The sequence below is a fragment of the Sedimentibacter hydroxybenzoicus DSM 7310 genome, assembly GCF_013403245.1.
Taxonomy (GTDB): Bacteria; Bacillota; Clostridia; order Tissierellales; family Sedimentibacteraceae; genus Sedimentibacter; species Sedimentibacter hydroxybenzoicus.
This window is the reverse complement of the sequence record NZ_JACBNQ010000003.1, coordinates 115,344-173,014: the sequence shown is the minus strand read 5'-3', so window position 1 is coordinate 173,014 and position 57,671 is coordinate 115,344. Positions and strand designations below refer to the sequence as shown.

The window sequence follows — 57,671 nt, the reverse complement described above, 5'->3', positions numbered from 1 at the left end:
AATATATTACGAGGTGTTTTATAATGAATGAAGATAGATGTAAAGAAGAGGAGAGCGTTAGAAGCTCTCAAATAACCGAACATTTTTCAATCCCCGGTGCCGGCGGTATAATTGTAAAGAGAATAGATAATACAGAGTATATCCTCCTGCAAGAAAGGTGTAAGATTGACGCACCAAACGAACATGGTCTTTTGGAAATACCGGCGGGGAAGGTGCGTGCATTCGAGTGTATTTTTGATACACTAAAAAGGGAAATAAAAGAAGAAACGGGTTTAAATGTGACACAGATACTTGGTGAGAATCTATCCAGTGTGTATGAAGGCAATTCTTACAAGGTTATTAACTTTGTTCCGTTTTCATGTTCACAAAATATAGAAGGCACATATCCCATTATTGTTTTTGTCTTTGTTTGTAATGTAGAGGGCGACTTGCTGCCTTTTTCAAACGAATCAAAAAACTATAAATGGGTTTCCGTCGAAGAAATGAAGATTTTACTGAATAAAAACCATGAATTATTTTATCCCATGCATGTAAATACATTGAAAAAATATGTTTTCGAAAGTAGAGTATAATGTACGAATATGAATGCATCTTCTGAACAATGTATGTTTCTTTGTTGAAAAAATAATGGAAGACGCCTACCTTGCCGACGCATGTGGAAGGTGTCGTGTTGCTGTCAAGAAAACATTAGCGATAAACAAAAAATAAATAAGGCGGTGAAATTTATTTTGAATTATATTGATGAAATTAAAAATTATATCCCCAAGGACGCTCAGGAAATCCAAGACAAAAAAGTTATTTTAAACTGTATAGAGCTGTTTCCGCAAAATATTCTGCTGAGGGATAACGAAATTGCACATATAACCAGTTCGGGATTTATATTAAATAAGTCTCTCAGTAAAGTGTTAATGATACATCATAACATTAGAAATACATGGGCATGGACTGGAGGACATGCTGACGGAGATGCCGATTTATTAGCGGTTGCAACCCGAGAGGCTCTTGAAGAAACAGGCGTTAATGTAATTCCAATTTCTACAAGCATTGCTTCCATTGACATTTTAACAGTTACACGTCATTTCAAGAATAAAGCGTACGTAAATGCTCATCTCCATCTCTCAATAGCATATCTGTTTACGGCAAACGAAGAAGATTCTTTGGTCGTAAATCCCGATGAAAATAGTGGAGTTGAGTGGTTTCCGATTGAAAAAATAAATGAAGAATTATTTACAGACCGGGATGTATATCTCTATTCAAAACTTATAAAAAGGGCTAAACTATGGTTGGGGTAACGAACAAGCATTTCTTCATCATAAGCACAGATTATCCGATTGATATGTTTTCGAAAACTGCCTATAGTTTTATAAAAAATAGAGTTTGACCTCAACGTATTGCCTAAAGAAATTACAAGTGGGTTTTATAGGTCAAATTTGCAAAACATGAGGGCATTTTATTTAAAATATAACATTTGCTAGACAGTGTCTGTTGAATTGAGTTGATCTCATTGTTATGAACTATTAAGCATTTCGGACAAAAATAGAACTGATTGGGAAGAATTGAAATTGTAGATAAATACCTTTTTATATGAAAGGTTATTATTTTAATTTATTAGAAAAATAAATAATTAGGAATACAAAGAAATAGGAGATATGTTAGTTATAACTTTCATGTCTTTTTTCTTGCATAGATTTATAAATTATAGTACAATATAATCAGAACATACATTCGACGCATTATAATCGAATGTAAAGAGATATAAAGGAGAAAATATTTGTATGGATAATAAAGGTGAGATTATTATTTATCAAACGGAAGACGGATTAGTTAATATAGATGTTAAGGTGGAAGATGAAACGGTATGGTTAACGCAAGCACAGTTAGTTGAGTTATACCAGACATCAAAATCTAATATTAGTGAACATATAAAGCATATTTTTGAAGAAAGAGAGTTAGAGGAGAATTCAGTTGTTCGGAAATTCCGAACAACTGCTTCGGACGGAAAGAATTATAATGTAGTTCATTATAACCTTGATATGATTATTTCACTTGGATATCGTGTTAAATCATCCATAGCTACGAGATTTAGACAGTGGGCTACAGAACGTTTAAAGGAATATATGATTAAAGGTTTTGTAATGGATGATGAGCGCTTGAAAGGAAATGGAGGAGGTAACTATTGGAAAGAGTTACTTGACCGTATCAGAGATATTCGTTCATCAGAAAAAGTTCTATATCGTCAAGTGCTTGATTTGTATGCTACAAGTGTTGATTATGATCCTCACAGTGAAGAATCATTAAGGTTTTTCAAAATTGTACAGAATAAACTGCATTTTGCAGCACATGGTCATACTGCAGCAGAGGTTATATTTAAACGTGCTGATGCAGAAAAGCCTTTCATGGGGCTTACATCTTTTTCGGGAGAATTACCGGTGTTAAAGGATGTTGGAGTTGCAAAAAATTATTTACGTGAAGAAGAATTAAAAGTATTAAACAATCTTGTTTCAGGTTATTTTGATTTGGCAGAAATCAATGCTATTGAGCATAAGCCAATGTATATGAATGATTATGTAGAGCAATTGGATGCTATATTAACATCAGGAAATAGAAAATTACTTATAGATTCAGGAAAAGTCAGTCATGAACAAGCTATGAAAAAAGCAAAAGAAGAATACAGAAGATATCAGGAAATTACCATTTCACCTGTAGAAAAAGCATATATGGAGACTATTAAGGATGCAGGGGAAAATGCAAGAACGAGTATAAGAAAAAAAGGAGTATAAAAGATATATGGCAAAAGGCATAAAAAAAAGCAGGCAAATGGTTAAAATAATATATTTTGATGAGAGTTCTGCTACGGATTTGATTTACATTCTTGGTAATGGAAAGAGTGAGGACAAAAAAGCGCATATTGTTAAGAAAACAAATGAAATAGTAGCAGGAGCCGAAGCAGAAGTAGGAAAATCAATAGGAATACTTTCTATGATAGGTGCAAAAGTTGGGATAGGTGGTAATGCTGATTTTTCAAGAGAAGGTACAACGATAATTACTAAGGCCGTTGAAAATACACTCCTTACAGATTATTTACATTGTGTTAAGAAAGAGGGGAAGAATTATATTACGGTTTTTCCTGAATGTAAAACATATCCATATCCAAATTCCTTCGCATATTTTAAAATGCTTACCCCATATTTTACAATGACAGACGGAAAGGTGCAAATAGCAGAAGACCTGAATTTTAATCTTGCACTTATGGATCAGGCATTGGATAGTGGAAGAGGATATTATGAACTTATTACAGAATATGAAAGTAAAAGCGTTGTGTTGCGTTTTAATATAAAAGCATTTCGAAACAGCTATTTTATTTCTGATCTTGTAAAAATGAATTTGGAATATCATGCAATAGAAGTAGGTACGGTTAAGAGAGAAAATCTAACAATGGAATCGGAGTTTTCTGATAAAAGGGAAGAGGAAATAAGCGGATATAATTTGGTAAATAAGGATGCATTCGAGATGGAACAAGAAGAATTAAAGGTATATGACGTTATTCTTGCGGGAGTATGTAGATGAAAGTGTTTATTTACTATGGAGGTCTGAATGGTTTTCGTGATATAATATCAGATGATAATTATATGCATATTATTGATTTGGTAATTCAGGATGATGAAAAGCGCAGAAATATTAAAGTCGATATTGAAGGCAGGGAGATAGAACAAATTGAGGAAACGCTGCATTATGAAACCGTAGTTGCATTTTCGGATGACTACGCATCTTTAACAGAGAGCTTTATAGAAAGCTTTTCTAATTTTGCATTTCGCTATAATATAGATAATTTGTATTTGCATAATCCACCAGATAGCATAACAAAGAGAATGAAGCAATATATAAAAAATGATTGTTATATTCAGGAACAAAAATATAATATACTTGGAATAGAAGAATTAAAAGCAATTAAAGCAGGATTTCCAAATAAGATAATTGGACAGATAATTGCACAGCGACAGATTTTAAGCACATTGTATAATGTTGCAAAAGGAAGATTTGATAAGCCGTGTGTAATGTTGTTTTATGGTAACACAGGTGTGGGGAAAACAGAAACTGCAAAATATATAGCAGATGTGTTAGGACAACCTTTATTTCGTAAACAGTTTTCTATGTTACATAGTAACGAATTTGGGTCATATATTTTCGGCGGAAAGCATAGTCAAAATAGTCTTGCTAAAGAATTGGTCGAAAGGGAATCAAATGTTGTTTTATTTGATGAGTTTGACAAACCGAATCCGGTATTTTACAGTGCATTTTATCAATTGTTTGATGAAGGAGTGCTTGTAGATAAAAATTATACGGTAAAGATGAAAAACTCCATTATTATCTGTACTTCAAACTTCATGTCAGAAAAGGAAATTAAAGAAAAATTGGGGGAGCCTATTTTTTTTAGATTTGATGCTGTTATAAGGTTTGACAGTCTTTCAAAGGATTCCGTTGAAGAAATTATGCATGTAGAATACCAGAAACAGTATAATGCTTTGGAAGATGATGAAAAACAGATAATCGATAACTCTGATATTATGAACAAACTTTTTTCGTTAACAAATAGCTTGAAAAACGCAAGACAGATAAAAAGGATTATTAAGGAAGCATTAAGTGCAGTTATTATAAATAATTTTTTATAGTTATGTAAAAATAGTTAAAGACTTCCTTAAGATACATGTTCAAGGACCATTACATATTGAAACGTGGGATACTTTTTTAAGACTATTAACTAGAAAATAGACATATTATCTGAAGAGTATTTAAGGCCGGTTTCACAATGGCCGGTATATTAAAGAACAATATCTGTTTTTTTCCTTCAGTTGAGAGAGAAGACATTATAAAATATGTTACTTGCCGAGATTATTGAAAATATATCCTGACACCAAGGGGTATTAGATGCGATGACAATCAGAATTGAAGCAGCAATATATGTTGAGTAATTAAAGAGAAAAATATAGCCGACAAAAAGCGGCATAGGATGTCGAGTAAATAAAATCCGGATAAGATATGATTCTAATGAGGGTGAGAATATGGATTGGGTTAAACAACTGAATGAATCAATTAACTATATTGAAGAAAATCTTGCGGGTGAAATATCATATGAAACAATATCTAAAATTGCAGGATGCTCTGTTTATAATTTTCAAAGAATGTTTTCTTATATCGCAGACAAACCATTATCTGAGTATATAAGGAGCAGGCGTTTAACAATGGCTGCTTTTGATCTATTGAACAGCACAGAAAGAATAATTGATATTGCGTTAAAATATGGGTATGAATCTCAAGATGCATTTACTCGTGCATTTAAAAGCTTTCACAGTGTACTGCCTTCAAGTGTAAGAAATGAAACAGTTCAGCTGAAATCCTGCCCAAGACTCTCCTTTCAAATTACAATAAAAGGAGAAAATCATATGAATTATCAGATTGAACAGTGGCCGGCATTTAAGGTAATGGGAATATTGCACAAAGTAAAAACATCAACGGCATTTGAAGTTATTCCTGAGATATGGGAAAATGCATGGGAAGATGGAACGATGAAAAGATTTATTGAGAATTTTCCTGACTACAGACCTGCAGGATTTTTAGGAATTGCTGCGGGAGGACAGTGGGGAGATTCGGAAGAAATGAATTATATATTAGCTGTAACAAGCTATGTTGATGATTCTCAATGCAAACATATACCTATACTTGATGGTATGAAGGAATTTTCTTATTCTGCTGCAACCTGGGCAATTTTTGAAGCTAATGGAGAATTGCCAAGTGCAACGCAAAAAGTATATAAGCAGTTTTACACTGAATGGCTGCCAAATTCAGGATATGAGCTGGCAGACCTGCCGGTTATCGAGTGTTATATGCAGGAAAACCGTCAGGAAGTTTGGATTGCAGTGGTTAAGAAACAGGGAAGGTGAATAGTCATGACGTATTCATTTAAGTCATACCATTATAATGAAGGTAACAGGATATTTATAAAAATCCCCTTCAATGTTTGGGATACTTGTGGTAAGAAAGGAAATATACCTGTTAAAGCGGTTATTGAGGATATAATCTTTGAATGTAAGCTTATACCGAAAGGTAAAGGAGAATATATACTTCCGGTTAATAATGATATCTTTAATAAACTGAGTTTAAATGGTGAATTAGATGTTAAATTTACTATACTGGAACAATTGACAAGAATAAATAATAACAGTCCGTACAATAAAGATAATCCAATAAGACACATTGAAAGTATCAATTACCTGAAGCAGCCTGAAAATGGTTATTGTGGACAAACATGTATTGCAATGCTGGCAGGGATTTCTATTGATGAGGTTATAAAAATAATGAAAAGTAAAAAATGGCAGGCAAGCATAAGTAAAGTACTTGAAACCCTTGACTATTTTGGGTTTTCATATAAAAAGTTTGTTTATACGCAGGGAGAAAAGGTGAACTTTCCAAAATGTTGCATAATAAATGTCAGAAGCCCTGTTAAGAATCATCTTTTGGTTTACTTTGAAGGTGTTTTTTATGATCCGACTTCAGGTGTTACATATGATTATAAGTATGAATATATAATTAGCTTTATAGAGATAATTGAGGAATAAAGGGGTGGCAGGAATTTATGCCATGACCTTTAAGTTAGTTTTTAACAGATAAAGTTTAAATTGTGGGGGAGAAGAGAAATTGCAATCAATAATAAATCTGATTTTTTATATAGGCATAATAGAGTTTTTTCTCATATTTCTTTTGCTTACAAATACTTTTACATTTTTACTATATGTGGCAGACAAACGAAAGGCATTAAAAGGCAAGCATTGTATAAGTGAAAAACATTATTAATTTTCACTATATTGTGTGGAGGAATAGGGGCACTGCTGGGTATGCTTTTGGCAAATCACAAAACGAGAAGCAGGAAATTCAAATTTGTAGCAGCAATTGGTCTTATTATTACACTTATTCCCGTTATACATATTGTACATGGGCTTACGCTGAGTAAGATAATTCGCTATGTGGAAATTGAGTTTAGTTCGGAAAACTGGCCGCCTGAGTCAGATGGTTATCGTATAGCTTTTATGTCAGACATGCATGCGATAACAGACGAAGATATGCGCAAAGTTGCAACAGAGCTGAATGGCAGAGATTTGGATTTGCTGTTATCAGGCGGAGACTTTTTAATGGAGGACGATCATTATATAGGAACTGTGAGAGAAATAGCTCAAATAAATACAACAGACGGAATTTTCGGTGTGGAAGGAAATCATGATGACTACAAGAAACTTTTTCGGGCACAAAATGAATACGGAATAAAGCCGCTGGACAATAGTGGAACGCTTATAAGAGAAGGCTTTTATCTGGCAGGTGTCCATGATATGTATAACAGGAATCCTGACATAGAAGAGGCTGTTGCAAACGCAAATCCAAATGATTTTGTTTTGCTCCTTTCACACAGTCCGGACCTGTCAATGAAACAACCTACAGATGGGATTGATTTAATACTTTCCGGTCATACCCATGCCGGACAAATTACTTTTTTTGGTTATCCGTTTTACTTGCTGTATGGAAGTCTGCCTATAACCGATTACGGGACACATTTTGCTTATGGTTTCGCCCGTTCGGCAGATGACGTACCCGTGTTTACAACCAGCGGAATAGGCACTTTTTCTAATATACCAAGGATTTTTACAAGACCTGAGGTTGTGATTTTCACCATGTATACAATAGAAGGGGTAGATTAGTAAATTTATTAATATTATGAGGAGGAATTAAAAATGAGCAGGTATGAAGAAGGATTAAGAATAATTGAGGAAAGATGCGGCAATGGAAAAGATAATACCATATCTCTGTCTACTATCGCAATGGAACCGAACGCTGACGGTAAACCACGTCCTTATGTCCGTGATGTGGATGCTTATTATGAAGATGGTGTGTTTTATGTTACTACTTGGGCAAAATCAACTAAAATGCAGCAGATAGCTCAAAACCCGGAAGTTGCATTTTCGGTTTGCTTTGAGTGGTTCTCCGGAAACGGAACCGGCGAAAATCTCGGATGGGTTTTAGACCCGAAAAATGCTGAGTTAAGGTCTAAACTTCGTGAAGCATTTTCAGCTTGGTATGACGATGCAAATGATGAAAAAGATGAAAACTGCGTTATTTTGGCAATCCGCATTACAAGAGCCACGGTAATTAAAGATCACGGTGCTGTTCGTTACAATATGGATTTTGTGAATAAAGTGGAGACTGAAGAGGGTAAAATTAAATAGGAAATTAAACGAGGAGCTTATGAAACAGATTGCAATTTTATCCGATACTCATGGTCTGCTGCGAGCGCCTGTTATGGCTGAACTTGCTGAAGCTGATTGCTTCATTCATGCAGGTGATATTGACACACCATATATCATCGAGTCAATACAAAAGCTTGGGGAGACCTATGCAGTGCGTGGTAACAATGATAAGGAATGGGCAGAAGATTTGCCTGAAAGTATTACCGTCACAATTGAAGGTGTGAGATTTTTCATTGTTCATAACAAAAAAGACATACCAAAATACCTAACAGATATTGACGTGGTGGTCTATGGACACTCTCACAAATACTCTGCAGAAATTATTAACGGAGTACTGTTTCTCAATCCCGGCAGCTGCGGTAAACGGCGTTTTAATTTGGAGCTTACAATGTGCCGTATGACCGTGGATGCAGGACGATATCAGTACGAAAAGGTGTTGATACCTGTTAATGATTTATGCAATATGTAGGTAAACAGGAATTTGCAGAGATAATCGCAAACTTTATGCAATGCAGTTTTTTTCGTATCTGGTTTACACTGCACATTTTATCCTTTTAGGAGCAATGACAGGAGGTATCAGTTACATATTGAATCTGGCAAGATCACTATTCCTTGCTAGTAAATGGGAATTCGCACGAAGCAACAAAATGTGTGCAATTCTATGCTCTATGCAAGTAGTTGTTGTCGTTACAACTTGGGCGGGATGGATATCACTTCTCCCAGTATGTGCAAATATAGCATCGACAATTGGAGGGTATACACACAATGCACAAAAAATTAGAATTGCTGGTATGTTCTTCAATTCGCCACTATGGATTATTTATGATCTTATGATTGGTTCATGGGCAGGTGCTATAGATGAACTTGCCAGCATGATATCGGCAATGATTTCAATTCGTAGATATGGCTGGAAAAATCTAAATGAGATTAATCATTAATACTTTTAGTATTAATTTAAACCATAACACCCACTAATAATATATTGGCGATAGAAAATAAGAATCTATCGTCTTTTTATTTCTTGCAACAATTTACAAATTATGGTACAATGGAATTAGAACATACATTCGATATCTTATAATCAAATTTAAACAGCTGCTTCGGATGGAAAGAATTATAATGTAATTTTTTATAACCTTGATGTTTTCTTATGAAACCTATAATAACATAATTAGTTCGGTTGTAAAGAGATTGAAATATGAGAATTAATTCAATTTTAATTCCACCGAATTCGGGGGAATTAAAAAAGGAGGGATTTATAATGGCTAAAATTTATGTTAATAATGCAGAAATTTCAGTTATAGAAATTGAAGAAAAAGATTACACCTCATTAACCGATATGGTAAAAAATATTGATAATGGTTTAGTTTTAATTGAAAAATGGCTAAGAAATAAAAATACAATCGAATTTTTAGGTATTTGGGAAGGAATGTATAACCTAGACTTTGACGAAGACGAATATAATGAAATTATGAATGAAGCTGGGTTTAACAGATTTACTTTATCTGTTAAACAATGGACTAAAAGAACTAATTCAAGAGGAATTATTGCAAAGGCAGGGAGATATGGTGGAACATATGCTCATAAAGATATAGCTTTCGAGTTTGCTAAAATTAATTATCGCATACATACTGAAGCAATCAAGCAAAATTTAATTCCAAAAGAACTGACAAAGCAACAAATATCATATGTATATGCAAACGAAGCTGATGTATTGAATGTAGCGATGTTTGGAAAAACAGCCAATGAGTGGAGATGTGGAAATCCTGATAAAAAGGGAAATATAAGAGACTATGCGTCAATTAATGAGCTAATTTGCCTGTCCAATATGGAAAATATCAATGCTGTTTTAATTAATGATGGAATTTCTCAAACTGAGCGATTAATTAAATTGAACAAGATTGCTATTCAACAAATGACGATATTGGAAGAACAGAAATCTCCCAAATTATTAAAATAAATAAACACTTATTATAAAAATATTTATTGTATTCTTGCCATAGGTTTTAGTACTAAGATAATTACCAGATTAAGTCCTGTTTGTGTCAAAGGGAATATTATTTTCCGTCAAGTATTTGGATAACACATTTTCTATAGTATAGAGAAGTATAGAGAAAGTAAGGAATTAACCCTTGACTTATAAATAAAATAAGGATATCATTACTATGTAGATTTAGAACAGGAGAAATTTTATGTCTGAGAGTGTATCTAACCAATAGATTAAATTAATATGGATTAAGCATTAAGGATGTATATCCTTTGATTTTCATGCTTGATTCCATTATCTATGGAAGATACACATGGCAAATTACTTTACAATATTGTTAAAATAACTATTGTTATTTTAATAAATATGGAATTTTACAGCCGTGGTTTATCCGCGGCTTTTTTGTTTTCAAATATACTAAATCTACTGCATTATTTGTAGATTCCATAGATCTGAGCATTTATTACAATTAAGAAAGGAATATCAAAATGAATAATATAGCTATGGAAAAATTACAATATAATGAATTGAAAGAGCATGTTAAAAGCTACTGTACGAGTAATTTAGGTAAAATTATGATGGATAAATTACATCCTTCATCTCATATGGAAACCGTTAAAAAAAGACTGAATGAAACGACAGAAGGGAAAATGCTGCTGGAAAGCAGTGTAGTACCATTGCAGGGAATTGTGCACATAGATAATATCATTTCAAAATTAGAAAAAGGGATGATATTAAACGGTGAAGCACTCAGCAATGTTTCAAGCTTTTTAAGAGGATGCAGAAAGCTTAAGGCATATATGGAGGATATGAAATTCTATGCTCCTGTTTTAGCCGGATACTCAAAGTCAATAGAGGTGTTGGAGCATATTGAAGAAGAGATAAATACTTCAATAGTTAATGATAAAGTGAGTCCTGATGCGTCTAAGGAATTAAAAAGAATTACAAGATTAATAGAAAATCTTGAAATAAAAATAGAAAATAAGTTAAATGAATTTTTGAGATCATCAATAAATAAAAACTATATACAGGATTTCTTCATTACAAAAAGAAAAGAAAAATTTACAATACCGATTAAATCTTCCTATAAAAATCAGGTAGCGGGTACAGTAATAGAAATTTCCGGCGGAGGAGCTACGGTTTTCATAGAGCCTGCAACTGTGAGTAAATTTTCTTCTGAGCTTGAGCAGCTGATTGCTGAAAAGGAAAATGAAGAATATCAGATATTATCATCTTTAACCGGTTTGATTAATGATTGTATCAGAGAACTGAAGCAAAATGCAGAGGTTGTGGGAATTTATGATATGATTTTTGCGAAATCCAAATTCAGCAGAGAAATAAACGGTATTCAACCTGATGTAAATAATTATGGATATATAAATATAATAAATGGCAGACATCCAATGCTGAGGAATAAGGTTGTACCATTGAATTTTACTATAGGAAAGGATTACAGGACATTGGTTATCACAGGTCCGAATGCAGGAGGTAAGACTGTTGTATTAAAAACAGTGGGACTATTAACTCTGGCAGTACAATCCGGATTTCATATACCATGTGAATCAGTAAGCGAATTTTCTGTCTTTGAAAATATATTTGCAGATATAGGAGATGACCAGAGTATAGAAAATGCTTTAAGTACATTTTCATCTCACGTAAAGAATATCGCCCAGATAATTCAGGACACCAACAAATCCACTCTTTTACTGTTTGATGAAATAGGAAGCGGAACAGAGCCCAACGAGGGTGCGGCATTGGCAATTTCAGTCCTGGAGGAAGTTTACCACAAGGGCGCAATTACAGTATCTACAACACATTATGGTGAAATTAAGGATTATTCCTTAAATCATCCTGATTTTGAAAATGCAGCCATGCTTTTTAACAGTGAAACTTTAGAGCCGCTTTTTAAACTCCTTATAGGTGAGTCCGGTAACAGCAATGCTTTTTGGATAGCTGAAAAAATGGGAATAAGCAAATCGGTAGTACAGCGTGCCAGAGAATATATTTCCGATAAAAAATATAATTTTAATATAGTAAGTAAAAATAAAGTTATCCAAATGAAAAATGAGGAAATAAATGCAGATGCAGAAGTCATTAACTTTGATATAGGAGACAGGGTTTATTTAACAGAGTACAAGGAATCAGGTATTGTTTACAAGTCAAAGGATAAGTTTAATAATTTAACTGTTTTCTATAAAGGTGAATTTAAAGAAATCAATGTCAAACAATTAAAATTAGAAAATAAAGCAGGAGAATTGTATCCTGTGGGATACGATTTGAATACTTTGTTTGTTGAATATTCAGAGCTTAAATTAGAAAGAGATATAAACAGAGGATCAAAGAAAGCATTGAAGAAAATAAATAAAAAAATAAAATCGAGAAGAAATGATATTTAAAAAATAGACAGAGCCGGGGAATTAAGTGCAATTTTAGCACTCTGATCCTCCGGTCTTTTTATAAAGGACAGATTGCATAAAAATGTTGACCGAATCGGTTAATTGTGCTAATATATTATTAACCGATTCGGTTAACGAAATTTGTGAGGTGAGTCCTGTGGAGAAATTTTTAAGTTTATCTGTAGAAAAACAAAATATAATTATTAATGCCGCTCTTACCTGCTTTGGTACTAACGGCTATAAAAAAGCATCTATGAGTGATATTGCTGCAACAGCAGGAGTTTCAAAGGCCTTGGTTTTTCATTACTTCGGTACCAAAAAAGCTCTGTATCTGCATCTAATGGAGTTGTGCAGCAATATTCTTGAGAATGAAATTAATGAAAAATTTGACAACAATGTGACCGATTTTTTTGACAGAATCAGACTTTTAATGAATATCGAAATTTCAGTTATGAAAGAACATCCCCCAATGCTTTCTTTTTTAAACAGTATGTATTTTGAAAATGATGATGAAGTCAAGAATGATATAAAAGCTGTTTTGACAAACGGAAAAGGTGAAAGCTTGAGAAACAGAATTACCTTTGAAGGCACAGATATTTCAAAATTTAAAGACGGTATTGACCCAAAGCTTGTGATGAAAATATTTACATGGCTTACAGACGGTTATTTAAGCAAAATGCAGACTCAAACAGGAATTGATATTGATACTTTATGCAAGGAAATTGATGATTTTAATAAATGCATAAACTTATTCAAAGAAAATTTTTACAAGGAAAAATAATCGTAAGGTATTCTGATTTTACAAAAGTGGTTTTAATAAAATGAAAAGGAGAATATGTATGGGTTCATATGTGCTTGGCTTTGAGGAAATTGATAAAACGAAGCTTGCAACGGTTGGAGGTAAGGGTGCCAATCTTGGGGAAATATCCAGGATTGACGGTATAAGGGTACCGGAGGGCTTCTGCGTTACAACCGAAGCATACAGAAAAATCATTGAGCAGACACAGGAGTTTGATGCTCTGCTGGAGCAATTATCTCTTTTAAAGGCAGAGGACCGGGAGAGAGTCAGCGAAATCAGCGGAAAAATTCGCAGTGCCATCGAAAGAGCATCGATTCCAAAAGAAATTGAAGAGGAGGTCGCCCGTTACCTTATAAAGGCGGGAGATAAAAATACCTATGCTGTGCGTTCAAGTGCTACGGCAGAAGATCTTCCGACGGCATCCTTTGCGGGACAGCAGGATACCTATTTAAACATTATAGGAAAGGAATCCATACTGAAACACATCAGCAGATGCTGGGCATCACTATTTACCGACCGGGCGGTGGTTTACCGTATGCAGAATGGCTTCGACCACAATAAGGTTCATCTGTCAGTAGTTATACAGAAGATGGTTTTCCCCGAGTCATCAGGAATTATGTTTACGGCTGATCCGGTTACGTCAAACAGGAAGGTTGTGTCTATTGATGCCAGCTTTGGGCTCGGCGAAGCACTGGTTTCGGGGCTTGTGGATGCCGATATATATAAGGTTCAGGAAGGTGAGATAGTCGGGAAGAAGATATCGAATAAAAAACTTGCCATTTATTCTCTTAAAGAAGGCGGGACTATAGAAAAGCAGATAGAACCCAAGCAGCAGGATAAACAAACACTGACGGATGAGCAGATTTTGCAGCTTAAAAAAACAGGCAGAAGTATTGAAGCATATTTCGGTCGTCCTCAGGACATTGAATGGTGTCTTTATGAAGGCGAGTTTTATATCGTCCAGAGTCGACCCATTACCACCCTATATCCTGTGCCAGATGTAAATGACGGAAAAAATCATGTCTATATGTCTCTCGGACATCAGCAGATGATGACGGACACTCTTAAACCATTAGGTATGTCAATATTTCGGCTGTGGCTAAATAAGCTTCGTGCTACAGGGATGCCGCCCGGTGAATTAATGGTCGAGGCCGGAGGCAGGATATATATTGATGTTTCTCATGATATAGCATCGCCGACAGGAAGAAAAACTTTTGTTAAAAACGGTTTTGGCTCGGTAGATGTCCTGATGCAGAAGGCTTTGTACAATTTACTGAAGAGGGAAGATTATATCAAATCATTACCCCGGGGAAAGAGTTCGATGAGCATGACAGGAGGTGCCATGGGGCAGGTATTTTCCGGTCTCATTCAGGCGAGAAAAATTGAACGGGAGAATGACTCCCGCATGATCCAAAATATTATGACCAATCATGATGCGAAGGTACGTAATCTGGAGCGAAGCATAAGCGAAAAAACGGGAGTGAGACTGTTTGATTTTATTCTGGAGGATATGGATGACACCTATAAGGACATTGTTTTAGGTGGTTACAGTGTGGGCATGGTTGGATTCTTTGCATCAGACTGGATTGCTAAAAATATCAAGAAATGTCTGGGTGAAGATAATGTTACCGATATTCTCTCACAATCGTTACCCAATAATGTTACCGCTGAGATGGGACTTGAACTTCTGGACGTAGCGGATGTTTTTCGTCAATATCCTGCCGTACTCACATATTTGCAATCTGCCAATGACGAAGACTTTTTTGAAGAGCTTGATAAGCTGGACGGTGGTAAGGTTGTCAGTGAATCCCTTCAGAACTATCTGAAAAAATATGGTGTGCGCTGCCCGGGAGAAATAGACATTACCAGAATACGATGGGCTGAGAAGCCGACAATGCTTATTCCCATGATTATCAATAATATCAAGAATTTCAAGCCCGGCTCCCATTATACAATATTTGAGCAGAAACGATTGGAAGCCGAGCAAAAAGAACAGGAGATTATCAGTAGGTTGGAGAAGCTCCCCGATGGCAGAAAAAAGGCGGAAAAGATGAAGAAAAAGATCAGTGTATTCCGTAATTTCATCGGATTTCGTGAATATCCCAAGTATGCCTTAATGCAGCATTTTTATGCTTATAAGCAGGCTTTAAAGAAAGAGGCTGCCATGCTGGTACAAAAAAATTTGATTCAGGAGCCGGAGGATATCTATTATCTGACCTTTGGGGAGCTCCGAAATGTCGTTAGTTTGAACCAATTGGATTACAGTATAGTAGAAGAACGAAAAAGAGAATATGAAGTCTATGAAAAATTAACGCCTCCACGTGTGATGACGTCTGATGGTGAAATCATCACCGGTGAGTACGACACCGGCAATATTCCGCAGGGTGCTTTGATAGGAGTCCCTGTTTCATCCGGTGTCATTGAGGGGAGGGCACGGATCGTTTTAAATCTGGAGGATGCTGATATTGAAGAAGGTGACATACTCGTAACAGCTTTTACTGATCCCAGCTGGACTCCGCTGTTCGTATCAATTAAGGGACTGATTACAGAAGTAGGCGGAATGATGACTCACGGTGCCGTTGTGGCCAGAGAGTATGGTCTCCCTGCGGTGGTGAGTGTAGAAAATGCCACCAAGTTAATTAAGGATGGTCAAAAGGTTCGTATAAACGGAACAAAAGGATATGTGGAAATTTTATAAGGAGGATCAATTATGACCAGAGCATTTGCAGAAATTCTGATTCTTGTTGTCAATGCCCTTAGTGCAGATGCGTTAGCCTATATCGCAGGGGTAATCCAAAGAGTGATGAACAATATGGATGAAGCCGCATTCCAAAGCTTTACGAAGCAGCTGCATAAATCGATGCACAAGTCACCGTATATGATTATAACAGCTGAACTGCCAAAGCTTGCGTTTATCCCGTATTTCATTATATTCGGTTTCTCCAATTGGTGGTTCACAGCAGGTGCTTTTGTTGCTGTGGCTGCCTCTGTATTTGTCAGCAAGCCCATCGTCTTGCCGGCTTACAAAATGATTTACGAATCTCTTGAAAGCAGCGATGTTGAGGGACTTAGGCAGTGGCGCCGGAAACTGCAGACAAGAAACAGATTTCGTGCGGTAATTCAGTTTGTATCTGTCATCCTCATGGTGATAGGATTGTTTGGAGTTTCATAAAAAAAGCCTGACGAAGTCTGCATCTTGAAGTTACATCTTTAGGATAAGCAGACCGCCGGAATTATCAGGTGGGTAACAGATAAAAGAATTTATAATTCTTATCATAGATAATATAACAAAAGGAGAAAATTAAAGTGAATAAAAAAATATCATTAATTCGTTCTGCAAATTTAGCTTCAGTAGATTATGCTTATGCCGGACATATACCTTCAGGAATGGACTTATTGTTTCTGGCAGGATCATGTCCCATTGATAAAAACGGAGAAGTACCCGGCTTGAATGATTATGAGCTTCAGGCAAGACTTTGTGTAGAGAATTTGAAGGAAGCACTGAAGGACTGTGGTGCCACGTTGGAAGATGTGGTATATACCAGAGTTCTTGTAGCCTCTCAGGAACGGTCGGATCTGGTAACAGCATGGGAAACAATAAGAAAAGAGTTTGGCAAACATGATGTTCCAAGCACCTTGTTTGGAGTCACAGTATTAGGATATACAAATCAGCTGGTAGAAATTGAAGCAGTAGCAGCAGTAGAAAGCAATACAAAATGATTGATATAGAGTTGAACCAATAGTGGTTTGGAGACTAAAATCAGGTTATAATCCTACGACTTTAGTCTCCTTTTTATTTTGCTGTAAAAATATATTGACATTACATAAAGCATAATGTTATATTAATTGTAACGTTGATGATGGAGGAAATGATGGATAAGAAAAATTATATAGTACTAAAAACTGATAAAGACCTGAAAATAGTGATGTCCCCTGTGAGGCAAAAATTAATCAGAGTGATGAGAAATGAGGGAAAACCGGTGACCGCTAAATTTGTAGCTGATAAACTGGAAATTTCACCTTCATCTGCACAGCATCACATAAAAAAGTTGGAGCAAGTAGGGATTATTGAATTTGACCATAATGAAATTATAAACGGTATAACTGCAAGGTATCTTAGAGTAACAGAAAAAACTGTAAGCATAGGTCAAGATATAGATGATGATTTAACAGCAGAGCGCGATATATTGGCGAGAAACGTATTAAGCACAGTTTACGACAGTTATAAAAGGATGATTGATGAAAACAGACATCTTTTATCAGAAGAATTTAAAAAGGGAAATAAATTTGCTGATCAATTGACAGGAATCGTTCATTTATCCACCGAAGAGGCCAATGAATTGTTTGATATTATTGATGACTATTTAAAAAAACATTCAAAAGCATCGGAGAATTCCCATCCATATGAATATGCCTTGGTTGCTTACAGAGCAGATTTAAAAGATGGCAAAAGTGAGATATAAGCATGAGGGTAAGACTGTATTCTTTTATATTATTACTGAATTCGTTTGCTACAGGACTTCTTGTTCCGGTTTTAAGTTTATTGTTGATACAGAAAGGTGCTACACTCAGTATGCTTTCTATTCTGATAGGAATATATTCTTTTTCGGTAATAATACTGGAGTTTCCAACCGGAATAATGACAGACATAATGGGGAGGAAAAAAACATTTTGTTTATCACTTATTGTTTCCTTGATGTTTTCGATAGTTGTTCTTTTGGGGAACGGCATGGTAATTTTGTATATCGGAATGTTGCTTTACGGATTAAACAGAGCTATTTCCTCAGGCTCGTTTGAGGCTCTGTTCATAGATTCATATATTAATGAATTTGGCAAGGATAAATTACACGATGTTACTATTAGGATAAATGTTATGGATGCTCTTGGATTATCTGCAGGAGCGTTAGCCGGGGGATATCTGCCTAAAATATCCGACAAGTATTTTTCTTCAATAGGGATGTATGATCTAAGCCTTATCGTCAGAATAATCTTAACATTTATAGTTTTAATATTTGCAATGATATATATAAAAGAAACGGTTGTGAATGAAAATAAAAAGCGGGTTTTTATATGGGAGCATATTAAAATCAGCTCAAATTTAGTTGCTAACAATAAAAATGTAATATGTATATTCATTTCTGTATTTTCTACAGGCTTTTTATTCAGCTCTTTGGAAACATACTGGCAGCCACATTTTATTTCCTTGATGCCTGACAATAGTGCTATGTTTCTTTTAGGCGTTATGGCTTTTATGTATTTTGCAGCCGCTATGACAGGCAATATTATATATGGCAGAATATTCAGCAAGCATAATACTAAAAAAATGTACTTGTTACTCAGGAGTATTCTTGTAACGGTATTGATAATTACGGCATTACAGACAAACATGGTTTTATTTATGTTTTTTTACACGTTGATTTATTTGTTTTTGGGTATGTCTAATATACCGGAGGGTGTTATACTTAATGGAGAAATACCTAACGAGCATAGGGCTTCAATTTTATCTTTAAATTCATTAGTCTTGCAAATGGGGGTTTTATTTGGTTCATTTTTTAATAGTATTATGATTAATTATTCATCAATTCCGGGGTTGTGGTTTGCGGCTTCTGTTGTGATTGTGACAACGATATTGATTATTTATAAGAAACTTGTATAGATGCAAATTCAAAAAATCCATTTTCAATTTGCAGTAAGCTATTTGGCATGTTAGAATAATGAAAAGTAAGCAATAGATGAAGAGTCACGTATTTAACACGAATCGGTAAAACGATAGATACAAATTTATAGAGTATTATTATATGGAAAGTTGAGAAATCCGATATTTAGAGGAGTATAATTATTGTGATAGAGATTGTATTTGGTGATAGTGCTTGTGGAAGCCTTAAAATGGCACAGAACTATGGAAAAGGAAAATATCAAGGTGGGTATATTGGCGTTATAATTAGTCATGCGGATGGAAGCAAGCCATCAAAAAGAGAGATTAAAGCTGCTAAGCGAGAAGCAGAGGAAAAAGAACGCTTGGCATGGGAGAACGCTGCTCCTTTAGGTGGTAGCCCTGCAAATATTTATGGATTCAGCTTAAAGTTAAGCATTGGAGATATTTCGGAGGAACAGCCGGGTACCAAGCGTATGCAGGCATTAGAACGCTTGTATAGTATTTATCCGAATGATGAGGGACAACAGTTGGCTCAGGAAATACTGAAAAGTACAAATGAAAACCTGAAAAAGGTTAAGGAACGTACAGCAGATGGAGAATCCCTTCGAATTTGGTACAGCAACCAGCCCGATGAAATGTGTGGTTTTTATTGGTTCATGTATCTCTTGAATCAATGGAAGGTGTCGGATGAACAGGTTTTTATTGTCAAGCTTCCTGAGTGGGAAGCGCATGAAAAAGGAACTATTGTTCGCAAAACTAATTGGGGTGAAACGGCTCCAGGAGAATGGAACCGGTATATTGAATTGCAAAAGACTGTGCCGCAAATATTTATACAAAGCTGTGCATCGCATTGGCTGGAGCTCAAAAGAGAAAATGCACCTTTGCGAATCTTGTTGAACGGACAGTTAGTCAGCTCGTCAGAAAAAATCTATGATGACTTTATCCTTCGTGAAATCGCTGCAGAAAATGAAGAATTTCAGGAAGCAATGATTATCGGACGAGTACTTGGAAAATACCAGCTCGGAATTAGTGATTCATGGGTCGCATTTCGTATAGAAGAAATGATTCATGCCGGAAAACTTACAGTTATGTCTTCAGCTGATGAAGATATGCCTGTCTATCATAGACGGCTGAAAAAGAGTATATAGCACAGCGGTAATTGTGATGAGGATGTAATGCATCTTCAAATGTTTCCGGGAGATACAGAGCGGCATCTGGTATAATAATAAACAGTAATTTATGAAAGAGGAATGATATGAAAAAAGATACAAATAAATATTTAGCCATAGGTATATCACTTGGATTATGCTTTGGTGCCGGTGCGGGAATTATTGTAAGCATTATTATAGATAAAAGTAACTTTGTATTTGGCATACCATTAGGAGCCGGATTAGGAATGATTATTGGCATTATTGTTGGTTCTATCTTAGACAGTAATAATAAAAATACCAAATAATTTGCAAATTTTTCAATTTGTCGGAGAGAATAAGTGCAATGATCCGAAATTGTAAAAGATTTAATTATATATATTTTTTCAAAAGAATTTTTACTACCATGTCTTCGTATTAATAAATTTATCGACCATTGTTTCGGCTGCATCGACTATTTGACTGTTAAAATTCATGTAATGAAGCAGCTTAACGGCATTTCTGGTTTGTGACGGACCTTGCTTTAACTTATAATCAAAATGTATACCATCATCTGTAATGTGTTCACGAAAATGATAATTGTCATATTCTTTATTCAATATGTGTGTCAGTTCAATGTCATGAGAGGCAGTTATGCAAAGACAATCTATATTGTGCAGATATTTCAGTACGGCTGTAGATGCAGCAATGCGTTCAATAGTGTTTGTTCCCTTTAAAATTTCATCGACAAAACATGTACAGGCTGTATCCTGCACCTTATCGAGTATTCTTTTTAATGATTTTATTTCTTTAATAAAGTAACTGTCTCCTTCAGAAATGTTGTCGCGAACAGCCATAGAAGTAATCATTAATGAAAACCTTAGATTAAGTTCTTTTGCAGCACATGTGTGAATTGTCTGGGCCAAAATACCATTAATAGCTAAGGCTTTGATAAATGTGGACTTTCCTGAAGCATTGGAGCCTGTGATGATGCTGTCATTGCTTATTTTCCCGCTGTTAGGTACAGGATCTGAAAGCAGGGGGTGATACAAGTCTTCAAAACCTATGGAGTTTTCATTATAAAAAACCGGAGTACAATAATAAGGCAGACTTTTTCTGAATGATAGCACACAGATTGCCATGTCAATTTCACCCATGGATTTGTACAATGTATGAAATTCATTGGAATATTTTGAAATCATTCTTATAGCCTTATTGTAATTTCGTATGTCGATGAGAAATATGATTTTTATATATTCCGCAAAAACGGCCATGTCAGAAAAATCTTTCTGTAAGATATCTGAAATTTTAGTTCTCAGAGGCTTAAATATAAGATAGCTTTTTTTAAGCTCGCTGAAAAAGGGAACTGATTCATAGTTTTTGGTTTTGAATATTTTATCTAAACATTGCAATATAGACGAAAAATATTTTATGGCAGAAAGCTCTCTTTCTATTTTCGTTTTTGTTCCATAATAAAAGAATCCATTTAATATAGCTGAAAGTATCAAACATAAAATACCCACTTGAGTGTCAAAGAAGGCTAATAAAATGCATAGAACGGGAATAATGGTTAAAATATTATATATAAAATTATGTTTCAAAAACTTTGCTTCTGCATCAAAGATAAAGGAAGCTATACCGTTATAGTTATATTTTCCTGCTTTGGCTAAACTCATTTGCAGCTTCAGTCTATCGTCAGCATTATCTTCCAGATAGGAAATAAGCTTCTCTCTTTCTAAAAGAATGTCTTCTTTCATTTGTACCTGATGCAGTGTGTCGTATAAGTATTCTTCACCAACAGATGTCAGACAAGTATTAATTCGTTTAAATGTCAGATTCATGTCCAAATCGTCCCATGTTATACTATCTATTGTATTAAAATCATCAGTGTTTGCTTTTTTATAGCGGTGATAGCTTTCGATACTTTCAAACTCGTATTTCTTTTGATTTGGTATTTTGCCGAAGGAATTTATGATAAATGATTTTAGTTTTTTAGTTGCTTTTATATGTGATATAATTAGTAAAAATACTACGATAATTCCTATTAATATAAAAAACCATGTGTAGTCCATTTAAAGCCCCTTTTAATTTTATCTGCGCAATTAATTTTTATTGCTGAAATGTGATATTTAAAGTTCTGACAATTATTATAAGTCATTAATAGAATTATATCAATAAAAAAGGTATACTTTGCTGACAGTGGATGAAAATTAGTAATTGCATCTTATGGAATTACCGGATTGGGACATCGGAATTAACCAATTATCATTTTCATTTTTAAAGCAAATATAGATTGCATTATGTGACTTTCATCTCTTCCAAATTTTACAGAAGGATTATAAATTTTTATATAGTAAAAAAATGTTGAAAAAATATTATAGTTGCTATATAATGTTATTAATAAGGCTCTGAAATATCTTCTCATGTACTTTTTCAGGATTAAGTATGCAAATTGTGAGGTATAAAAGAGTCTTTTAACTTATTTGTTGATCCTACATGTCATGTCTATATTCTTCTCTAAGTAAATCCTTATATATTAAACAAAGAACAGCGGAAATTAAAGTACTTGTAATTTATGTAAAAATTTGATAACATAAATTGACTCTTATATTAATACATTAATATAAGGGGGATTTTTATGAAATTTTTTAAAGATATAGCTTTTATAAAAAAGCTGATAATAGTTATTTTATTAATAATCATACTTATTCTGCTTGTAACAGGCAGATGCAGCACAATGAATTTAATCAGAATGTGGTAATGATATATATGAAAGGGGACACACCTCTTTTTGAGAGCGAGTCCTTGGGGATAGGAGGAATGTCCCCAAATTGATAAAAACGGAGGAAAAATGATAAATAAGTACACTTTAGACAACGGGCTTAGGATAGTAACGGAAAAAATCGGTTATGTTAAATCTGCATCCATAGGTATATGGGTTAATGTTGGTTCTAACAACGAAAATGATGAAACGAACGGCTTGTCACATTTTATAGAACACATGCTTTTTAAGGGAACCAAAAACAGAAAGGCAAATGAAATTGCTGAAGAAATTGACAATATAGGCGGTCAGATGAATGCTTTTACAAGCAAGGAATGTACTTGCTTTTATGTAAAGGTATTGGACGAAAATATAGTAGAAGCAGTTGATATACTTTCAGATATGTTTTTTAATTCATTGTTTAAACAGGAAGAAATAGACAAAGAAATTTCGGTTGTAATTGAAGAAATAAAAATGTATGAAGATTCTCCCGAGGATTTGGTTCACGACAAGCTGACGGAAATAATATTTAATGACAGCCCGATGGCATACAATATTTTAGGTACGGAGCAGAATTTAAAAACCTTTACCACAGAAAAGGTATTAAATTATATGAAAGATAAATATTCACCGCATAATACCGTAGTTGCCGTAGCCGGAAGCTTCGATGAAGAGTCGTTCGTAAACCTGATTAAAGAAAAATTCAGTAAATGGCAAAATAAATTCGTAGAGCATGTTGATAAGGACAGCCATTACGAGCGAAAGGTAGTAGGCATTAATAAAGATTTAGAACAGCTGCACGTTTGTATAGGCAATAAAACAATAGGCAGACACCATAAGGATTATCATTCTTTGCTTGTATTAAACAATATATTCGGTGGAACTATGAGCTCTCGTATTTTCCAGGAGGTAAGAGAAAACAGGGGCTTGGTTTATTCCATCTATTCATTTGTTTCAAATTATTCTAATTCAGGTATCTTCAGTATCTATGCAGGTATGTCCTATGATCAGGTTGAGGAAGCCATAAGGACAGTGTTAAAAGAAATGGTCAGCATGAAAAACGGCAAGATAACCATGAAGGAATTTAACAGAGCTAAGCAGCAGATAAAGGGTAATTATATCTTAGGCTTGGAAAGCACATCAAGCCGTATGTCTGCAATAGGTCGAAGAGAGCTTTTATTTAACGAAATTTTATATCCCGAAGAGGTAATAAACAGCATAAACAATGTTAAATTTGAGGACGTTGTTAAGATTGCCAATGAATTGTTTGATATTGACAAATTAAGTATTACTTTTACGGGAAATTTAAACAAACATAAAGGAATAGAAGAAATTATTAATGAAGTACTGGGAGAAGAATATGAAAGTTAAAATTGTCAAAAATAATCCGTTTAATTTGCCGGCATTTGAAACAAAGGGTTCCGCGGGAGTTGATTTGCAGGCATATGTACAGGAGCCCGTAACATTGAAGCCGATGGAAAGAATGTTGGTTCCTACAGGTATTTTTATTGAAATTCCCGAAGGATATGAGGCTCAGGTAAGAGCAAGAAGCGGTCTTGCAATAAAACATGGTATTTCTCTCGTAAACGGAATAGGAACCATTGATTCCGATTACAGAGGAGAAATAAAGGTAATATTAATTAATTTGGGAGATAAGGATTTTACTATCAATAATGGTGACAGAATAGCTCAAATGGTTTTTATTAAGCATGAGAGACCGGAATTTGAATTAGTTGAGGAACTGGGAGATACTGTAAGAGGTGCGGGAGGATTCGGGCACACAGGAGAGTAATTGTATATAAGGGGGGAAATTAATGAAATTAAGTGAATTGTACAGCAAAGAAATAATTAATATTGACACCGGTGAAAACTTGGGGATATTTGGTGACTGCGACTTGGTTATTGAAGAAAAAACCGGAGAAATTATAAGCTTTATATCCGGCAGCAACTCACATTTTAATATTTTTAAAGAGCCGAAGAAAAAAGAAATTTTATGGAAGAACATAAAAAAAATAGGCAGTGATATGATTATTATAGAAAATGATTAATGTGCATAAAACTGTTTGTATAAAATAGCTAAAACTTCAAAGAATAATCAGGATGAAGAAAAAAACCTGATTATTTTTATTTTGGAGGAATAAATGGAAAACAACAATCAAAACCTGAACTTGCAGCAGCAGTCGTTCAACAATATGGATGGAAACAGGAATTACAGCAACAATCAAAATACTATCAATCAAAATAACAACAGAAATAATAATCAAATGACAGATAATAACAATCAAAATAACAACAGACGCATTAATATTAATAATTCAGAGCCGGCAAATCCTTTTTTATTTAACGGAAATGAGGATAATAAAGGGGATGAAAATTCTGACCAGCCTATAGAAAATGTAAAGCAGGTAGGAAGTGTAACAGATATAAGTCCCGTAAAGGATATTTGCTTTATAAGTATTATCGGAGAAATAGAAGGTCATACTTCCTTGCCTCCTCAAAGCAAGACTACCAAGTATGAACATATTATCCCCATGATAATAGGTGCAGAAATGGACCCTGAAATCAAAGGCATTCTTTTGCTGATAAACACAGTTGGTGGAGATGTGGAGGCTGGGCTTGCGATTTCTGAATTGATTGCAAGTATAACTAAGCCGACGGTATCAATCGTATTGGGCGGAGGTCACAGCATAGGGACGGCTCTTGCTGTATCAGCAGAATATTCATTTATAGCTCCGACGGGAACCATGACTATCCATCCTATACGTACAAACGGTTTTGTAATAGGAGTTCCTCAGACATTCAGATATTTTCAGAAAATGCAGGAAAGGATTATTAATTTCATAGTTAATAATTCAAGAGTGGACAAAAAAGCGTTGCTGAGCTATATGTATGATACGGATGAAATCGCCAATGATGTGGGAACGGTTCTTAATGCTCAAGAGGTTATAGATATTGGGCTTATAGATGAAATTGGCGGCTTTAGCTCGGCGATGAATGTTTTAAGAGGTTTAATAGATGAAATGGAAAAGAAAAATTAGCTTTTTGTTCATAATTAAATAGTTATTGCGACTATTCAGTATTTTATGATATAATAAAAATTAGAAAAGTACAGGGGGACGTTGTACAAAATGGCAAAAGTACAAACTGAAAGCAAGTCAAAAAAAACAAGTACAAGAAAAAAAAGTACAAGCACAAATCAAATTAAAAAAGCCGATATTCTAAAAAAAGAAATAATAGGTATTTTTATTGTTGCATTTGCCGTATTTTTAATTGTAGTTACAAACAAAGAAAATCAAACAGGTATTATAGGTAAATCAATTAATGTTTTTACTCATTCGATTTTTGGTAAGGGTGCTGATATCTTACCTTATTTTATATTAACGATTGGAGTAATGAGGTTATTAAACATAGTAATTTTAAATGATAATAATCAAATTATCGCAATAATTGGTTTCTTCATTTGCTACATAATATATGTTTCTATATCAGATGCGGCAATTTTGGCTATATTAAAAGGAAACACTAATTTGCAGGAACTATTTTCAGTTTCTGTAGATACCGGTTTAAAGAAAGTCGGCGGAGGAATAATAGGAAATGTATTGACATATATATTTGTAAAATTATTAGACAAAAACGGTACGTATATAGTTCTTGGCGCATTAGTATTTTCAAACATAGTTCTGTTTACGAACCAAAGCATCATAGGAATATTTAAACTATTTGCAGGCTACATAAAGAAATTTTCAAATGCAATATATAACTTTGTGTTTACTGAATCGACGGATGAAGATAATAATAAAAAGCCGGTTGAAAAGCATAGTAAAAATCAGGCTTATGATACAGCAGATAATATACAAATATATGATTATTTAAATCCGGCAGATAACAATAAAAAGGCAGAAATTACACAGCTTAAAATTGATGACATAAAAAAGCCGGCTGCAAATGCAGTACAAATTGATGCGAAAAAACAGGAAGATACGGAACCTTCTGAAAAAGAAAAGAAGATAAACCCTAAGGAGAAATTTGAGCCGCAAGCAATTACCGATGATATAATTAACATTGCCGGTGTTAAAAGTGATAAATATAAAATGCCGCCAACAACACTTTTAGATCCATTACCTCAGCATAGCAGAGGGGATAAGGATGATTTGAAGAAGGATGGGGAAAAGCTGATTGAAACATTGAACAATTTCAATATACCCTGTAACATTCTTCAGATTAACAAAGGACCTACAATTACAAGGTATGAAATCCAACCTGCTCCCGGTATTAAGGTCAGCAGGATAACCGGTCTATCCAACGATATAGCCCTTGCGTTAGCTACGTCGGACATTCGTATGGAAGCGCCCATACCCGGCAAGGCTGCAATAGGAATAGAGGTTCCGAACAAAAGTAAGACAAGTGTATATCTAAGGAGCTTAATAGAATCAAAAGAATATAAGACTGTCGGCACAAATATTCCGTTCGCTTTGGGAAAAGATATAGCAGGAAAAAACATTATAGCCAGCATTGATAAGATGCCCCATCTTTTAATAGCAGGGGCTACCGGTTCGGGTAAAAGTGTGTGCATTAATTCTTTGATTATGAGTATTTTATTTAAAGCAAGACCTGATGAGGTCAAGCTTATACTGATAGATCCCAAGGTGGTTGAATTAAGTGTATACAATGGGTTGCCGCATTTATTGATACCTGTTGTTACAGACCCCCGCAAAGCAGCCAATGCACTGAATTGGGCTGTCTCTGAAATGACAAGCCGATACAAGGTATTTGCCCAGAACAGTGTAAGAGATATTGCAACCTATAATGAAAAGATGGTTAAAGAAGGCAATGATAAAATGCCTCAAATAGTTATCGTAATAGATGAATTGGCAGATTTGATGACAGTTGCTTCTTCTGAGGTTGAAGAATATATAACAAGAATTGCCCAGCTTGCAAGAGCATGCGGTATGCACCTTGTTATAGCCACACAAAGGCCGTCAGTAGATGTTATAACAGGTGTTATTAAGGCAAACATACCATCCCGCATTGCTTTTGCGGTATCTTCACATATTGATTCAAGGACAATTTTAGATACCGGGGGAGCTGAGAAGCTTCTTGGAAGAGGCGATATGCTTTATCATCCAATCGGTCTGCCTAAACCAATACGTATTCAGGGGACATTTATATCAGATGATGAAATTAAAAGGGTTGTAGACAGCATTAAGGAGCAACAGATAGAAATAAAAACAAACAAACAAAATGAAATAATAAATGAAATAGAAAAAGCCCCAAACAGTGATGAAGAAGTAGATGAACTTTTAGAGCAGGCAGTAGAAATGGTCGTTATGGACGGGCAAGCTTCCGCATCCTATATTCAAAGAAAATTTAAAGTAGGATATGCCAGAGCCGCAAGAATAATCGATCAGCTTGAGGAAAGAGGAATTGTAGGGGGTCATGAAGGAAGCAAGCCTCGTAAGGTGCTTATAACTAAAGAAGAATTAGACGAAATGAGAGGAAATTAATGAAAAAGATTTATATGCATTCACTTGGGTGTTCAAAGAATTTGGTTGATTCTGAAAACATGCTGGGGATTTTGCGCAACAAGGGATTTAAGACTACAGATTATGCCGATAAAGCAGATTACATCATTATAAATACATGTTCATTTATAAGTGATGCTCAGCAGGAATCAGTCAATGCAATACTGGCTGCTGCAGATGTAAAAAATGAAGCGAACCAAAATGCAAAAATAATAGTGACAGGCTGCCTTGCTCAAAGATTCGGCGAGGAGCTTTCAAAGGAAATACCGGAAGTAGATATAATCGTAGGTACAAGCGGATTTGATAAAATAGATGAATATATTGAAAAATACGAAAACAGCAAGCAGCTGGTTGTTGATACCGATATGAGAGAACTTGACGAAGAAAATCTTCCGAGAAATTCTTTGACAGAAAATTGGTACGCATACTTAAAAATAGCAGAAGGCTGCAGCAATAACTGCACCTACTGCGTTATACCGCAGCTCAGAGGACCATATAAGAGCAGAAAAATAGAAAAGATTGTTGAAGAGGCAGAAATTCTTGCAAAACAGGGAGCAAAGGAAATAATAATTATCGCTCAGGACACAAGCAAGTACGGACTTGATTTGTATGGTGAAAAAAAGCTTCATGAGGTAGTTAGAAAGATTTCTGAAATTGAAGGAGTTCAGTGGATAAGAATTCATTATTTGTATCCCGAAGATATTTATGATGAGCTCATAAATGAATTTAAAAATAACGACAAGCTTCTTAATTATTTTGACATTCCAATGCAGCATATAAATGACAGAATATTAAAAAGGATGAACAGAAATACGAACAGGCATCAAATAATAAATCTGATAAACAAAATCAGAAATGAAGTCGAGGATGCCGTAATCAGAACTTCCTTAATAACTGGATTCCCCGGAGAAACAGAGGAAGAGCACGAGGAGCTGTTAAGGTTTTTAGGGGAATATAAGCTTGACAGGGTCGGTGTTTTCCAGTATTCAAGAGAGGAACATACTCCTGCATACAAGCTTCCCGAGCAGATAGATGATGATATCAAGCAAAGAAGACAGGATGAGCTGATGGAGCTGCAGGTTGGCGTATCGTATGAAAACAACTTAGCTAAAATAGGCAGAATCTATGATGTTTTAATTGAAGAAAAAGATGTAGAAAACATATACATCGGGAGAACTTATATGGATTCTATAGATATAGATGGTGTTGTTTATGTGACATCAGACAATGAATTAGATTTAGGCAATATTTATAAGGTTAAAATAAATGATGCTTTAGAATATGATTTGATGGGAGATGAGGTTGATGAACTGGTTTAAGAACATGAATTTACCAAATAAGCTTACTGTTATAAGGATATTGGCAATACCCCTTTTTCTGATATTCTTATACATAAGCAAAGGAGTATTTAGATTTCTGCCGCTTTTGATTTTTTCGGCTGCGGCAGTAACCGATGCAATTGATGGGTATATAGCAAGGAGAGATAATTTAATTACTGATTTCGGAAAATTTATGGATCCTCTTGCTGATAAGCTTTTAACATGTGCGGCTTTTATTGCGTTTGTGGAAATTGGTTATTTGAGCTCCTGGATTGTTGTTATAATTATTTCAAGGGAGTTTTTAGTATCCGGATTCAGAACCTTAGCAGCTTCAAAAGGAGTAAAAATAGCTGCAAACCCTTGGGGTAAAGTAAAGACAGTTTTTCAGATGATACTGATAGTTGTTATTTTACTAAACTATACCGGCTATTTTGAATTTACAGATTTATGGATTGGTCCATTGGTTGCTGTAGTTGTTCTTCTAACGGTTACTTCCGGAGCAACTTACATCTACGAAAACCTGGATATTCTGAAATAAAATTTGCTTAATTCTGTGTTGACAAAATTGTTGTTTATGTTATAATAGTAAAAAGAACAAATGTTCTATGAGGGAGTCGAGAAGATGGAAAAAGATAAGGCACTTGAGCTTGCGTTAGCTCAAATTGAAAAGCAATTCGGTAAAGGTTCTATAATGAAGCTTGGAGAAAATGCAAAATTGAATATAGAATCAATACCAACAGGAGCCCTGCCGCTTGATATTGCAACAGGCATAGGAGGAGTTCCCAAAGGTAGAATCGTAGAAATTTACGGACCTGAATCATCCGGTAAAACAACCGTAGCATTACATATAGTTGCAGAATCACAGAAAAGAGGCGGTATCGCAGCGTTCATAGATGCTGAACACGCACTCGATCCTGGATATGCTAAAAAGCTTGGAGTATCAATTGAAGATTTAATAATTTCTCAGCCTGACACAGGAGAACAAGGATTGGAAATAGCTGAAGCGCTTGTCAGAAGCGGTGCGGTTGACATTATTGTTATAGACTCTGTTGCGGCATTAGTTCCAAAGGCCGAAATAGACGGTGAAATGGGAGATTCTCATGTTGGTCTTCAGGCAAGATTAATGTCACAGGCACTTAGAAAGTTAGCAGGCGCAATTAACAAGTCCAATACTGTTGCAATATTTATAAACCAATTGCGTGAAAAAGTGGGAGTAATGTTCGGTAATCCTGAAACTACCACAGGGGGTAGAGCTCTTAAATTCTATTCATCAATGAGATTAGATGTAAGAAGAATAGAGTCACTTAAAAAAGGTGATGATGTTTATGGTAACAGAACAAGAGTAAAGGTTGTTAAGAATAAAGTTGCTCCGCCATTTAAGCAGGCAGAATTCGATATTATATACGGCAAAGGAATATCTAAAGAAGGCTGCATATTAGACATGGCAGTTGAAGCGGGAGTTGTAAATAAATCAGGTGCATGGTATTCATATGAAAGCACAAGAATAGGACAAGGAAGAGAAAATTCAAAGGATTATCTGTCTTCAAATCCTGAACTGATGAATGAAATAGAAAAGAAAGTAAGAGATAAATTTGAACTTGGTGATACAGTGTTAAGATCGGATGATTCAGATAAATCCAGCGATTCAGACAATTAATACAATGAGTTTACCTAGAATTTATTAAAATAGTCAGAACGGCTCACTGCTGTTCTGTTTTTTTGCTATTTGTCTTGACATAATACATAAAAAATTATAGAATATATTATATTCAAGTATCAAGAAATGACTTAATATTTCATATAATTTAGAAATTATCATTTAATAAAAAAACAGTTAAATGTAAATATTTCGCAGCTTGAAAATTTAATAACGGGAGGTGCTGAATTGTTCGAAATAATAGTAGGTATTATCTGCGCAATAATAGGTATAGTAATAGGATTTATAATTCGTAAAAATATATCTGAAAGCAAAATTGGTAGTGCTGAACAAGAAGCTAAAAGGATAATCGATGAGGCAACAAAAGATGCAGAAACAAAGAAGAAAGAAATTCTTGTTGAAGCAAAAGACGAAGCTCACAGAATGAGAAATGAATATGAAAGAGAAAACAAGGAAAGACGAAGCGAAATACAAAGATCAGAAAAAAGACTAATCAAAAAAGAAGAAATGCTGGATGCTAAAAGTATGCAGGTTGAAAAGAAAGATGAAACGCTTCAAAAGAAATTAAAGGAAGTTGAAAATAAACAAAATAATTTAGAAGCAATCCATCAAAAGCAATTAGAAGAGTTAGAAAGAATTTCCGGACTTTCAACCGAAGAAGCAAAAAGCATATTGATCGACAACATTAAAAGAGAAGCAGAGCAAGAGGCTTCAATTGCAGTGAAAGAAATAGAGAAAGAAGCAAAGGAAAATGCAGAGAGAAAAGCACGTGAAATAATTACATATGCGATTCAAAAATGTTCTGCAGACCATGTAGCGGAAACCACTGTATCTGTAGTTGATCTGCCTAACGATGAAATGAAGGGCAGAATAATAGGAAGAGAAGGAAGAAACATCAGAGCTCTTGAGCAATTAACAGGTATAGATATTATAATAGATGATACACCGGAAGCAGTAGTAATTTCCGGATTTGATCCTATTAGAAGAGAAGTTGCAAGATTAGCACTTGAAAAATTAATTGCAGACGGTAGAATACATCCTGCAAGAATTGAAGAAATGGTTGAAAAAGCTAAAAAAGAAGTTGAACAGCAAATTAAAGACGAAGGTGAACAGGCGACACTAGATACCGGCATACATGGACTTCATCCTGAACTTGTAAAGCTTTTAGGTAGACTAAAGTTTAGAACAAGCTACGGGCAAAATGTATTGAAGCATTCTATGGAAGTATCATATTTGGCGGGTATAATGGCAGCAGAATTAGGAGCAGATGTTAAAATCGCGAAGCGTGCCGGCTTATTACACGATATAGGCAAAGCAGTTGATCATGAAGTCGAAGGTCCTCATGTTACTATAGGAGAGGATCTTGCAAGGAAATATAAAGAAAGCAAAGCCGTAATTCATGGAATCGCTGCTCATCATGGAGATATAGAGCCACAGACTGTTGAGGCTGTATTGGTTCAAGCAGCTGATGCTATATCGGCGGCAAGACCGGGTGCAAGAAGAGAAACACTTGAAACTTATATTAAGAGATTAGAAAAACTTGAAGAAATATCGAACTCATTTGAAGGGGTAGAAAAATCTTTTGCTATTCAGGCAGGAAGAGAAGTTAGAATCATCGTTAAACCAGATGTAACAAGCGATTCAAGCATAATTTTGATTGCGAAAGACATAGTTAAGAAGATAGAAGAAGAAATGGAATATCCGGGTCAGATTAAAGTTAATGTAATCAGAGAATCAAGAGCAACGGAATACGCAAAATAAAAAAGAAATATATGGAAGTAAACTTTAATGTTTACTTCTTTTTAATTTAGAGATAAAATAATATTATCACAATTTAATCGTTATGGAGGCTGTAATGTCGAGAGATACATATGAAAATCCGCTTATAACAAGATATTCAAGCAAGGAAATGCTATATATATTTTCTGATGAAAAGAAATTTTCAACATGGAGAAAGCTTTGGGTTGCTTTGGCGGAAGCGGAGAAGGAATTAGGATTAAGCATAACAGGCGAACAAATAGAAGAAATGAAAGCCAACATTTATAATATTGATTATGATTTGGCAGCACAAAAAGAAAAGGAATTCAGACATGATGTTATGGCACATGTACATACCTTTGGTACGTGTTGTCCCTCTGCTATGCCAATTATCCATCTTGGTGCAACAAGCATGTATGTAGTGGATAATACGGATGCAATATTAATGAAGGAAGCATTATTGCTGCTAAAAAAGAAATTGATTAATTTAATAAAGGTTCTATCGGATTTTTGTTTAAAATATAAGGATTTACCGGCATTGGGATACACTCATTACCAGCCGGCTCAGCTTACAACGGTGGGTAAAAGAGCTTCCCTGTGGCTTCAGGATTTATATTTAGATTATGAGGAAGTTAATCATGTGTTGTCGTTGGTTAAGCTGAGAGGTGTCAAAGGAACTACGGGAACTCAGGCAAGCTTTATGAACCTGTTTGACAACGACGGAGATAAGGTAAAAGAGTTAGAGAAAAAGGTTGTAGAGAAAATGGGTTTTAAGGATGCCTTTAAATTAACCGGACAGACATATACAAGAAAGGTTGATTTTTACGTATTGTCAACCTTAAGCGGCATTGCCCAAAGCTTACATAAGATGACTAATGATATTAGAATACTCCAAAGTCAAAAAGAAATAGAAGAGCCATTTGAAAAAAATCAAATCGGTTCTTCTGCAATGGCATATAAAAGAAATCCTATGAGAAGCGAAAGAATTGCATCATTGGCACGTTTTATTATTTCCAATGAAGCAAACATGGCTAATACGGTTACTACGCAGTGGTTAGAAAGAACATTGGATGATTCGGCAATTAAAAGATTGGCAATACCCCAGGGATTTTTGGCGGCAGATGCAATTTTAGGTATTGCAATCAATATATTCGGTGGAATGGTCGTAAATGAAAAAGTAATAGAAAAGCATATAAATGAAGAGCTTCCTTTTATGGCAACAGAAAATATCATTATGGAAGCAGTTAAGCGCGGAGGAAACAGGCAGGATCTCCACGAAGAAATAAGAGTTCTTTCAATGCAGGCAGCAGAGCAGGTTAAAAAATTCGGAATGCCGAATGACCTGATTGAGAGGATGTCAAAGAGCAATGTTATAAATATGTCAAGAGAAGAGATTGAAATTACAATAAATCCGGCAAATTACACGGGAAGGGCGCCGCAGCAGGTGGAGGAATTCTTCAATGAGACCATAGAACCTCTTCTTGAAGAAAACCGTGATTTGCTCGGCGTGGATATCGAGTTAAAGGTGTAAGTACATTATGAATATAACTTTGGTTTATGGTACTGAGCGCAAAGGAAGCACATATAACATTGCGCAATTGTTTTTAAACAAGCTGAGAGATGAAAAATCCGAAGTAAGGGAAATTTTTCTTCCAAGGGATATGCCCCATTTTTGTAAAGGCTGCAGTCTGTGTTTCATGAAGGGAGAGGAATACTGCCCTGATTATGAACAGGTAAATAAAATTAGAATTGCACTTGAAAAAGCCGATATGTTGATTTTTGCCAGTCCCGTATACGTATATCACACTACAGGTCAAATGAAAGCATTGCTTGACAATTTCGGATATCAATGGATGGTTCACCGGCCAAATAAAGCAATGTTCGGAAAAATTGCTCTCGTTATTTCTACAGCAGCAGGAGCAGGCATGAAATCAACAAATAAGGACATTGCAGACAGCCTTACCTTTTGGGGGATAGCAAGAATATTCAGATATGGAAAAGGTGTTGCAGCAATCGACTGGAACAGTGTGAGTGATGATAAAAAATCTGTCATTTATAAGGATGTAGATAAAATATCTTCAAAAATAATAAAAAAATTCAAGAATGTGACACCGAGCATAAAGGTAAAAGCACTGTTTCATGCAATGCGCATAGCTCAAAAAAAAGGCGGTTTCAATAAAACAGATGTAGAATATTGGAAAGAGCAGGGATGGTTAGGAAGCTTACGCCCGTGGAAATCTTAAATTAACTTATGTATTGTTTACATAATATTAGTTATGACTACAAGGCTTGAAGGCAATATTAAAATAAAATTCAGATAATAAACAAAAAATTTAAATAAAAAGGATTTTTATATGTTAATTTATTTAAGCTTATTGGATACTGAAGAAGAAAAAAGCAAATTTGAGCAAATTTATAACAATTACAAGCTCACAATGTTTTATGTGGCTAAGAGCATCTTAAAGGATGATTATTTATCCGAAGATGCTGTTCATGATGCGTTTATAAATATTGCTAAAAGCATGGACAATATATCGGATGTTATAAGTTCAAGAACAAAAGGATATGTTGTAATTATAGTCAGGAACATTTCTTTTAATATTCTGAAAAAACAAAAACCAATTGTTGAAATTGAAGATTTCGAAGAAAATGTTTCATACGATATAAGCTTAGAAGATGAGATATTGTCAAAACTGTCCTTTGATTTCATAATAGAAGAGATTATGAATTTACCGGTGATATATAAGGATGTGCTGTATTTATCGTACGTAGAGGAACTCAGCACTCAGGAGATATCAATATTAATTAATATTTCCAATGAGGCCGTGAAAAAAAGGCTGCAAAGAGGAAGAAGAAAATTAGCCGAAAACATTAAAGAAGCAATGTAAGCAAGTGAAAGCAAAAAAATTTTTAAATTTTTTTATATTTTTTGTCCCCATATGCCATTTAAAATTGTTTATATAGTAGAGAGAATTATCAGAGCATATAGGTGGGTAGAATTTATGAATATCGAAGTTTATTTTAATAGGATATATTCGGTTGCCTTTCAGCTGACCGGTGATAAAGAAATTGCTGAAGAAATATCAACAAAAGCAATAATGAATACGATTAGTAATTTTAATAAAGATAATGAAATAACTGTAGGTATGTTCAAATTAACTATTTTAGAATTATTCAAAATATATTTAATCATGCCGAAATCAAGATGTAACGATAACATAAAAGGAATTCAAAGTGCATTGTTAAAGCTTAAGCCGGTAAACAGAGCATTGGTAATCTGGAAAGACATACTGGGATTTAAGTTGTCAGATAACACACCATTATCAGGGTCATACGGAGAACTGTATAAGGAACTTATATATGGCAGAAAAGAACTTAAAGAACATATCAGTATAGGTCAAATAGATTAACGGGTGTATTAGCAAGAAAGGGAAATTGATATGGCTAATGAAATATTAAAAAATGCATTGATAATTTCAATGGAAAATGAGTTGAATACTATTCCTTCGTCCGTAGATTTAAAAGAATACTATAGCTTTTCAGATGAATTCGATAAAAGGATGAAAACTTTAATAAAGAAAGCAAATATAAAATATGTTAATATAGATAAATTCAAAGTCAGGAGAAGTATTGTTGCCGCATCGTTAATAATAATTATCGCTGCGGCATCCATGAGTGTTGAAGCTTTTAGGCTGCCGATAATCAAGCTGACCGAAAAAATATATACTGAATTTTCAGAGATTTTGTTTGACAATGAAAAAAATATCGCAGTTCCTGAAATGATTGAAGACGTATACGTACCTTTATACATGACTGAAGGATATACTTTAATTGAAGAAAGCAAGGATATGAAATCGATGCATTTTCTGGTTTACGCTAATGAAAAAGATCAACTAATTATGGTTGACCAATTTACTTTAGGTGTGAGTATGGCAGTAGATACAGAAGGGATAACAACAGAAGAAATAACGATTAAGGACAAGAGTGGAATAATATACAGTAAAAATGGTCTAACAACCATAATAATCAATGACAATAATTATGTGCATATGATTTCAGGTTATGAAAGCAGAGAAGAGATTATTAAAATAGCTGAATCATTACATATCAGAGAATAAATCATAAATGAACGGAAGGAATTAATGTGAAAGCAAAACTGATTTTTTTGATTACAATCATTATGATGCTTGCGGCATGTGCAAATAATAATGAAGAATTAATAGAGAATGGTAATGATATTATTGAAAACAACGACAATACATATAAAAATGTAATTGATTTGTCGTTTACATCTGTACCAAAAACGGCATTAATAGAGGGGTTACCGGAAGAAGGATGGATCAGAGGAAAAAGCATTTATTTTGGTGACTTGCCTAATCAGATAGAATCAACAGTGCATTTGTATGTAGACAGTAACGAAAACCCCGAATTAAGGCCTGGTGAAGGAACAATATATGGATTTTTAGAGCATGACAATAAATTGTATGAACTAGGAGAAATCAGTAGTTATGGATTTAATGGTATAGATGTAAATTTATCTGACAGAACCTATGATGGTATCAAGGAAATTAATATTACCGGTGGTATGGGTGCTACCTACATAGAATTAAAAGTAATAGCTTATAATAAAGATAGTAATGAATGGGAAAATTTATTAACTATGGGTTCTCCTGCTATTGCTGATTTAGACAGAGATGGTCAAGATGAATTAATTGCCGGTTCTACAGGAAGCCTGCCACCATTTGTAGATATATACAGATGGAATAATGATTGCTTTGAGAGAGCAGAAATAACCGAAGCTACCGGAAATTTATATGCATACCTAGACACAATAAATGACGAATGGATTATTAAATCAGGATTACAAAATGTTGAACCTAAATTATATAAGTATGAAGCGGGGAAACTTATAGAGTATAAATGAAACAGTAATTATTTTTTTTGCATATAATAAATTTTTTTTACTGAAAATAATTCTTGTTTTAATATACAATTTATTGTAATATATTGTTAGAAAAAAATAAGAAGATGTTTTCTCTAAATCAGACCCTAAAGGATAATTACTCATATATGAATATATTAATATTTATAAAACATAATCTTGTTAAATTGTTAATTCAGAGTTTATTTATAGTAATATTGATAATAAGTATTTTTTCTATTGAATTCTCAATCGAAATACTGCATAATGACAGTAAATCCGTTAATTATGTGGGTATTATAAGAGGAGGAACTCAACTATTAATAAAGCAGGAATTATCAAACAGACCAAGCGATGAACTTATAGAGCAACTGGACGGTATAATTAGCCAGTTAAAAACGCATGATGAAAATAATCATTTTGCTATACATGAAGATAAAAAGCTTCAGGAATTGCTTTCTGCTATAGAAGTAAAATGGGTAGAATTGAAAGAAGAAATTTATAATTACAGGGCAGGTGCTGACCCTCTGCGACTCTATAATTTAAGTAATGAATATTATGAAATGTCTAATAGCATGGTATTTGAAACTCAGGCATACGTTGAAAGTAAAGTAGAAAAATTGGCTTCCATGCGAACAAGATTATTTATAAGTGTAATTTTAATATTAATTTTCAGCATACAGCAGTTTATCAGTAAAATTTTAGTGCAGAATAAAAATGTTGCATTAAATCAAGTCGCATACATTGATAATTTGACCGGTCTACCTAACAGAGCGCATTGTAATGAAATTATTCTTAAATACAATGAAATGGAAATTTTGCCCGACTTAGCGTGTGTGTATATTGACCTGAATAATTTAAAGGTTACTAACGATTTACTCGGACATGAAGCAGGAGATAAATTTATAAGAGATTTTGCTGCAATTTTAAAGGAAGCAAGCAGTCCATACGGATTTGCATGCCGTAATGGCGGAGACGAATTTGTGGCGATTTTTGAAAATTGTTCACAAAAGAATATAAATGATTATATGAATTATTTAAATGAGAAAACTCACCTGTATAATTCTAAAGAGAGTGAAATAAAAATCAGTTTTGCTATCGGTGTTGCCTTTTCGCATGAAATAAGTTCAAATCAAATGAATGATCTTTTATCGTTAGCTGATAAACGTATGTACGAAAATAAAACAGCGTATAAAAAAAGTCTGCTGAATCAAGCATAAAATATTTTAGAGGAAATAGTGGAGATTTGACATAATACATCAAATCTCCACTATTTTTTGATAGAAAGTTTTTTAAAAACCAACTTGATTTTCTTATATAGCTTCTAAAGATGGCAGTGTTCATATAAAAGATTTATATTATAGGATAGAAAGATAGAACAAATTCAAATTAAAATACGTCTAACTAATATGGTACATAAGCAGCTAATCCAAATTTTCAGATTTGGTGTCGGTTGCTTATACTGTAAGTATAATAAATAGAAAGTAAGGGGAAGTAAATGAAAAAGAAAAAAATTTTTGTAATCTGCATTTTTTTGGCAGCAGTAATTTTTATTTTTTTTAATAGAACCAATAGAAATAAAACGGGAATACCTGATAAGACGGGATCATGGTCGCACATTAATCAGGAAGTACAAAGAAGTAAAAACTGGGTGCAATATGTTCAAAACAGTCAATTTCAGCTTGGTGAAAGAAGAGTGAAGGGAAGCTGGAATACACCCAATGGACCGGAAGACTATTATGAAATAGAGTTCGGAACATATCCAAGCCTTGACGGATCAACGGTTGCAATACCTATGGCAGTTGAATTTGCAAGGCAGCATTTAAAGTTTACGGATGAAGATGCCAATGATTTTGCTTCATTTACAACAACTCACTACGCATATGAAAATTTAATATTTAAAAAACCTAATACAATGGGAATGATCAGAACTGCAACTACGTTTTTGGATGAGAATCATCCCGTGGACTTAATTATTGCTACAGAACCATCTGATGAAGAAATTAAATTAGCAAAGGATAACAATGTTGAGTTGATTATAGAACCTGTTTGTTATGATGCCTTTGTTTTTATAACACATAAGGATAATGCAGTAGACACTCTTACAATCGAACAGATACAAAAAATATATTCAGGTGAAATTACAAACTGGCAAGAGGTTGGGGGAAAGAATCAAAGTATTAAGGCATTTCAAAGGGAAAAAAATTCCGGAAGCCAGACTGCTATGGAAAATTTAGTAATGAAGGGTATTCCTATGCTTCCTCCAAACATAGTTAAAGTTGCGGCAGGAATGGGAATGCTTGTTGACGCGGTTGGTGAATATGAAAACAGCCAGGCAAGTATTGGATATACTTACAAATATTATATAGATACCTTGTATAAGAATGAAAATATAAAAGTTCTTAAGGTTGAAGGGGTTTCGCCTGATGATGAAAACTTAAGGAATAAATCCTATTCATTCACTACTAATTATTATGGTGTAATCCGCAAGGAGGATGAACAAAATATTGCAGGTGAATTTTTAGAATGGATGATATCGCAGGAAGGCCAAAAATGTATTGAGCAGGCAGGTTATATTCCATTGAATATGGCATATTAACAGATAAATGAATAAATTATGCAGGTGTTGGTGAAAGTAGTATTACAGATAATATTCAAGGAGAAAGGAAAAACCGAGCATACAGGTTAATCAAAAGTATATGTTCATACCAGGGAGAATAATTTTTAAATATATAATTTGAAATAAAAATTATATTTTAAACATGGAGGAAGTTATGAAAAAAAGTTATTTGTGCAAGACGGTAGTTGTGATGATTGTATGTGTTTTTGTATTTTCAATGTTCAATATTACATATGGTGTGGAATTTAATGATGATATACAAAAAATTACATTAGATTATGATTACTTTGATGGAATTGGAAATGACAAAATAATACGAAGTAAAAGCGACGACAGTTGGTATTTGTTAAAATCGGATGGCAGCAGGATTGAGTTAAAGGGTAATTATTTAGATTATGCAGGAATAGAAAATGGTGAGTTCTATCATTATGACGAGGAGTATTATAGCTTTTTTGTTCCACTTGATGATAAATTGACAAGGCTCGGCTTTGTAGATAAGGACGGTGCGGAATGCATAGTTGAAGGATATTCCTTTGCCGATCCGACAGTGAGTGATAAATATTGGCTTTTGATGAGCGTTGATGAAGAAATAAGCTACAAGTTCGGACTTTACGATAAATATAATAAAAAAGAAGTAATACCTGTTGTATATGACAGCTTATTGTATTTGAAGGATGACAGGATAGTTGTACAAAATGACGAGGGTGGAGGAATATTAGATATTAATCAGGATATAATACTTCCCTTCAATTATTATAACCTACAGTATATAAACGACAGCTTTATAATTGCCGCAGATAAAGATTTCAAATATGGTGTAATCAATATAAATGATGATATTGTAGTGCCATTTGAATATGATGAAATACATATTGTGTCCGATTCAATGAATTATTCACAGATAACTAAAAATAACAAATCAGGACTGTTTGATCGAAATAAAGCCGAATTTGTTATACCTATCGAATATCAAAGCTTAAAATATATAGATGAAAGGTATTTGGAAAATGAGCTTGTTGTTGCTAAAAAAGACGGTAAAGCCGGGATAATTGATATGCAAAACAAGGAAATTGTACCGTTTGTTTATGATAGAATTGAATACGTCGGTGACGGCTTAAAGTTTTATGAGGATGGACTGGCAGGATTATTGGATGCAAAAGGGAATATAATACTGCCTGCTGAAGCAATAGATATAGTGTATGCTGCTGATGGATTTATTACGGCAAAAGTATATGTCGAAAATTATAAAAGCAAGTATGCTGTTTATGACATGAAGGGAAATGTAGTAGTACATCCTATATATGACGATATATATTTTTCTTTTTCGGACAGATATATGGTTGTAAAAAGTAACGGTTATGCCAATTTGATTGATAAGATTACTGGTGAGGCTGTATTAAAGAACAGCCATTATTCTGATATATGGTATATCAACGATAAATATTTTGCAGGAGGAAGTAACGGTTACAACAGTATCGTTAATTTTGCAGGGCAGGAGCTTACCCAGTCACACTATTCAATGATAGATGTGGTTAATATTAATGGTGAAAGACTGTTAGCTGCCCAGTGGCAGGGATATAAAAATTACGGCAGAAAAATAGATTATTTTAAACAGACAAAGGGGCCTTCGTCATGGGCAGTAGACGAAGTAAGTAAAGCAATTGAAAACAATTTAGTGCCCTTTGAATATCAGGCATTATTTACCTCCGATATTAAGAGGTATGAGTTTTGTGATATAATAGTTGCTTTTTTAGAAAAATATTATAACACATCAAAAAAAGATATTATTGATTATAATAAAATAGATGTGATTAATCCGCCCATAGTTGATGAATTTAACGAAAATGTTGCAATTTGTATGCATTTAGGTATTGTTAAGGGGAGAGGAAACGGTATTTTTGACGGAGAAAATGAAATAACAAGAGAAGAAGCTGCCATTATGCTCGCTAATTTGGCAAAATTTTTAGGAATTAAAACAGACACTGAGTATATGAACTTAATAGACAAATCAGAAATATCATCGTGGGCGTCTGATGCAGTTAATTTTGTTTTGCAAAATAAATTCATGCAAGGTGTGGGCAATAATATGTTTTCTCCTAAATCTAATATAACAAGGGAGCAGACATATATTATAATGAATAGAATACTGAATAATTCAAAATAAGAATTCCCTGCTTAATGGTAAGTAAAATGCAGTTGCTTTAGGGGTTTCGGGATATCTAATACACAAAATGGTACTCATTAAAATAATTGTCATTACTATGATATATCTGGATGTATATCCTATTTATTAATATTGATGTTTTATATCAATGGATATATGATATTTATATATAAATGCATATAGGGGGATATATTATGACAAAAAGAATTTTTACTTTAACATTTGCTTTAATGATGGCATTATTAATGAGTACGGATATGAATGTAGCTCAAGCAAACATTTATAATGATTATGCAGTATATTCCGATACGAAAGATAATATTAAAATAAATGAGCAAAACAAGCCGAATACAGGCAATGTTCAGTACACAATCCCTGAAGCACCTGGGCCTATTGAAGTAAATACTACAGAAGAAAGTATAAATAATAGAGAAATAGATCCAAGTAAACCAATGATTGCTATAACTTATGACGACGGACCATCCATATATACAACTGAAATATTAAATACATTAAAAGAAAACAATTCAGTTGCAACATTTTTTGTATTAGGATCTCAGGTACATGGAAATAAGGATATATTGAATAGAATGATAGAGGAAGGCAATCAGATAGGTAATCATACTTATAATCATAAGAATTTAACAACAATAAGCTATGAAGAATTATACAAGCAAATTCAAGGAACAGATGATTTGGTTTATATAGCTACAGGTTATACACCGACGGTTATGCGACCGCCATATGGAAGCACAAGTGAAGAGTTAAATAAAAAAATACAAAAGCCGATAATTCAATGGTCAATCGATACACGTGACTGGGAAAACAGAAATGCCGGAATAATTGTTGAGAATATTCTTAAAGATGTAAAGGACGGGGATATTATACTGATGCATGATTTATATGACAGTACTGTTCAAGCGTCTGAAATAGTAATTCCGGAGTTAATTAAAAGAGGATTTCAGCTTGTGACAATAGACGAATTATCTGAGTACAGAGAAATTGTATTTACGGCCGGAGTAAATTACTACCATATGTATAAATAAAATTAAAAAAGTTATTGTCATGCAGATAAATATGTTTTATAATTTAATTAAATATCGGGAGCTTATTAATAGGCTGAGAGGAAACTGTTAGTTTCGACCGAACCTGATTTGGATAATGCCAACGTAGGGAACTGTTTGTGAAAATGAATGGGATATACCACATGTTGGTAAATCCCGTTTTTAGTTTAGAAAATATAACATCTGCAGGAGGGTTAAATATGTTTTCAGAAATTATTAAAAATGTTAAAAGTAATACACCGTTAGTACATAATATTACAAATTATGTAACAGTGAATGATTGTGCAAATATATTGTTAGCTTGTGGCGGTTCACCCATAATGGCTGACGATATAGATGAGGTTGAAGAAATTACGTCAATATGCAATGCTTTGGTAATAAACATAGGTACATTAAATTCAAGAACTGTTGAATCGATGCTAAAAGCAGGTAAAAGGGCAAATGAACTTAATATACCTGTCATACTTGATCCTGTAGGAGCAGGGGCTTCGAAATTAAGGACAGATACTGCTTTCAGACTGCTGAAAGAAGTAAAATTTGCTGTGGTTAGAGGCAACATGTCTGAAATAAAAACAGTAGGCAGGGATAGTACAAAAGGAACAAGAGGCGTAGATGCCAGTGTGGATGATACCATCACCGAAGAAAATATAGATGAAACTGTTAAATATATAAATTCATTGTCTGAAAGACTATCTGCTGTTGTGGCGGTTACAGGTGCCATAGACATTGTTGCGGATGGAACAATAGCATACGTTATTAGAAATGGCCACCCATTTATGAGTAAAATATCCGGAACGGGCTGCATGCTTAGTTCAATTATAGGTGCTTTTTGCGGTGTTAATAAGGATAATTTTTCCAGCGCAACTGCGGCTGCAGTATGTACTATGGGATTATGCGGTGAACTTGCTTATGAAAAAATGAAAAAGAATGATGACGGAACATCCTCACTTAAGTGTTATTTAATTGATTTTATGAGTAAAATTGATGCTGAAATGCTGAAAGAAGGTGCTAAGTTTGAAATTAGATAATAAAGCACTTCTGCTTTATGCAATTACCGACCGTACATGGTTAAAAGAAAAAACACTTCCCGAAGCAGTTGAAGAAGCAATATTGGGGGGAGCAACATTTATCCAGCTAAGAGAAAAAAACTTAGGATATGAAGAATTTTTAAAAATTGCCGGAGAGGTAAAAGCAGTAACTGATAAATACAATATCCCTTTCGTAATAAATGATAATGTGGATGTAGCAACTTCAATTGATGCTGACGGAGCACATATAGGACAAAGTGATGAAGAAATTAAAACAGCAAGAGAAAAACTTGGATTTAATAAAATAATAGGTCTTTCAGCTGTAACAGTTGAAGAAGCTATAAAAGCAGAGCAAAGCGGTGCAGATTATATAGGTGTGGGTGCAGTTTTTAATACGTCTACAAAGCTTGATGCTGATACGGTTCCGTTTGAGACATTAAAGGAAATATGTGATGCGGTAAGTATACCTGTTGTTGCAATCGGAGGTATATCTAAAGATAATGTTCTTGAGCTTACAGGCACAGGCATTGCGGGAATTTCAGTAGTGTCGGCAATTTTTGCGCAGGATAATATTAGAAACGCAACCTCTGAATTGTTAAAATTAATAAAGCAGATAATCAAATAAAGGAGACAAGAATGAAAAAGGTACTAACAATTGCCGGTTCCGATCCAAGCGGAGGAGCCGGTATTCAGGCAGATTTAAAAACAATGACCTGTCATAAAATATATGGAATGAGTGTTATAACAGCTTTAACGGCACAGAATACAACGGGTGTATACGGTGTATCAGAAGTACCACCGGAATTCGTAGAAGCGCAGCTGGATGCCGTTTTTACCGATATTTATCCTGATGCTGTAAAAATCGGAATGGTTTCTAATAAAGAAATAATATCAGTTATTGCAGATAAGCTTATTGAATACAAAGCAAAAAAAATAGTTCTTGACCCGGTAATGGTAGCTACAAGCGGCAGTAAGCTTTGTAAGGATGATTCAATTGAAATGCTTATAAATAAACTGATGCCCCTTGCCACTGTTATAACTCCCAATATACAGGAGGCAGAAGTATTGTGTGGATTTGAAATTGAAAATAAAGAGGATATGGAAAAAGCAGCGATAAAAATAGCTGAAAAATATTCCGGTTATATTCTTATAAAGGGAGGCCATCTGGTAACCGGCAGCGATGATTTGTTATACATGGACGGTGATTGTATATGGTATGAGCAGGAAAGAATAAACAATATGAATTCGCATGGAACCGGTTGCACACTGTCATCGGCAATTGCATGCAATTTAGCAGAGGGTCATGATGTAAAAACAAGTATATTAAACGCAAAAAATTATATAACAGGAGCTTTAAAGGCAAACTTCAGCATAGGAAAGGGAAGAGGTCCTTTAAATCATTGCTGGAATCTTTAGCTTGCAAATCGATTGGCAGCTAAAGCAGCTATGTTTGATTTTGACGGCAATTCCTGCAATGCAAAAATCTCCCTTCGGAATGTTATTCTTAGGGGAGATTTGTTTTCATATGGAATTTTAGTTGTCCTTTTTGTGTGCAGAGTTATAATTATTTTGTGTTTCTAAAATTATATTGTTTACGATTTCAAGGATATCCTCAGTATAAGAAAGGTACGGTTCGGTTAAACTTTTATTATCAGGGTAAACATCATTTGATAAACGACCAAATAAGAGATAATCTGCAGATAAATTATAGTTATTACATATCTTATAAAGTGTTGTCACTGACATTCCCTTTTTTCCATTTTCAATTTCGGCAAGAAATTGAGGAGAGATACAGGCTTTTTCAGCAAATTCTTCACGAGTCATATTTAATTTTTCCCGCTGCTTACGTAATCTTTTACCAATTAGAATCATATTTTCTTTCAATTCTATCACCTCTATTATATATTAACTATTGCTTTTAGCGTATTAAATAAGCTATAATTATAATAGTAAGCAAATAGCGTATTGATTTTGTTAATATTTATAATATGAGGTGGAAATTTGAAAAAACATAAGACATGCTGTTTTATCGATTGTTATTCACAAGATTGTTTTATGGAATTAAGCCATGATAATTCGGATTATATTAAGTTAGAATCTAAGCTTAAAGAAGTATGTGTAAGCTTGATTGAAGATTTTTCAGTAACTCATTTTATAAGTGGAATGAAATTTGGTTTAGAACAAGCTTCTGCCGAGATTGTTCTTGAATTAAAAACTAAATTTTCAGGTGTTACTTTAGAGGGAATAGTGCCATATGAAAATTATACAATAAATTGGCCTGAATCTCAGAGGGACAAGTATTACTCCATTATGAAAAATATTGATAAAGAAGTTATGCTCCAACATAATTTCTCACATGACTGCATGATTAAGCGTGATTTGTATATGATAAATAAATCTAAATATATCATACTGTATACAAATAATACAAATGAAATAAATGCCATAAATAAATATGCCAAATCTATCGGAAAAGTTGTATTTATTTTGGATATTGAGACATTAAATACAATTCCGAACATAAAAATTTGCAGATAAGGTTCACAATAAAATTTACACAACGCAGCGTAGGGACTTTTTCAGCAGCCTGAGCACCATTATTGGTGCTTTTTTGTCGTAATAATGTTATATTCATAGTGAATGCAGAAAAATTTTTTATTGTTTTTGCAGTACTTTATAAATATTATTCGTTATTATTATATAGAGAGGAGGGGAGGCATGGAAAATGAAGGTCTTTTAATTGAAAAAGCGGCTTTGGGAGATGAAGATTCATTTTCAATATTAATTAATAATTATAAGAAGTATGTATTTGCTATTATTCTGAATTTTATTAAGAATTATGATGAAGCGGAAAATGTTGCACAAGAAGTATTTTTCCAGATTTATGTTTCCCTTCCCAAATACGATCAAAATAATTTTAAGGCTTGGATAGGTCGTATAGCAACCAATAAATCAATAGATTGGCTGAGGAAGAAAAGAGCGAAATTCAAGGATGAAATCCTTGAATCGTTTGATAATTTTGATAATAATGTTGATCTGACAGCTAATCCGGAAATAGTATTATTAGAGAGATATAAACATGATGAGTTAAAAAAAGCATTAAACAGCATTCCGGATATTTATAGAGTTGCATTAGAAAAATTTTATTTTCGGGAAAAAACGTATGAGGCAATAGCTGAGGAAGAAGATGTAACTATAAAAACAATTGCATCCAGATTGTATAGGGCTAAGGTGTTATTAAGAGAGAAGTGGAGGTGTGAAGATGAAACATTATGATTATGTTGAGTGGTTGCTTTATAAGAACAAAGCACTGTCAAATAAAAAAATGAAGGAAATGGAAGAACATTTATATAATTGTCAAGCTTGCTTGGATATCTTCCTATCTTTAATAAATGAACAAGAGGAAAGCTATGCCGGAGACATTGTTCCATCAGACTTTACACCCAAGGTGTTAGAAAATATAACTAAATCCAAGATTATTAAGCTTAATATTCATGGAGTCAATAAAGTTAAAAAATCCATTAATTATCAACTTGGGTACTATGCCGCAGTAGCATCAGTAACGATATTTTTAACACTTAGTGGATTTTACACTAATCTGGTTGATTCAGTTCCTAAAATAACAGCATCTATACAGGAAGTTCAGGTACGTCAGAATTTAATAGCCAATTTTTCTGACAGAATAATAGATTCAACATCAAGCTTGTTGTTTAGTATTGAAAATAATGAAAAAAATGTGATTGAGGAGGAATAATTTTGATAGAAAAGAGTAAATTTATAGGATTTATATTATCCTTTATACCGGGGTTGGCTCATTTGTATATAGGATTAAAAGAGAGAGGATTAATATTTTTAGGAATGCTTGGAGCGGGTGTTTTGGGAACCATTTTTCTTGGATTTGTAACATACGGTTCAGGTCAGGTTATAGTGTTATTTATGCTTGGTTACTCAGTGTTATGGCTGATAGCAATATTGGATTTGTTTTCATCATGGCGCTTAGCGGAAAGAAAAAATTATGAAAAAACGGCTACAGGCAGTCAGGAAAAAATTTATATAAATAAAGAGGAAATAGTAAGCAGCAAAAAAAGCATATCAATGGCTTTATCGATTGTTCCAGGAGCCGGTCATATGTATATAGGGTATCAGAAAAAAGGATTGATGTTAATGGGGTCATTTTTCTTCTCTATATTTTTTATGAGCTGGTTGGGCATATCACTACTGTTATTTTTGTTGCCTCTGATATGGTTTTATAGTTTTTTTGATGCAATGCATATTGCGGAAGGATCCAAAAATAATATTGAGGAACAAGAGATAGAACTGCCTGCCATAAAACACGAATGGATTGGCTATGGATTGATAAGCATAGGTGTAATAATAATAATTGAGAGAATACTGTATCCGCTGATACCTCATCAATTAAGGAATTATATACAAACATCCATAGTGTCATTAATATTCATTATCATAGGATTTGTATTGCTGAAGGGAAACAAAAAGGAACCTGAGGATATTGTTGAAAATATTCCGGAGGAATCAGAAAAAAATACCTATCCGGAATACAATGAGATAGTAATAGAGGGGGAGAGTGATTACACTGAAGATTAAAAGAGTGGGCACAATATCTATGGCTATAGTCCTAATCGGCTTTGGGGTTATCCTGTTTGTTTCACAATTCAGTATGTTGTCAGCTATTGAAATAGCAATCAAGCTATGGCCGTCAATATTAATAATAATAGGAGCAGAAATACTTTATTATGCTGGTATGCAAAGAAAGAGCACTGAAAATGTAATTATAAAATATGATTTATTTTCAATTTTAGTTGTAACGGTTATTTTAATTGTGAACATTGGATTATATGGTTTAATGGAAACGGGAGTTTTAGATTATTTTAAATTAGTAGTCAATAATGAAACCATAAGATACGAGAGAAATATGGACTATTAAAGGGAATGGGATATGTCAATATGCGGCATATCCCATATTTAATGATTGAACTCCTATAATTCTCCTTACAGGGGATCTATAACCTGTGTAACCGTTCCGAAATCGTAGCCTTGTTCTCTTAAATTCGTTATCATTGTCTGAAGAGCTGCAAGTGTATCAGGCGCTGACTGATGCATTAAAATAATAGCACCTGGCTCGATATTTTCAACTACGCGATTTATAATTGTGTCAGGTCCCGGATTTTTCCAGTCCAATGTATCTATAGTCCACATTATGGTTACATAACCGAGAGCAGCTAACTCGTTAAGAATTGCCTGATTATATTCGCCGTATGGCGGCCTGAATAAATATGAACCTGAGCCAGTAACATTATTTATAAGAGCATCAGTCCTGACGATTTGGTTTCTTACTTCCGGCAATGGTATAAGCGGCATATGAGGATGAGTATAGCTATGGTTTGCTATTTCATGACCTTCAGCTGCTATTGCCCTTGCAAGATCAGGATAATTTATCAACCAGATACCTGACAGGAAGAACGTTGCTTTTATGTCATTATTTCTTAGTATTTCCAGCAATTCATATGTTTGATTATCTCCGTAGGTTGCATCAAAGGTCAGAGCAACCATTTTTTTAGACGGATTACCTATATATATAGCAACAGCATTTTCCGGAAGCGCAATGGTTATAGTCATACCGGGCTTTAGCTGGCGCGGTTCTAATTCCGGGTTAACATTTAAAATTGACTGGGCAGTAGTTCCGAATCTGCTTGCAATTTTATATATAGTATCTCCGGGCAGCACCGTATAATGTACAATTCCTGGTTCAACAGGTACGAAGGGGTTTATAGCATCCCTTGGTAATATAATTTTCATACCAGGATGAATTAACGATGGGTTAGTAATATTGTTCAATGACAGAATATCCTGGATACTTACTTTAAAAAGCAGTGAAATAATATATAAGGTATCACCGGGCTGAACTGTATATATAATGCTGCCGGGCGGAGTTTCTAAATCTTCTTCTTTAACAGGGATTAATATGACAGAACCCGGATAAATCAAATTAGGATCTGCTATATTATTTGTATTTACAATTTCCTGTATAGTGCTGCCATATAGACGAGCTATATTATAAAGCGTGTCTCCCGGCTGTACAGTATAAACGATTTGAATCATATTAAAACCTCCTTTCCTTTATTATTTAATATAATATTCCGATAACAAAACAAAGTGATTATTACAGATATAAAATAAATGATACTATTAACAGTTACCTGACAATTTGTCATCCTGAGCGTAAACGAAGGATATCATTAACAAATAAATAATTGTTGTAATTTAACAATAATTATTATATAATTAAACTATAAATTTTTAGGAGGATATCATGGTAATAACATTTGGTTCTGCAAATTTTACTTTGAATAAGCAATGTAAATTTAGCAGTTCTGTTTCAAAAAATGGAATTTCGGTAGTTTACGGGAGAAGTGTATCCATTTTTAGTATGAAAACAGCAAATGTATAAATCCATGTTCTGATTCTTTTAGACTTTTAGTTTATGAATTCTGACTCGGGTTTTACTTGAGTTTTTTTATTTATTAAGGATATTCATTCTTCCATATGGCTTTCATTTAGAAAGCTTATTTTATTTTTTGAAATATAAAAACATAATGTTTTGGAGGAATAATGAATAGTAAATTAAAACGAAATATATCTATCGGATATGTATATAATTTTTTCTTGCAGTTGAATATGACTTCTGCCATATGGGTACTTTATCTGGCATTCAGAGGGATGTCGTTGATTGAAATAGGTATCCTTGAATCGATCTATCATATTACAGGGTTGATTTTAGAAATTCCTTCCGGTGCAATTGCAGATTTATACGGAAGGAAATTTAGTGTAGTAGCAGGAAGGGTAGTGAATTTAATTTCATGCATCCTGATGATAACAGCAAATAGTTTCCTTGAATTTGCTATCTCTTTTATTTTAAGCAGTGCAGCGATGAACCTGAACTCAGGAGCTGCGGAAGCATTGATTTACGACAGCTTAAAAGAATCAGGCGAGGAGGGGAAATATAAAAAAATATGGGGGCAGACAGCCTTTATCATGTCAATTTCTCAAGGCATAGCAATCTTACTTGGAGGAATATTAGCAGATGTTAAGTTCCTGTATGCTTACGTATTCGGCGCGATAGTACAGATTATAGCACTGATGGTATCTTTGAATTTTACTGAACCAACTGTTAACAGAAAGCATAATATCGGAAATTTAAAAAAGGAAAAAGAAAATATATTTGTTAATCAGTTAAAAATAAGCATTGATATATTAAAATGCAGAAAAATTGTTTTGTATATCATTATGTTTTCAGCACTGTTGGGCAGCCTGCAAACAACTGTATTTTTTTACAGTCAGAAGTTTTTTTCGGATATGGGCTATACAAAAACGATAATTGCTGTTATTTGTTTTATAGGCAGCATTGTAGAAGCATATAGCTCAAAGTATGCCTATAAAATAGAAAAACGGCTGAATATCAGAGAAATATTAATCAGTTTATCCGCCTTGAACGTGATTGCTTTGGCGGGATTGGCATTTGTAGCTGAATTTTCCATAGGTTTTTACTTGTTAACAAATTTAACCGGGGGATTAGCCTTTACAATACTAAGTGACTACATTAACGGAAGAATACCATCCGAGTCAAGAGCAACCATATTGTCATTTGAAAGCTTGTGGTTCAGCATATTTATGATAGGGGTGTTTCCTCTATTCGGATTTATAGCGGAGAAAATAGGGCTTACATTAACTTTTGGAATAATTGCATTAGTCTATATACCGGCAATAATTTTCTTAATTTTAAAATTACAAAAACATGAACAGCTGACTTAAGATGGACTATTTTATAGTTAAATAAAAAATGTTCCATCTTAAGAATCCTGTTGTTGTGCATAAGTTTATAATTTAAGGTTAAAATTTGAATAATGAATATCTGACTAAGGAGGAAGTACTTATGAACAATTTTAAGGATGAACAATTAAATCAATTCCGGGTAGATGATATGGGAAAAGACCTGACAACCAATCAAGGTCTTAAAATGACAGAAGATGAATTTTCTCTTAAGGCAGGGGAAAGAGGACCAACTTTAATGGAGGACTTTCATTTTAGAGAAAAAATAACACATTTTGACCATGAAAGAATTCCTGAAAGAGTTGTTCATGCCAGAGGAACGGGAGCTCACGGAGAATTTCAGCTTTATGAATCTATGAAAGAATATACAAAGGCAGGATTTTTACAGAATCCAAATGTAAAAACTCCTATATTTATAAGATTTTCAACGGTAGCAGGATTCAGAGGCTCTGCGGATACAGTTAGAGATGTAAGAGGCTTTGCCATTAAATTTTACACACAAGAAGGAAATTATGACTTAGTAGCTAATAACATGCCTGTGTTCTTTATGCAGGATGCAATTAAATTTCCGGATTTTATTCATGCTGTTAAACCGGAACCAAGGACAGAAGTACCTCAGGCATCATCTGCTCATGATACCTTCTGGGACTATATTGCCAATAATCAAGAATCCGCTCACATGGTTATGTGGGCTATGTCTGACAGAGCAATACCCAGAAGCTATCGTATGATGGAGGGCTTTGGAGTACATACCTTCAGATTCATAAACGAACAGGGCAAAGCAACCTTTGTAAAATTTCATTTAAAGCCTGCTTTAGGTGTTCATTCTTTGGTATGGGATGAAACTCAAAAAATAGCAGGAAAAAACCCTGATTTTAACAGGAAGGACTTGCAGGAAGCAATTGACTGCGGTAATTTCCCTGAGTTTGAATTTGGCGTGCAGTTATTGGCTGAAGAAGATGAGTTTAGTTTGGATTTTGATATATTGGACCCTACAAAATTATGGCCAGAAGAAGATATACCTGTAAAGATTATCGGTAAAATAACTTTAAATAAAAACGTTGATAACTTCTTTGCAGAGGTCGAACAGGTTGCTTTTCATCCCGGGCATGTGGTTCCCGGAATTGATTTCACTAATGACCCGCTTCTTCAAGGAAGACTGTTTTCTTATACAGATACGCAATTAATCAGATTAGGAGGGCCAAACTTTCATGAAATACCTATAAATAAACCATTGGTTCAATTTCATAACAATCAAAGGGATGGTTATCACAGACAGACAATTAATACCAGTAATATAAGCTACCATAGAAATTCCTTAGCAAACGGTACTCCTAAAACTGTATCTGAATCCGAAGGAGGGTACGCTCATTATCAGGAAAAAGTCAGCGGAAATAAAATAAGAGCGAGAAGCGACAGCTTTAAGGATCATTTTTCACAGGCAGCAATGTTTTATAACAGCATGAGCGAGCATGAAAAAAAGCATATTATGGATGCATTTAAATTTGAGGTTGGAAAGGTTAAAAGCAAAGAAGTAAGACAACAAGTTGTGGATATGTTCGGAAATGTAAATACTGACATGGCCAATCAAATAGCAGATTCCGTCGGGGTTAACAGACCTGAGGGAGAATGTTCAAAATATAGTAAGGTTTCCCCGGCACTCAGTCAGGCAAATACAGTGAAAAGGCCGGATACCTTAAAGGTAGGATGCATAATATGTGAAGGATACAATTCAGAGGAGTTTAATGCTGTGTTAAATGCACTTTATGATGCAAAGACAACTCCCGAGATAATCAGCAGCACATTGTCTCCTGTAAAAGGCTCCGGCGGGGAAGAGCAAGTACCGAAATATACTTTTACAACAACAGATCCGGTGCTCATGGACGCAATTTATGTAATCGGAGGACCAAATTTGGATGATAAGGCTGTTACTGAAGTAAAAAGATTTATTCATGAAACGTATATGCACTATAAACCGATATTAGTTTCTCAAAATATATCTATGCTGTTAGATGCAAATATGGCAGCTCAGTCGGGTGTTACAATACTTGACGGAAATATGCAGATTAATAAATTTATAAATGATATTTCTATGCACAGACATTGGGACAGAAATGTAAATATAATTGCTACGAATAAACAATCAGGAAATCAAAACAAGACGTTGTCTTTAAAGTAAGCAGATGACCCAAATCTTTGATTTGGTGTCAGTCGCTTATGCTGGATGCGAAAGCAGATGACCCAAATCTTTGATTTGGTGTCAGTCGCTTATGCTGGATGCGAAAGCAGATAACCCAAATCTTTGATTTGGTGTCAGTCGCTTATGCTGGATGCGAAAGCAGATGAAAAAATGGGAACCGAAATGCGGGTTCCCATTTTTATGTTTAACCTATCATTGATAAGTATAGGAAAATAATGTACAATAGTTTAATGATATATGAAAGAGGAATACATATGATAAATATAAGAAAAGTAAAGATAGAAGATTTGGATGAAGTATCAGAAGTTGAAGCAGTATGCTTTCTGGAAGCAGAGGCAGCCACGAAGTCATCATTAGAACAACGTATCAATACATTTCCGCATAGCTTTTTTGTATCAGAAAGTGACGGAAAAATAATCGGATTTATCAACGGTTGTATAACTAACAAAAATACTATATATGACGAATTGTTCAGTGACGCATCATTACATACTCCGGATGGGGAATACCAGGCTATATTTGGTCTGGATGTAATTCCTGAATATCGCAATAAAGGAATTGCAGCACAATTAATGAATCACATGATTGATGTGTCGAAATTAAACGGTCGAAAAGGTATTATCTTGACATGTAAAGAGCATCTCATTAATTACTATTCAAAATTCGGTTTTAAAAATAAAGGCATATCAAACTCAGGACACGGCGGAGCTAAGTGGTATGATATGATTTTAGAGTTTTAATAAAGATTATACTGATTGTTAGAGTAGCGATTGTAAAGGATGTAATTACAGTGGGGAGCAAACAAAATTCCCACTGTGATATATTTATTTTATGTCGCAAAATAGTTATTTTGCGACATAAAATAACATCAAAAGGGGCGCAGGACCTTCAAATTGACTCTGGTGTTGATTTTGTACTACTTCCGGAGTTTTTTAATCAATACGAAAAATAAACTTTCATACGATGTCTTTGGTTCATCCGATTTGTCACATGAAAATATTTTTATAATTTTCATTGGTTGATTGCTAACGGTATATTCATTATTATATATTGATTTTAATTATAACAGTACTTTTAATATACAAATTGGTTTGCAGTTTATCAAGTGATTTTAAAACCGTCCCTTTCTTCAAACGGTTAATATATGTAAAAATACGAGGCTTTAAAATGCGTTTTAACGAAAGTTATTTTGTTTCTTGACCAAATATACCTTGTAGAATTTTGTAGGTTTCATCATTAAGCACCAATTAGCCTTATAAATGGACTTATTTGTAAAATATAGCTTATTTTTATGGTAATCGTAATATGAATTTTAATGTACATCTATTTCGATATTTATTAAGTTCAATCTCAATGAATATGTTTGGGATACTTCTATTTATTTTAAACAATGTTACGTATTGTATTTCATATTAACTACGGAAAGACATATTTAAGTAAGTATTTAAAAATAGCTTGTCTTTCTTTTCGATATTATATATAATTTATTGAGAAGATTTTGCGACATTTTTATTTTACTAAAAAGGAGAAGATTATGACTGTAAATTATAATGACCTCTGCCCTGCTCCGCTCAGTGATTTTTTGGAATATTCTTTATCTATCAAAGGCAGATCAGAAAAAACTGTAAGTGAATATTATTTGGATCTCAGAACTTTTTATAGATTTTTGGTAATCAGGTTTAAGCTGTCCCCTGATATTAAGGATTTTGAAAATATCGATATTAACCTGGTCTCCCTTGATACGTTGAAAAGAATTAAAATTATGGATCTTCATTCCTTTATTGCGTACATAGACAGGGAAAGAAATAATTCAAACAGAACCAAAGCTCGTAAAATTGCCTGCTTGCGTTCCTTTTTCAAATATTTGTACTCTATTGTTAAATTAATTCCTGAGAATCCAGCTTTAGATTTGGAAACTCCTAAGAAAAACAGTCGTCTGCCTGTTGCGTTAACTTTGAATGAATCAAAGAATTTATTGATATCAATTTCAGGTTCCAATGAAAAGCGTGACTATGCAATAATTACACTATTTTTAAATTGTGGGCTGCGTTTGTCGGAGCTTATAGGTATAAATATAGATAAAATCAAGGGTGATACCTTAACTGTTGTCGGCAAAGGAAATAAGGAACGAACCATATATTTAAACGATGCCTGTGTAAAGGCAATTGAAGAATATTTAGAGGTTCGTCCGGATGCAAAGCCCGGTCATGAGAATGCTCTTTTTATAAGTAACCGAAAAACACGGTTTACACAAAAAGGCGTACAGCACATGGTTGATAAATATTTAAAAGAAGCGGGCTTATCCGGAATGAAATATTCCCCCCATAAGCTTCGCCATACTGCGGCAACATTGATGTATCAATATGGTCATGTGGATATACGTGCTCTGCAAGAAATTTTAGGTCACGAAAGTGTTTCAACAACACAGATATACACACATATAGACAAAGAACAGCTTCGTGATGCCGTTAAACAGAATCCATTGAATAATGAACATTAGTCTGTTGAAAAAATTTATCCGGAAGCGATGCAAATGGACTTTTTAGCAGACTA

57 protein-coding genes and 1 riboswitch (1 of these 58 only partly in view) are annotated in these 57,671 nt (G+C 34.1%); of the genes, 54 read left to right on the top strand and 3 right to left on the bottom strand.

What is annotated here, in order from left to right:
* The 22 genes from HZF24_RS05710 to HZF24_RS05605 form a co-directional block, all read left to right on the top strand.
* Positions 1–2, top strand: a 2-nt sliver of a protein-coding gene (locus HZF24_RS05710) for an alanine--tRNA ligase (protein ID WP_179237320.1). The gene continues 1,798 nt to the left of window position 1, outside the view; a 2-nt sliver of its 1,800-nt coding sequence is all that appears in the window; its start codon lies beyond the left edge, outside the window; only part of the stop codon is in view: it crosses the left edge, with 2 bases visible at positions 1–2.
* Positions 3–23: 21 nt separating this feature from the next.
* Positions 24–572: an NUDIX hydrolase gene (locus HZF24_RS05705; RefSeq protein WP_179237319.1), complete on the top strand. Its 549-nt coding sequence runs from the start codon at positions 24–26 to the stop codon at positions 570–572.
* Between the two features lie 156 nt (positions 573–728).
* On the top strand, positions 729–1,292 hold the full coding sequence (locus HZF24_RS05700; protein ID WP_179237318.1) for an NUDIX hydrolase: 564 nt from the start codon (positions 729–731) through the stop codon (positions 1,290–1,292).
* 483 nt (positions 1,293–1,775) lie between these two features.
* On the top strand, positions 1,776–2,780 hold the full coding sequence (locus tag HZF24_RS05695; protein ID WP_179237317.1) for a virulence RhuM family protein: 1,005 nt from the start codon (positions 1,776–1,778) through the stop codon (positions 2,778–2,780).
* A gap of 7 nt (positions 2,781–2,787) precedes the next feature.
* A complete protein-coding gene (locus HZF24_RS05690) occupies positions 2,788–3,567 on the top strand; it encodes a DUF6414 family protein (RefSeq protein WP_179237316.1) in 780 nt (259 codons plus the stop codon).
* Positions 3,564–4,670, top strand: a complete 1,107-nt coding sequence (locus tag HZF24_RS05685) for an AAA family ATPase (RefSeq protein WP_179237315.1) — start codon at positions 3,564–3,566, stop codon at positions 4,668–4,670. The genes HZF24_RS05690 and HZF24_RS05685 overlap by 4 nt, the downstream gene beginning before the upstream one ends.
* A 390-nt stretch (positions 4,671–5,060) precedes the next feature.
* Positions 5,061–5,939 (top strand): AraC family transcriptional regulator, encoded by an 879-nt coding sequence (locus HZF24_RS05680; RefSeq protein WP_179237314.1) that lies wholly within the window; start codon positions 5,061–5,063, stop codon positions 5,937–5,939.
* Positions 5,940–5,945: 6 nt separating this feature from the next.
* Entirely contained in the window at positions 5,946–6,614 is a 669-nt protein-coding gene (locus tag HZF24_RS05675) for a DUF1905 domain-containing protein (protein WP_179237313.1), read from the top strand.
* A gap of 234 nt (positions 6,615–6,848) precedes the next feature.
* Positions 6,849–7,745, top strand: a complete 897-nt coding sequence (locus HZF24_RS05670; RefSeq protein WP_322790725.1) for a metallophosphoesterase — start codon at positions 6,849–6,851, stop codon at positions 7,743–7,745.
* Between the two features lie 33 nt (positions 7,746–7,778).
* Positions 7,779–8,270, top strand: coding sequence for a pyridoxamine 5'-phosphate oxidase family protein (locus HZF24_RS05665; RefSeq protein ID WP_179237311.1), 492 nt, complete (start codon positions 7,779–7,781; stop codon positions 8,268–8,270).
* Positions 8,271–8,289: 19 nt separating this feature from the next.
* Positions 8,290–8,760: a metallophosphoesterase family protein gene (locus HZF24_RS05660; protein ID WP_179237310.1), complete on the top strand. Its 471-nt coding sequence runs from the start codon at positions 8,290–8,292 to the stop codon at positions 8,758–8,760.
* 10 nt (positions 8,761–8,770) lie between these two features.
* Positions 8,771–9,229, top strand: coding sequence for a YgjV family protein (locus tag HZF24_RS05655; RefSeq protein ID WP_322790724.1), 459 nt, complete (start codon positions 8,771–8,773; stop codon positions 9,227–9,229).
* A gap of 323 nt (positions 9,230–9,552) precedes the next feature.
* A complete protein-coding gene (locus HZF24_RS05650) occupies positions 9,553–10,251 on the top strand; it encodes a KilA-N domain-containing protein (RefSeq protein ID WP_179237308.1) in 699 nt (232 codons plus the stop codon).
* A 515-nt stretch (positions 10,252–10,766) separates the two neighbouring features.
* Complete coding sequence (locus HZF24_RS05645) at positions 10,767–12,674, top strand: endonuclease MutS2 (protein ID WP_179237307.1); 1,908 nt, start codon at positions 10,767–10,769, stop codon at positions 12,672–12,674.
* A gap of 157 nt (positions 12,675–12,831) precedes the next feature.
* Complete coding sequence (locus tag HZF24_RS05640; RefSeq protein ID WP_179237306.1) at positions 12,832–13,455, top strand: TetR/AcrR family transcriptional regulator; 624 nt, start codon at positions 12,832–12,834, stop codon at positions 13,453–13,455.
* Between the two features lie 58 nt (positions 13,456–13,513).
* A complete protein-coding gene (gene ppsA, locus HZF24_RS05635; protein WP_179237305.1) occupies positions 13,514–16,171 on the top strand; it encodes a phosphoenolpyruvate synthase in 2,658 nt (885 codons plus the stop codon).
* Between the two features lie 12 nt (positions 16,172–16,183).
* Positions 16,184–16,645: a hypothetical protein gene (locus HZF24_RS05630; RefSeq protein WP_179237304.1), complete on the top strand. Its 462-nt coding sequence runs from the start codon at positions 16,184–16,186 to the stop codon at positions 16,643–16,645.
* Positions 16,646–16,779: 134 nt separating this feature from the next.
* Entirely contained in the window at positions 16,780–17,193 is a 414-nt protein-coding gene (locus tag HZF24_RS05625) for a RidA family protein (protein WP_179237303.1), read from the top strand.
* 152 nt (positions 17,194–17,345) lie between these two features.
* Positions 17,346–17,936, top strand: a complete 591-nt coding sequence (locus HZF24_RS05620) for an ArsR/SmtB family transcription factor (RefSeq protein WP_179237302.1) — start codon at positions 17,346–17,348, stop codon at positions 17,934–17,936.
* A 2-nt stretch (positions 17,937–17,938) separates the two neighbouring features.
* On the top strand, positions 17,939–19,129 hold the full coding sequence (locus tag HZF24_RS05615) for an MFS transporter (protein WP_179237301.1): 1,191 nt from the start codon (positions 17,939–17,941) through the stop codon (positions 19,127–19,129).
* A gap of 185 nt (positions 19,130–19,314) precedes the next feature.
* A complete protein-coding gene (locus HZF24_RS05610) occupies positions 19,315–20,277 on the top strand; it encodes a DUF3658 domain-containing protein (RefSeq protein WP_179237300.1) in 963 nt (320 codons plus the stop codon).
* Between the two features lie 107 nt (positions 20,278–20,384).
* Positions 20,385–20,585 (top strand): hypothetical protein, encoded by a 201-nt coding sequence (locus tag HZF24_RS05605; protein WP_179237299.1) that lies wholly within the window; start codon positions 20,385–20,387, stop codon positions 20,583–20,585.
* A 93-nt stretch (positions 20,586–20,678) separates the two neighbouring features.
* Here the strand turns inward: HZF24_RS05605 and HZF24_RS05600 are convergent, their stop codons facing one another.
* Positions 20,679–22,328: a MutS-related protein gene (locus HZF24_RS05600; RefSeq protein WP_179237298.1), complete on the bottom strand. Its 1,650-nt coding sequence runs from the start codon at positions 22,326–22,328 to the stop codon at positions 20,679–20,681.
* Between the two features lie 566 nt (positions 22,329–22,894).
* Between HZF24_RS05600 and HZF24_RS19190 the strand changes: the two genes are divergently transcribed.
* The 23 genes from HZF24_RS19190 to thiD all read left to right on the top strand — a co-directional run bounded on the left by HZF24_RS19190 (position 22,895) and on the right by thiD (position 46,486).
* Positions 22,895–23,017: a hypothetical protein gene (locus HZF24_RS19190; RefSeq protein WP_281372251.1), complete on the top strand. Its 123-nt coding sequence runs from the start codon at positions 22,895–22,897 to the stop codon at positions 23,015–23,017.
* A 90-nt stretch (positions 23,018–23,107) separates the two neighbouring features.
* On the top strand, positions 23,108–24,388 hold the full coding sequence (locus HZF24_RS05595; protein ID WP_179237297.1) for a M16 family metallopeptidase: 1,281 nt from the start codon (positions 23,108–23,110) through the stop codon (positions 24,386–24,388).
* Positions 24,378–24,809 (top strand): dUTP diphosphatase, encoded by a 432-nt coding sequence (gene dut / locus HZF24_RS05590; RefSeq protein ID WP_179237296.1) that lies wholly within the window; start codon positions 24,378–24,380, stop codon positions 24,807–24,809. Before HZF24_RS05595 ends, dut begins: the two co-directional genes overlap by 11 nt.
* Before the next feature lie 22 nt (positions 24,810–24,831).
* Positions 24,832–25,065: a YlmC/YmxH family sporulation protein gene (locus HZF24_RS05585; RefSeq protein ID WP_179237295.1), complete on the top strand. Its 234-nt coding sequence runs from the start codon at positions 24,832–24,834 to the stop codon at positions 25,063–25,065.
* Between the two features lie 216 nt (positions 25,066–25,281).
* Positions 25,282–26,055 carry a ClpP family protease gene (locus HZF24_RS05580; protein WP_407695747.1) on the top strand — a complete coding sequence of 258 codons (774 nt, stop codon included), beginning with the start codon at positions 25,282–25,284 and terminating at the stop codon, positions 26,053–26,055.
* Between the two features lie 90 nt (positions 26,056–26,145).
* Entirely contained in the window at positions 26,146–28,521 is a 2,376-nt protein-coding gene (locus HZF24_RS05575) for an FtsK/SpoIIIE family DNA translocase (RefSeq protein ID WP_179237293.1), read from the top strand.
* On the top strand, positions 28,521–29,858 hold the full coding sequence (rimO, locus tag HZF24_RS05570) for a 30S ribosomal protein S12 methylthiotransferase RimO (RefSeq protein ID WP_179237292.1): 1,338 nt from the start codon (positions 28,521–28,523) through the stop codon (positions 29,856–29,858). Before HZF24_RS05575 ends, rimO begins: the two co-directional genes overlap by 1 nt.
* Complete coding sequence (pgsA, locus tag HZF24_RS05565) at positions 29,845–30,396, top strand: CDP-diacylglycerol--glycerol-3-phosphate 3-phosphatidyltransferase (RefSeq protein ID WP_179237291.1); 552 nt, start codon at positions 29,845–29,847, stop codon at positions 30,394–30,396. The genes rimO and pgsA overlap by 14 nt, the downstream gene beginning before the upstream one ends.
* Before the next feature lie 84 nt (positions 30,397–30,480).
* Positions 30,481–31,515, top strand: a complete 1,035-nt coding sequence (gene recA / locus HZF24_RS05560; protein ID WP_179237290.1) for a recombinase RecA — start codon at positions 30,481–30,483, stop codon at positions 31,513–31,515.
* A 228-nt stretch (positions 31,516–31,743) separates the two neighbouring features.
* Complete coding sequence (gene rny, locus HZF24_RS05555) at positions 31,744–33,276, top strand: ribonuclease Y (RefSeq protein ID WP_218835261.1); 1,533 nt, start codon at positions 31,744–31,746, stop codon at positions 33,274–33,276.
* Between the two features lie 94 nt (positions 33,277–33,370).
* Positions 33,371–34,804, top strand: coding sequence for an adenylosuccinate lyase (gene purB / locus HZF24_RS05550; protein ID WP_179237289.1), 1,434 nt, complete (start codon positions 33,371–33,373; stop codon positions 34,802–34,804).
* Positions 34,805–34,811: 7 nt separating this feature from the next.
* Positions 34,812–35,516, top strand: a complete 705-nt coding sequence (locus HZF24_RS05545) for a flavodoxin family protein (RefSeq protein WP_179237288.1) — start codon at positions 34,812–34,814, stop codon at positions 35,514–35,516.
* 111 nt (positions 35,517–35,627) lie between these two features.
* On the top strand, positions 35,628–36,161 hold the full coding sequence (locus tag HZF24_RS05540) for an RNA polymerase sigma factor (RefSeq protein WP_179237287.1): 534 nt from the start codon (positions 35,628–35,630) through the stop codon (positions 36,159–36,161).
* Between the two features lie 114 nt (positions 36,162–36,275).
* Positions 36,276–36,683, top strand: a complete 408-nt coding sequence (locus tag HZF24_RS05535) for a hypothetical protein (RefSeq protein WP_179237286.1) — start codon at positions 36,276–36,278, stop codon at positions 36,681–36,683.
* A 30-nt stretch (positions 36,684–36,713) separates the two neighbouring features.
* Positions 36,714–37,391 carry a DUF4367 domain-containing protein gene (locus HZF24_RS05530; protein ID WP_179237285.1) on the top strand — a complete coding sequence of 226 codons (678 nt, stop codon included), beginning with the start codon at positions 36,714–36,716 and terminating at the stop codon, positions 37,389–37,391.
* Between the two features lie 26 nt (positions 37,392–37,417).
* Positions 37,418–38,197, top strand: coding sequence for a hypothetical protein (locus HZF24_RS05525; RefSeq protein ID WP_179237284.1), 780 nt, complete (start codon positions 37,418–37,420; stop codon positions 38,195–38,197).
* Between the two features lie 146 nt (positions 38,198–38,343).
* Positions 38,344–39,414 (top strand): GGDEF domain-containing protein, encoded by a 1,071-nt coding sequence (locus tag HZF24_RS05520; RefSeq protein WP_179237283.1) that lies wholly within the window; start codon positions 38,344–38,346, stop codon positions 39,412–39,414.
* Between the two features lie 278 nt (positions 39,415–39,692).
* Positions 39,693–40,793: a PstS family phosphate ABC transporter substrate-binding protein gene (locus HZF24_RS05515; RefSeq protein ID WP_179237282.1), complete on the top strand. Its 1,101-nt coding sequence runs from the start codon at positions 39,693–39,695 to the stop codon at positions 40,791–40,793.
* Positions 40,794–40,968: 175 nt separating this feature from the next.
* On the top strand, positions 40,969–42,978 hold the full coding sequence (locus HZF24_RS05510; RefSeq protein ID WP_179237281.1) for an S-layer homology domain-containing protein: 2,010 nt from the start codon (positions 40,969–40,971) through the stop codon (positions 42,976–42,978).
* A gap of 194 nt (positions 42,979–43,172) precedes the next feature.
* Positions 43,173–44,024 (top strand): polysaccharide deacetylase family protein, encoded by an 852-nt coding sequence (locus HZF24_RS05505; protein WP_179237280.1) that lies wholly within the window; start codon positions 43,173–43,175, stop codon positions 44,022–44,024.
* 44 nt (positions 44,025–44,068) lie between these two features.
* Positions 44,069–44,173, top strand: a riboswitch (TPP riboswitch).
* A gap of 69 nt (positions 44,174–44,242) precedes the next feature.
* Entirely contained in the window at positions 44,243–45,070 is an 828-nt protein-coding gene (gene thiM / locus HZF24_RS05500) for a hydroxyethylthiazole kinase (RefSeq protein WP_179237279.1), read from the top strand.
* A complete protein-coding gene (gene thiE / locus HZF24_RS05495; RefSeq protein WP_179237278.1) occupies positions 45,057–45,695 on the top strand; it encodes a thiamine phosphate synthase in 639 nt (212 codons plus the stop codon). The genes thiM and thiE overlap by 14 nt, the downstream gene beginning before the upstream one ends.
* An 11-nt stretch (positions 45,696–45,706) precedes the next feature.
* A complete protein-coding gene (gene thiD / locus HZF24_RS05490) occupies positions 45,707–46,486 on the top strand; it encodes a bifunctional hydroxymethylpyrimidine kinase/phosphomethylpyrimidine kinase (RefSeq protein WP_179237277.1) in 780 nt (259 codons plus the stop codon).
* Positions 46,487–46,603: 117 nt separating this feature from the next.
* Here thiD and HZF24_RS05485 read toward each other — a convergent pair whose 3' ends face one another.
* Positions 46,604–46,954, bottom strand: a complete 351-nt coding sequence (locus HZF24_RS05485; protein WP_179237276.1) for a helix-turn-helix domain-containing protein — start codon at positions 46,952–46,954, stop codon at positions 46,604–46,606.
* 117 nt (positions 46,955–47,071) lie between these two features.
* Here HZF24_RS05485 and HZF24_RS05480 point away from each other — a divergent pair, with 117 nt between their 5' ends.
* The 5 genes from HZF24_RS05480 (at position 47,072) to HZF24_RS05460 (ending at position 50,015) form a co-directional block, all read left to right on the top strand.
* Complete coding sequence (locus tag HZF24_RS05480; protein ID WP_179237275.1) at positions 47,072–47,608, top strand: SLOG family protein; 537 nt, start codon at positions 47,072–47,074, stop codon at positions 47,606–47,608.
* Positions 47,609–47,788: 180 nt separating this feature from the next.
* Complete coding sequence (locus HZF24_RS05475) at positions 47,789–48,346, top strand: RNA polymerase sigma factor (protein WP_179237274.1); 558 nt, start codon at positions 47,789–47,791, stop codon at positions 48,344–48,346.
* The gene (locus tag HZF24_RS05470; RefSeq protein WP_179237273.1) at positions 48,333–48,824 is read left to right on the top strand and encodes a hypothetical protein; all 492 of its coding nucleotides are present in this window, start codon (positions 48,333–48,335) and stop codon (positions 48,822–48,824) included. The genes HZF24_RS05475 and HZF24_RS05470 overlap by 14 nt, the downstream gene beginning before the upstream one ends.
* A gap of 2 nt (positions 48,825–48,826) precedes the next feature.
* Positions 48,827–49,675, top strand: coding sequence for a hypothetical protein (locus tag HZF24_RS05465; RefSeq protein ID WP_179237272.1), 849 nt, complete (start codon positions 48,827–48,829; stop codon positions 49,673–49,675).
* Positions 49,656–50,015, top strand: coding sequence for a LiaI-LiaF-like domain-containing protein (locus tag HZF24_RS05460; protein WP_179237271.1), 360 nt, complete (start codon positions 49,656–49,658; stop codon positions 50,013–50,015). The genes HZF24_RS05465 and HZF24_RS05460 overlap by 20 nt, the downstream gene beginning before the upstream one ends.
* 65 nt (positions 50,016–50,080) lie before the next feature.
* Here the strand turns inward: HZF24_RS05460 and HZF24_RS05455 are convergent, their stop codons facing one another.
* Positions 50,081–51,190 carry a LysM peptidoglycan-binding domain-containing protein gene (locus HZF24_RS05455; RefSeq protein WP_179237270.1) on the bottom strand — a complete coding sequence of 370 codons (1,110 nt, stop codon included), beginning with the start codon at positions 51,188–51,190 and terminating at the stop codon, positions 50,081–50,083.
* 510 nt (positions 51,191–51,700) lie between these two features.
* On the opposite strand from HZF24_RS05455, the gene HZF24_RS05450 reads away from it, so the two are divergent.
* The 4 genes from HZF24_RS05450 to HZF24_RS05435 all read left to right on the top strand — a co-directional run bounded on the left by HZF24_RS05450 (position 51,701) and on the right by HZF24_RS05435 (position 57,618).
* The gene (locus HZF24_RS05450; protein ID WP_179237269.1) at positions 51,701–52,900 is read left to right on the top strand and encodes an MFS transporter; all 1,200 of its coding nucleotides are present in this window, start codon (positions 51,701–51,703) and stop codon (positions 52,898–52,900) included.
* 121 nt (positions 52,901–53,021) lie between these two features.
* On the top strand, positions 53,022–55,097 hold the full coding sequence (locus HZF24_RS05445) for a catalase (protein ID WP_179237268.1): 2,076 nt from the start codon (positions 53,022–53,024) through the stop codon (positions 55,095–55,097).
* A gap of 275 nt (positions 55,098–55,372) precedes the next feature.
* Positions 55,373–55,858, top strand: a complete 486-nt coding sequence (locus HZF24_RS05440; protein WP_179237267.1) for a GNAT family N-acetyltransferase — start codon at positions 55,373–55,375, stop codon at positions 55,856–55,858.
* 794 nt (positions 55,859–56,652) lie between these two features.
* The gene (locus tag HZF24_RS05435) at positions 56,653–57,618 is read left to right on the top strand and encodes a tyrosine recombinase XerC (RefSeq protein WP_179237266.1); all 966 of its coding nucleotides are present in this window, start codon (positions 56,653–56,655) and stop codon (positions 57,616–57,618) included.
* The last annotated feature ends 53 nt before the right edge of the window (positions 57,619–57,671 follow it).

Coding starts and splice junctions, on each gene's coding strand:
- HZF24_RS05455 (WP_179237270.1), bottom strand. CDS start 51,190: ATGATTCAAATCGTTTATACTGTACAGCCGGGAGACACGCTTTATAAT.
- HZF24_RS05690 (WP_179237316.1), top strand. CDS start 2,788: ATGGCAAAAGGCATAAAAAAAAGCAGGCAAATGGTTAAAATAATATAT.
- ppsA (WP_179237305.1), top strand. CDS start 13,514: ATGGGTTCATATGTGCTTGGCTTTGAGGAAATTGATAAAACGAAGCTT.
- HZF24_RS05615 (WP_179237301.1), top strand. CDS start 17,939: ATGAGGGTAAGACTGTATTCTTTTATATTATTACTGAATTCGTTTGCT.
- HZF24_RS05530 (WP_179237285.1), top strand. CDS start 36,714: ATGGCTAATGAAATATTAAAAAATGCATTGATAATTTCAATGGAAAAT.
- HZF24_RS05685 (WP_179237315.1), top strand. CDS start 3,564: ATGAAAGTGTTTATTTACTATGGAGGTCTGAATGGTTTTCGTGATATA.
- HZF24_RS05575 (WP_179237293.1), top strand. CDS start 26,146: ATGGCAAAAGTACAAACTGAAAGCAAGTCAAAAAAAACAAGTACAAGA.
- HZF24_RS05705 (WP_179237319.1), top strand. CDS start 24: ATGAATGAAGATAGATGTAAAGAAGAGGAGAGCGTTAGAAGCTCTCAA.
- rimO (WP_179237292.1), top strand. CDS start 28,521: ATGAAAAAGATTTATATGCATTCACTTGGGTGTTCAAAGAATTTGGTT.
- HZF24_RS05595 (WP_179237297.1), top strand. CDS start 23,108: ATGATAAATAAGTACACTTTAGACAACGGGCTTAGGATAGTAACGGAA.
- HZF24_RS05605 (WP_179237299.1), top strand. CDS start 20,385: ATGAAAAAAGATACAAATAAATATTTAGCCATAGGTATATCACTTGGA.
- HZF24_RS05440 (WP_179237267.1), top strand. CDS start 55,373: ATGATAAATATAAGAAAAGTAAAGATAGAAGATTTGGATGAAGTATCA.
- HZF24_RS05585 (WP_179237295.1), top strand. CDS start 24,832: ATGAAATTAAGTGAATTGTACAGCAAAGAAATAATTAATATTGACACC.
- dut (WP_179237296.1), top strand. CDS start 24,378: ATGAAAGTTAAAATTGTCAAAAATAATCCGTTTAATTTGCCGGCATTT.
- HZF24_RS05435 (WP_179237266.1), top strand. CDS start 56,653: ATGACTGTAAATTATAATGACCTCTGCCCTGCTCCGCTCAGTGATTTT.
- HZF24_RS05630 (WP_179237304.1), top strand. CDS start 16,184: ATGACCAGAGCATTTGCAGAAATTCTGATTCTTGTTGTCAATGCCCTT.
- HZF24_RS05515 (WP_179237282.1), top strand. CDS start 39,693: ATGAAAAAGAAAAAAATTTTTGTAATCTGCATTTTTTTGGCAGCAGTA.
- recA (WP_179237290.1), top strand. CDS start 30,481: ATGGAAAAAGATAAGGCACTTGAGCTTGCGTTAGCTCAAATTGAAAAG.
- HZF24_RS05600 (WP_179237298.1), bottom strand. CDS start 22,328: ATGGACTACACATGGTTTTTTATATTAATAGGAATTATCGTAGTATTT.
- HZF24_RS05475 (WP_179237274.1), top strand. CDS start 47,789: ATGGAAAATGAAGGTCTTTTAATTGAAAAAGCGGCTTTGGGAGATGAA.
- HZF24_RS05620 (WP_179237302.1), top strand. CDS start 17,346: ATGGATAAGAAAAATTATATAGTACTAAAAACTGATAAAGACCTGAAA.
- thiM (WP_179237279.1), top strand. CDS start 44,243: ATGTTTTCAGAAATTATTAAAAATGTTAAAAGTAATACACCGTTAGTA.
- HZF24_RS05660 (WP_179237310.1), top strand. CDS start 8,290: ATGAAACAGATTGCAATTTTATCCGATACTCATGGTCTGCTGCGAGCG.
- HZF24_RS05580 (WP_407695747.1), top strand. CDS start 25,282: ATGACAGATAATAACAATCAAAATAACAACAGACGCATTAATATTAAT.
- purB (WP_179237289.1), top strand. CDS start 33,371: ATGTCGAGAGATACATATGAAAATCCGCTTATAACAAGATATTCAAGC.
- HZF24_RS05470 (WP_179237273.1), top strand. CDS start 48,333: ATGAAACATTATGATTATGTTGAGTGGTTGCTTTATAAGAACAAAGCA.
- HZF24_RS05650 (WP_179237308.1), top strand. CDS start 9,553: ATGGCTAAAATTTATGTTAATAATGCAGAAATTTCAGTTATAGAAATT.
- thiD (WP_179237277.1), top strand. CDS start 45,707: ATGAAAAAGGTACTAACAATTGCCGGTTCCGATCCAAGCGGAGGAGCC.
- HZF24_RS05535 (WP_179237286.1), top strand. CDS start 36,276: ATGAATATCGAAGTTTATTTTAATAGGATATATTCGGTTGCCTTTCAG.
- HZF24_RS05695 (WP_179237317.1), top strand. CDS start 1,776: ATGGATAATAAAGGTGAGATTATTATTTATCAAACGGAAGACGGATTA.
- HZF24_RS05505 (WP_179237280.1), top strand. CDS start 43,173: ATGACAAAAAGAATTTTTACTTTAACATTTGCTTTAATGATGGCATTA.
- pgsA (WP_179237291.1), top strand. CDS start 29,845: ATGAACTGGTTTAAGAACATGAATTTACCAAATAAGCTTACTGTTATA.
- HZF24_RS05675 (WP_179237313.1), top strand. CDS start 5,946: ATGACGTATTCATTTAAGTCATACCATTATAATGAAGGTAACAGGATA.
- HZF24_RS05545 (WP_179237288.1), top strand. CDS start 34,812: ATGAATATAACTTTGGTTTATGGTACTGAGCGCAAAGGAAGCACATAT.
- HZF24_RS05540 (WP_179237287.1), top strand. CDS start 35,628: ATGTTAATTTATTTAAGCTTATTGGATACTGAAGAAGAAAAAAGCAAA.
- HZF24_RS05665 (WP_179237311.1), top strand. CDS start 7,779: ATGAGCAGGTATGAAGAAGGATTAAGAATAATTGAGGAAAGATGCGGC.
- HZF24_RS05445 (WP_179237268.1), top strand. CDS start 53,022: ATGAACAATTTTAAGGATGAACAATTAAATCAATTCCGGGTAGATGAT.
- HZF24_RS05510 (WP_179237281.1), top strand. CDS start 40,969: ATGAAAAAAAGTTATTTGTGCAAGACGGTAGTTGTGATGATTGTATGT.
- HZF24_RS19190 (WP_281372251.1), top strand. CDS start 22,895: ATGAAATTTTTTAAAGATATAGCTTTTATAAAAAAGCTGATAATAGTT.
- HZF24_RS05680 (WP_179237314.1), top strand. CDS start 5,061: ATGGATTGGGTTAAACAACTGAATGAATCAATTAACTATATTGAAGAA.
- HZF24_RS05645 (WP_179237307.1), top strand. CDS start 10,767: ATGAATAATATAGCTATGGAAAAATTACAATATAATGAATTGAAAGAG.
- HZF24_RS05520 (WP_179237283.1), top strand. CDS start 38,344: ATGAATATATTAATATTTATAAAACATAATCTTGTTAAATTGTTAATT.
- HZF24_RS05450 (WP_179237269.1), top strand. CDS start 51,701: ATGAATAGTAAATTAAAACGAAATATATCTATCGGATATGTATATAAT.